Below are 55,037 nucleotides of genomic sequence, written 5' to 3' on the forward strand. Positions count from 1 at the left end.
AGAGGCAGCCGATATCGCCGCCGGGGAAGAAGAGGGGGGAGACCACGTGGGCGTCGGTGGCCATCACCAGCCGGCCCGGACCCTCCGGCAGCGGCATCACCGAGCCGTCGTTGCCCTGGGCCAGGTAGTCGTTGCCCAGCAGGGGGGCAAACAGTTCGTCGATGAGCTGGGCCATGGCCCGGCCGCCGCTGCCGTGGCTCATGTCCACACGGCCGTGCTTCAGGTCCAGGGGGCGGATGTAGTTCTGTTTCATGGGGACTCGCGGGGTAGTAAGGCGCAGCGCGGCTGCGAGCCCTGTGTATAGCAGAAGATCGACGGCGGAGCGTTGATCTCCGTCAGGCGGCCCGGGAGGTGGTTGCGCTGGCGGCTGCGGTGGCCGCGGCTTCCGGCGCCTGGCCCAGCAGCTGGGCGCGGACGCCGTGCCAGCTGCGCTCCAGGGCATCCACCACGTCACCGTCGAACTTGTGGCCGATGCCTTCCCAGAGAATGGTGAAGGCCTGATCCTCGCTCATGCCCGGACGATAGTGGCGGTCGGCGGTGAGGGCCTCGAAGACGTCGGCGACGGTGAGAATCTTGGCCATGAAGGGAATCTCGCCCGCCGTCAGGCCCCGGGGGTAGCCGGATCCGTCGAGATACTCGTGGTGGGAAGCGGCGATCAGGGGTACGTCCCGGTACTGACGGGCGAAATGGATGCGGTCCAGGATGCTGAAGGTGAGGGCCGGGTGCTGCTGGATGTGGGTGTATTCCTCCGTCGTCAGCTTGCCGTTCTTCTTCAGCACCTGGTCGTCGATGCCGATCTTGCCGTAGTCGTGCAGCAGGGCCGCCATTTCCAGCACCTTCAGCTCGTTGCCGGTGAAGCCCAGCTCCCGGCCGATGCCCACGGCGTAGGCAGCTACCCGGGTGGAGTGGCCGGCGGTGAGGGTATCCCGGGCGTCGATGGAGGCGGCCAGAACTTCCAGCAGGCTGTGAAACTGGCGCTCCTGGTCTTCCAGCAGCAGGGCGTTTTCCACCGCTACGGAGACCATGGACATGACGCTTTCCAGGGTCGCCCGGTCTTCCTCGGTGAAGGCCCCGTAATCCTTGTTGATGGCCTCTACCACGCCCAGGGTTTCGCCCTTGGCGCCCCGGATTGGCGTGCACAGGACGGTACGGGTGCGGTAGCCGGAGCGGCGGTCGATGGTGGGATTGAAGCGGGGGTCCAGGGCGGCCTCGGCGATATTGGCGGTTTCCCCCGTCACTGCCACCCAGCCGGCGATGCCCAGGTTGAGGTCCAGGCTGATGCGCTCCCGGGCGATGCCGTCGCTGTAAAGGGCGCTGAGACGGCGGCCCCGCCGGTCCAGCACGTAGACCGAGGCCCGCTCTGCCAGGGTGGCATCCCGCAGGGCCTGCATGGCGGCAGCGGCCAGATCGGGGCTCAGGGTATCGGCCCGATAGGCCAGGGCCAGTTCCGAAGCCACTTCGGCGGCCTGCTGCTCGTCGCTGGCCAGGAAGCGGCCGGTGCGCTTGTTGATCAGCTGCACCGCGCCCACCGCCTCGTCGTGGTCCAGCAGGGGTACCACCAGGGTGCTGCCGGTCTTGAAGCCGGTGAGGCCGTCGATGTGGGGATTGAAATGGGGGTGATCGTAGGCGTTGCCCACGTTGCTGGGGCGGCGGGTCAGCAGCACGGTGCCGACGATGCCCAGGCGCAGGGGCAGTACCAGTTCCTCTTCCAGCCCCGCCGCGAAGCGGGCCCGCAGGCAGCAATGGTCCGGGTCAAAGAGAAAGACCGAACAACGGTCCGCCCCCAGCAGGTCTGACAGTTCCTGCATGACCAGGGGCAGCAGGCGGTCGATGTCCCGCTCACCGCCGATGCGGCGCTGGATTTCCAGCAGTTTCTGGAAGCGGGCGTTCTGGTCCCGCAACAGCTCCAGCAGGTCGTCGTCTTCGTGATCCACGGGAATCCCCTTCCCCAAAACATGCCCGGATTTTACCGGGGGACGGGTTTTGTGGCGATAGGACAAACCTAATAGATTCAGTCTCTTACGGAAGTAATATCCCGGTAGCGGCCATAGGTGTAATGGGCCGCGCAGGCACCTTCGGAACTGACCATGCAGGAGCCGATGGGGTTTTCCGGGGTGCACACGGTGCCGAACAGCTTGCAGTCCTGGGGGCGCTTGACGCCCCGCAGGATGGCGCCGCATTCGCAGGCCTTGTGGTCGGGCACGCTGACGTAGTTTTCGCCGAAGCGCTGTTCCGCATCGAACTCGGCGAAGCCGCCGCGGATGCGCAGGGCGGAATAGGGCACGGTGTGCAGGCCGCGCCACTCGAAAGCGCGGCGCAGTTCGAAGACCTCGGCTACCAGGTTCTGGGCCTTGAGGTTGCCCTCCCGGCTGACGGCCCGGGAAAACTCGTTTTCCACCTCGGCCCGGCCTTCATTGACCTGGCGTACCAACATGCGGATGGCCTGCATCACGTCCAGGGGCTCGAAGCCGGCGATGACCACGGGCTTGCGGTATTCCTCGGCGAAGAACTCGTAGGGCCGGCTGCCGATGATGGTGGAGACGTGGGCCGGACCGATGAAACCGTCCAGGGGCACGGTGCCCAGCTTCCTCACCTCCGGCGATTCCAGGATGTTGCTGATGGCTGAAGGGGTCAGCACGTGGCAGCACAGCACGGAAAAATTCTGCAGGCCCATCGCCTTGGCCTGCTTGATGGCCACGGCGGTGGGCGGGGTGGTGGTCTCGAAGCCGATGGCGAAGAACACCACCTGCTTCTCCGGGTTCTCCTGGGCCAGCTTGAGGGCGTCGGCGCTGGAATAAACCATGCGGATGTCCGCCCCCCGGGCCTTGGCCTTGAGTAGGGAAAGGCCGTCGGAGGCCGGCACCCGCAGACAGTCGCCGTAGGTGCACAGGATCACGTTGTGCTTGAGGGCCAGGCGGATGGCCTGGTCCACCCGGCCGATGGGCAGCACGCAGACCGGGCAGCCGGGGCCGTGGATCATGCGCACATTGGCCGGCAGCAGGTCGGTGACGCCGTAGCGGGAAATGGCATGGGTGTGGCCGCCACAGAACTCCATGAAGTGGTAGCGGCGGTCCGGCCGGGCTTCCTTGGCGATGGCGGCGGCCAGGCCCTGGGCCAGTTCGCCGTCCCGGTATTCGTCGACGTACTTCATGGGGAAAACCTTTTGCCACAGCGGGCACAGAGATCACAGAGGGCGGGGGCCATGGGCGGCATTGGCTGGCGCGGGGACATCAGGCCTGGGCCATGGCGGCGGCGCGGGCTTCGTCGTCCAGCTCGGCAAAGAGGGCCAGGGTCTTGGCCGCCTCTTCCGGGTCCAGCTTGGTCAGGGCGTAGCCCACGTGGATGATGACGTAGTCGCCCACGGCCACGTCTTCCACCAGGGCCAGGGAGACTTCCTTGCGCACGCCCCCCAGGTCGATGCGGGCCTGGTCGTCGGGCAGGAGTTCAACGATTTTCGCGGGGATGGCGAGACACATTGTCAGCGCTCCTTCAGGGGCAAATTCAGAGGGGCGGGAGGCAGGGCAGTGGCATCGGGAATCTCGTCCATGGCCTGTTGCACGCTGGTGCACCGCTGCAGCAGGTCCTGGATGGCCGCTACCGGCTCCGGGTAAAGGCCGGGGAAATCCAGTTCCCCCGGGTAGTCCAGGGCGAAGGCCAATTGCTCTCGGGGCGGGGTGAAGGCGGCCTCCACCTCCGGCTTGTTACCCCGGGCATCGATGCGGTACCACCCGTGTTCGGGCAGGTAGACGGCATTGAGGCCGTGCAGGCAGTAACGCTCCCCGCCGGGGATCAGCGTCAGGCGCTGGTAGCAGAGGGCGGCGGGAATGCCGTTGGCCCGCAGCAGGGCCGCCAGCAGGTGGCTCTTGGCGTAGCAGTAGCCGGTGCGTTCCGCCAGCACCTGGGGTGCGGCACAGGTAAGGGGATTATGGGCGTCGGCCCGGTAGTCCCAGCTATGGCGGATCTGGTCCCGCACGTACTCGAAGCAGCGGCGGGCTGTATCGGTGGGGCTGCCGTCGCCGGCGGCCTGCAGTTCGGCGGCCAGGCGGCGAATCTCGGGATGGTCGGCAGCGACGATGGGGCTGGCGGCCAGGTAGGGGGCGAACTGGGGCGGATAGGTGGTCACGTCGTGCTCCTAACGGCCCAGGGACTGCCGGGCCACCCAGGCCTGGCCCAGGGCGATGCCGCCGTCGTTGGGCGGGGCCTGGCGGGCTTCCAGCACGGCCAGCCCTCTGGCCTGCAAGCCCATGCGCAGGTCCCGGGAAAGCAGGTGGTTGAGCAGGCAGCCGCCGCCCAGGGCGACGGTGGACAGGTTGGCCCGTTCGGCCGCCGCGGCCGCCCAATGCACCAGGCCGGCGGCCAGGGTGGCGTGGAAGCGGGCGGCGCCCAGGTCGGCGTCATCGCATTCGCCCAGCCAGGCGAGCAGGGGCAGCAGGTCGAGATGGCCGTCGTTGTTGATGTTCCAGCCATCGGTGAGGGGCGCGGCGGGGCCGTGGCGCTCTTCCCAGGCGTGGGCCCGGCCTTCCAATTCCATGGCGGCCTGGGCCTCGAAGCGCTGGCTGGCGCGCAGGCCCAGGAGGCCGGCGGCGGCGTCGAACAGCCGGCCCAGGCTGGAGGTGGGCGGGCAGTTGAGCTGCTTGCGCAGCATCTCGGCGATCATTCCGGCGCCCTGTTGATCAGGATAACGACGGGCGACGAAGGCCTCGATGTCGCCGTTGCGGCCCAGGGCGTGGAGGGCGGCGGCGGCCAGGCGCCAGGGTTCCCGGGCGGCCCTGTCGCCGCCGGGCAGTTGGAGGGGTGAAAGGCCGCCGAGGCGCTGGCAGTCGGCCCCGTCCACCCGCAGCAGTTCGCCGCCCCACAGGCCGCCGTCTTCACCCAGACCGATGCCGTCCAGGGCCAGGCCGATGACCGGCTTGGGGTAACGGGTTTCCGCCAGCACGGCGGCGATGTGGGCGTGGTGGTGGGCCACGGCGATGGCCGGAATGCCCCGCTCGGCGGCGAAGGCGGCGGCCAGCCGGGTGGAGGGAAAGTCCGGGTGCAGATCGTGGGCGATGACCTGGGGTTCCACGTCCAGGATGTGCAGCAGGTGGGCCGCCGTCTCTTCCAGGAAATTCACCGTGGGCACATTGTCCAGGTCGCCGATGTGCTGGGAGAGATAGGCCTCCCGGCCCTTGACCACGCACAGGGTGTTTTTCAGGTAGGGGCCGAAGGCCAGGACGGCCGGGCCCTCATCCTTGAGCTTGATGGGGCGCGGCGTCTGGCCCCGACCCCGGCGCAGGAACTGGACGCCGCCTTCGTCGCAGCGGATCACCGAGTCGTCGCTGCGGATGACGATGTCCCGGTCGTGGCAGAGGAAGGCGTTGGCCATGCCGGCCAGGCGTTCCACTGCCTCGGCGTTGTCGGTGACCAGGGGCTCGCCCCCCGGGTTGGCGCTGGTCATCACCAGTACCAGATCCTGGGCTTGGGCCAGCCAGGCCAGGCCCGCCGGTTCGCCGGCGGCGGCATGGAAGAGCAGGTAGTGCAGGGGCGCGTAGGGCAGCATCAGGCCCAGCCATTGCAGGCCGGGGGCGACGCCGGGCAATTGGGTGTCGGTGTTGTCCTGCTTGCGCAGCAGGACGATGCTGCGCTCGGGCAGTTCCAGCAGGCCCGCCTCGTCGCCGCCCAGGGCGCAGAGGGCATTGGCCGAGGCCACGTTGGCGGCCATCACGGCGAAGGGCTTTTCCTCCCGGTGCTTGCGCTTTCTCAGTTCGGCCACGGCGGCCCCATTGCGGGCGTCGCAGGCCAGGTGGAAGCCGCCGTAGCCCTTGAGGGCGACGATCTTGCCGGCCTGCAGCAGGCGCACCGCCTCCCGCACCGGGTCACCGGGCATCGGCTGGCCGGCGGCGTCGAGCAGTCTGAGTTGGGGGCCGCAGTCCGGGCAGCAGTTGGCCTCGGCGTGGAAGCGCCGGTTGTGGGGATCGGCGTATTCCGCGGTGCAGGCCGGGCACTGGGGGAAGGGGGCCAGGCTGGTGCGGGCCCGGTCGTAGGGCAGTTCCCGGGTGATGGAGTAGCGGGGGCCGCAGTGGGTGCAGTGGGTGAAGGCGTAGCGGTGGCGCCGGTCCTGGGGCGCGAACAGTTCTTCCAGGCAGTCGTGGCAGAGGGCGCTGTCGGGGCCGATGGCGGTGCTGGCGTGGCCGCCCCGGCTCTCGACGATGAGAAAGCCGGGCAGGCTGCGTTCGGGTTCTGCTTCCCGTACCTCCACCGCTTCCACCCGGGCCAGTTCCGGGGCCTCGGCCCGCAGCCGGGCGATGAAGCGTTCCACCACCGGCGCCGGACCCCGGGCTTCGATATCCACTCCTTCCGCATCGTTGCGCACCCAACCGGAGAGGCCCAGCTCGAAGGCCAGGCGATAGACGAAGGGACGATAGCCGACGCCCTGCACCAGGCCGCGGACGCGGACCCGGCGGCAGAGCAGGGGAAGGGTGAGGTCGTTCATGGGGCGTTGCGACAGAAATTCAGGGACTGGGCCGGCTGCCGGGCGCCGCAGTGGCGCCCCGGCAGCCTGATGGAAACTGACGGCCGCTTAGCGGCGGGCCAGCAGGCTTTCCAACTCGGCGATGCGGGCCTTGAGGGTGGCGACGTTTTCCTGGCGTGCCGCCTTGGCGGCGGCCAGGCCCTTTTCCACCCAGGTCAGCCATTCCGGGAAACCTTCGCCGCTGGTCGTGGAGACGCGGATCACTTCCAGGGCCGGATTGACCCGGCGGGCGTATTCCACCGCCTTGTCGGCGTCGAAGGTGAGGTGGGGCAGCAGGTCCACCTTGGAGAGCAGCATCAGGCGGGCGGCGCGGAACATGTCCGGGTACTTCAGGGGCTTGTCCTCACCTTCGGTGACGGAAAGGATCACCACCTTGCCGGCCTCGCCCAGGTCGAAGGCGGCGGGGCAGACCAGATTGCCGACGTTTTCGATGAGCAGCAGGGAGTCGTCCTGCACCTCCAGCTTATCCAGGGCGTGGCCCACCATGTGGGCGTCCAGGTGGCAGCCCTTGCCGGTGTTGATCTGCAGGGCCGGGGCGCCGGTGGCGCGGATGCGCTCGGCGTCGAAGCTGGTCTGCTGGTCGCCTTCGATGACGGCCACCGGGACCTTGGCCTTCAGTTCCTCAATGCTGCGGCAGAGCAGGGTGGTCTTGCCGGAGCCGGGGCTGGAGACCAGGTTGAGGGCGAAGACGCCCTTCTCGGCCAGGGCCTGGCGGTTGCGGGCGGCGTAGGCGTCGTTCTTGGAGAGGATGTCCCGTTCGATCTGCACCATGCGCTTCTGACTCAGGCCCGGGGCGTGGGCGCCAGCGGGGCCGCTGCCGTAATCGATGCTGCCATCGCCATGATGGTGGTGATGGTCGTGCCCGTGGTTGCCTTGGCCACCCTCGGCGTGGGCATGGTGGTGCTCGCCCTCGTGGGTGTGGGGATGGCTGTGCTGGGTACCGTCGGCGTGGGTGTGCACGTGGCCGTGGGTCGGGGCCGCCGGCTGGGGCGTGACGCCCTGGTGGTCGTGGTGGTGCGGATGGCTATGGCGGCTGCCATCGGCGTGCACATGCTCATGCTGGTGTTCATCGTGGGCATGCTGGTGGCCATGCCCATGGTCGTGCCCATGGCTGTGGGCAGTGCCGTCTTCATGCACGTGCCAGTGCTCATGGCCGTGTTCATGTTGGTGATCGTGGGAATGGAGGGCGTCGCCCTCGATGCGGGTTTCGCCGGCGCTGCAGCCGCAGGTGGTACACATGGTCGATGCTCCTTCGATTTCTTGAATTCTGTCAGGGGCGTGGGGAGGTGCTTGCGTTGGGATGCGTGCGCCTTCGTTTAATCCACTTCCAGTTCCCGCACCCGCATTTCCGTGCCGCCCGTGGGCTGCACCGGGTAGCCGCCGCATTCCGGGCAGGGGTCGTAGACCTGGGCCAGGGACACCGTCCGCTGGCAGGAAAGGCACAGCCCTTCCCCGGGAACGCTGACGATTTCCAGCGTCGCCCCGTCGGCCACCGTGCCCTTGCTCACCGCCTCGAAGCAGAAGGCCATGGCCTCCGGCTCCACCGAGGAAAGCTGGCCGATCTCCAGGATCACGGTCTTGACCCGGCTAAAGCCTTCGGGACCAAGGGCAGCGTCTTCGACGATCTGCAGCACGCCCTCGGCCAGGGACATTTCATGCATGGCGGTTCTTCAATTCAATCCAGGGTCAGTGCCACGGCCACGCAGGGGTCGAGGGACAGGGCCAGGGTACGGGCCAGGTCCAGGGCGGCTTGCGGGGTGGGGGCGGGCAGGCCGGCGGCGTCGTTCACAAAGGCGCCGGCCGGGTGAAAGTTCCATTCCGTGGGGGCAACGATAACATAGCGCAGCACCTTCCCGTCCTTGATCTGGACCAGATGCAGCAGGGGTCCGCGGGCGGTTTCGACCCGGGCGATGCCGATGCCGGGGGCAGGGTAGTGGGCGTCCACCCAGTCCGGGTTCCAGTCGCCACCGCCCAGGGCTTCCATTTCCAGACAACGGGCGCGCAGGCGGGCGGCGGGGCGGCGCTTGGCTTGCCACAGGGCGGCCACTTCGGAATGATCCTGCCAGCGGGCGGCGGCGCCGGCTTCCCGGGGGCTGCCGGCCAGGGTGGGGGCGGCGGCCAGGGCCGTGAGGTGGTTCCAGCAATGCGCCAGGCCCCACGCCCCGTCTTGGTCTCCGGCCAGGGCCTGCCACCAGGCCCGTGCATCAAGGCTTTCCAGCAGGGGCAGGGCGGAAGTGGCGCAGGGCGGGAGTTTCAGGGCCGGGGCGGAAAAATCCGCCCACCCGGGCCAGTCTTGGTGTCGGCCGTGCTTGCGCCAGGCTACCAGGGCGGCCTGACGGGGTGGGGTGGCGAGGCGGGTCGGCCAGTCCAGGGCCAGCCGCCACAGGTGTTCGCCCACCATTTCCGCCATCAGGGTGGCTTGCTCGGCGGTATCCGGCGGCGGCAGGGGGTTCCCGGCGGCGGCAGCCAGGGCGCGCCGGGCGGCGCTGCCTTGGGCGGCGGCACAGAGCGTAAAGAGGCGTGGCGCCAGGGTGGCAGCATCGTCCGCCGGGCGGCCTTGTAGCAGGCGAGCGGCCAGGACTCGCGGGGCGCCGATGCGCGGTGCGGCGATGCGGCCCTCGGCCCAGGCCAGGGAGAGGGTGAGTTGCGTTGCTGTGCCGAGGGGCTCCGCCACCGGTGAATTCCTTGATTTTGCTGAGTCGCTACCCTAACGGAGGCCGTTTGATTCGATTTTGATTCCCGTCAATCCGGGACTAGAATCCGCCCTGCACAATACGTCCCTGCCGCGGTTCAGCCGATTTTCGCCCAAGCCCGGCCCTTTTGTTCCCGGGTTCATTTTCGATAATTCCCCATGCTGGAAGCCTCCCAACTGGAATGCGTACGCGGTGACCGTCGCCTGTTCGCCGGGGTGAGCTTTCGCCTTGAAGGTGGCGAGTTGCTCAACCTGCAGGGCAAGAACGGCGCCGGCAAGACCAGCCTGCTGCGCATGCTGGTGGGCCTGGCCCAGCCGGTGGCCGGCGAGATCGCCTGGCGCGGCGTTGCCATCCGCAAGCTGGCGGAGGATTACCGGGCCGAGCTGTGCTACATGGGCCACCACAACGCCATCAAGGAAGAGCTGACGCCCCTGGAGAACCTGCTGGCCTCGGCCCGCCTGGCCGGCGAGCCTCTTTCCGACGAGCAGGCCCTGGAGGCGCTCTACGCCGTGGGCCTGGGCGGCCGGGAGGAACTGCAGGCCAAATACCTGTCCCAAGGCCAGAAGCGCCGTGTCGCCCTGGCCCGCCTGATCCATGAGCGCCGCGCCCTGTGGGTGCTGGACGAGCCCTTCGTGGCCCTGGACGTGGCGGCGGTGGACATGGTGGCGGGCCTCATCGGCGCCCACCTGCAGCGGGGCGGCCTGGCGGTGATGACGACGCACCAGGCGGTGAACATTCCAGCCGGCGCGGTACGCGAATACCGTTTGGGGGCCTGATGCTCAGCCTCTTCTTCGCCATCGTCGGCCGCGACCTCAAGCTGGCCCTGCGCCGCCAGGCAGATCTGGTCTCCGCCCTGTTCTTCTTCATCATCGTCGTCAGCCTGTTCCCCCTGGGGGTCGGCCCCGAGATGGACATGCTGCGCAAGATGGCTCCCGGCATTCTTTGGGTGGCGGCCCTGCTGGCCACCATGCTGACGCTGCCCCGCCTCTTCGGCGACGATTACCGGGACGGCACCCTGGAGCAGCTGGTGCTGGCGCCCCAGCCCCTGCCCGTCACCGTGCTTGGCAAGATGGCCGCCCACTGGCTCACCTCCGGGCTGCCCCTGACTTTGCTGGCGCCCGTTCTCGGCCTACAGTTCGACCTGTCCGCCGAGGGGTTGATGGTGCTGACCCTGGCCCTGCTGGTGGGCACCCCCTCCCTCTCGGCCATCGGCGCCATCGGCGCCGCCCTCACCCTGGGCCTGCGGGGCGGCGGGGTGCTGGTTTCCCTGCTGGTGCTGCCCCTGTATATTCCCGTGCTGATTTTCGGGGCCGGCGCCGTGGATGCGGCGGTTTCCGGCCTGGGTTTCGAAGCCCACCTGTCCCTGCTCGGCGCCCTCCTGGCCGGCAGCCTGTTTTTTGCGCCGTGGGCAACCGCGGCAGCCTTGAAGATATCTCTCGAATGAGCAACCGACTGATCAACTGGTTCAAGTTCGCCTCCCCGGCGACCTTCTACCCCCTGGCGGGCAAGATGATCCCCTGGTTCGTCGCCCTGTCCGTGCTGTTCGGCATCGCCGGCCTGTACCTGGGCATGTTCGTGGCGCCGACGGATTTCCAGCAGGGCGAGGGTTACCGCATTATCTTCATCCACGTGCCTGCCTCCTGGATGAGCATGTTCATCTACCTGGTGATGGCCTTCTGGGCCGCCCTGGGCCTGGCCTTCAATACCCGCCTGTCGGGCATGATGGCCACCGCCCTGGCCCCCACCGGGGCGCTGATGGCCTTCCTCTCCCTGTGGACCGGCGCCCTCTGGGGCAAGCCCATGTGGGGCACCTGGTGGGTGTGGGATGCGCGGCTGACCTCCGAGCTGATCCTGCTCTTCCTCTACATTGGCTTCATCGCCCTGCAGTCCGCCATCGACGACCCGCGCCGGGCCGACAAGGCCGGCGCCGTGCTGGCCCTGGTGGGCGTGGTGAACATCCCCATCATCTATTTCTCTGTGAAATGGTGGAACACCCTGCACCAGGGCGCTTCCGTCTCCCTCACCAAATCCCCCTCCATGGCGGTCACCATGCTCTGGGCCATGCTGCTGGTGGCCCTGTGCTTCTGGATGTACACCATCGCCGTGGCCCTGGCTCGGGCCCGCAACATCATGCTGGAGCGGGAGCGCCACACCGAGTGGGTACGCGCCCTGCTGGCGCAGCCCAAGCCTTAAGGGAGCCCGAGATGCACTGGAACAGCGCCTCCGAATTTTTCGCCATGGGCGGCTACGCCTTTTACGTCTGGGGTTCCTTCGGCGTCACCGCGTTGATCATGGCGGTGGAACCGATTGTCGTTGCCCAGCGTCGTAAGAACCTGTTGTCCCGCCTGAAGCGGCAGATCGCTGCCGAAAATCTGGCTCAAAGGAGTGAAGAAAGTTGAAAGCCCGTCACAAGCGCATCGCCCTCATCGTCGCCGGCCTGGCCGTTCTTGGCATCGGCACGGCCCTGGTGCTGAACGCCTTCAACAGCAACCTGGTGTTCTTCTTCTCTCCCACCCAGGTGCTGGCCGGTGAGGCCCCCAAGGGCAAGACCTTCCGCATCGGCGGCCTGGTCAAGGAAGGCAGCGTCGAGCGCCTGGCCGACGGCGTCAGCGTCCGCTTCGCCGTGACCGATACCGACCAGACCCTGCCGGTCCAGTACAAGGGCATCCTTCCCGACCTGTTCAAGGAGGGCAAGGGCGTGGTGGCCCAGGGCAAGCTGGAGGAGGGCGGCCTCTTCGTCGCCACCGAAGTGCTGGCCAAGCACGACGAGAACTACATGCCGCCGGAAGCCCAGAAGGCCGTTTCCGATGCCCACGCCAAGGCCGGCGAGAAGAAGGCCGCCATTGAAGCCGCCGAGCAGGCCGCAGCCAAATCCCTGAAGTGACGAGGTAGCCTCCCCCATGATTCCCGAACTCGGGCACTTCGCCCTCATCCTCGCCTTCTGCGTCGCCCTGGTGCAGGGTTTCCTGCCCCTGGTGGGCGCCCACCAGGGACGTACTGCCTGGGTGCTGCTGGCCCGTCCCGCCGCCATGGCCCAGGCCCTGCTGGTCTCCTTCGCCTTCGGCTGCCTGACCTGGGCCTTCGTGCAGAGCGACTTCTCCGTCGTCTATGTGGCCCAGCATTCCAACACCCTGCTGCCCACCCTGTACAAGTTCTCCGCCGTCTGGGGTGGCCATGAAGGCTCCCTGCTGCTGTGGGCGCTGATGCTCTCCCTGTGGACCTTTGCCGTGGCGGCCCTGTCGCGGCAGCTGCCTGAGCCCATGGTGGCCCGGGTGCTGGGGGTCCTGGGCCTGGTGGCAGCGGGCTTCCTGCTCTTCATCCTGGTCACCTCCAACCCCTTCGAGCGCTTGCTGCCGGCGGCCCAGGAAGGCCGCGACCTGAATCCCCTGCTGCAGGACCCGGGCCTGGTCTTCCACCCGCCCATGCTCTACATGGGCTACGTCGGCTTCTCCGTGGCCTACGCCTTTGCCGTCGCCGCCCTCCTTTCCGGCCAGCTGGATGCCGCCTGGGCCCGCTGGTCCCGTCCCTGGACGACTTCCGCCTGGATCTTCCTCACCCTGGGCATCGCCCTCGGCTCCTGGTGGGCCTATTACGAGTTGGGTTGGGGCGGCTGGTGGTTCTGGGACCCGGTGGAAAACGCCTCCTTCATGCCCTGGCTGGTGGGCACCGCCCTGATCCACTCCCTGGCGGTGACCGAGAAGCGCGGCAGTTTCAAGAACTGGACGGTGATGCTGGCCATCGGCGCCTTCTCCCTCTCCCTGCTCGGCACCTTCCTGGTCCGCTCCGGCGTGCTGACCTCGGTCCATGCCTTCGCCACCGACCCGACCCGGGGCATCTTCATCCTCGCCTTCCTGGTGGTGGTGATCGGTTCCAGCCTTGCCCTGTTTGCCTGGCGCGCCCCCAAGGTCGGCCTGGGCGGCCGTTTCGGCCTGGTGTCCCGGGAATCCTTCCTGCTCACCAATAACGTGCTGCTGGTAGTGGGTTGCGGTACGGTCTTCCTCGGCACCCTCTACCCGTTGCTGATCGACGCCCTCAACGCCGGCAAGATTTCCGTCGGCCCGCCCTACTTCAACACCGTCTTCGCTCCCCTGATGGTGCCGGTGCTGTTCCTCATGGGTATCGCCCCCTTCGCCCGCTGGAAGGAAGCCAGCTTGGCCGACCTGGCCCGCCTGCTGCGCTGGGCCTTCGTCGCCGCCGTGCTGGTGGGCGTGCTGGTGCCATTCATTTACGGTACCTGGCACACCGCCGTGGCCGTCGGCATCCTGGTGGCGGCCTGGATCGTCATCACCGCCGCGATCAACTTCGTACAACGGGTCCAGGCGACCCGGGGCAACCAGTCCTTCGCGGCTGCCGTCTTCAAGCAGCCCCGCAGCTTCTGGGGCATGCACCTGGCCCACATCGGCGTCGCCGTGTTCGTCGTCGGCGTCACTCTGGTGAAGAACTACGAGGTGGAAAAGGATGTGAAGATGGAGCCGGGCGACAGCGTCCATCTGGTGGGCTACGAATTCCGCTTCGTTGGCGTGCATCAGGTGGAAGGTCCCAACTACCTGGCCCTGCGCGGCGAGGTGGAGCTGCTCAAGGACGGCAAGCTGGACAAGGTGCTGCACCCGGAAAAGCGCAACTACGCCTCCTCCGCCATGCCCATGACCGAAGCCGCCATTGACGCCGGCCTCACCCGGGACGTGTATGTGTCCCTCGGCGAGCCCATCGACAAGAGCCAGCCGGAAGGCGCCTGGGCCGTGCGGGTCTATTACAAGCCCTTCGTGGACTGGATCTGGGGCGGTTGCCTGCTGATGTCCCTGGGTGGCCTCATCGCCATCGCCGACCGCCGCTACCGGGTCAAGGCCCGGGCCGCTGCGCCGGCCGCCACCTCTTCCGCCGCTGCCTGAACGAGCCCAACGACCATGAACAAGTTCCTCTGGCCCCTGATCGCTTTCATCGTCCTGGTGGTGCTGCTGGCCATCGGCCTTAACCTCAACCCCCGGGAAGTGCCGTCGCCCCTGGTGGGCAAGCCGGCCCCGGCCTTTGCCCTGCCGCGCCTGGACGATCCGGCCAAGACCTTCTCCCCCGAAGAAATGAAGGGCAAGGTCTGGCTGCTCAATGTCTGGGCCACCTGGTGCCCCTCCTGCGTGCAGGAACACCCGGTGCTGGTGGAAATGGCCAAGCGCAACTACCTGCCCATCGTCGGCTTCAACTGGAAGGAAGTGCGGGGCGACGGTTCCCTGGACAGCAAGCCGGCTACCCAGGAGAAGGAAATGGCCTTGGCCATCCAGCGTTCCAGCAAGCTGCTGGCTGCCAAGGGCAATCCCTATCAAGTGGTGACCATGGACCTGGACGGCCGGGTGGCCATCGACTACGGCGTCTATGGCGCGCCGGAAACCTACCTGATCGACAAGGCCGGGGTGATCCGCCTCAAGCACATCGGCCCCATCACCCCCGAGGTGCTGGAAAAGAAAATCCTGCCCCTGCTGGTGGAGCTGAACAAATGAACGGCCTGAAGCGTTTCCTCCTCGCCGCCAGCCTGGCCCTTGCCGCCCTGCTGCCGGCGGTTGGCCTGCAGGCCAAGGAAGCGGCGGATCTGGCCGCCGACCCGGTGGCGGAAAAGCGCCTCATGGAAATTTCCGCCGAGTTGCGCTGTCTGGTCTGCCAGAACCAGACCATCGCCGATTCCAATGCCGACCTGGCCCTGGACCTGCGCCGTGAAATCCGCGGCATGATCCAGCAGGGCAAGAGCGACCGGGAAATCCTTGATTTCATGGTCGCCCGCTACGGCGACTTCGTGCTCTACCGCCCGCCGGTGCAGAGCAACACCGCCCTGCTCTGGTTCGGCCCCCTGGTGATTTTCGTCATTGGCCTGATCGTCCTGGTGCGTTACCTGCGCCGTCGCAGCCAGGTCATTGCCAGCGCCCCCGCCGGTCTTACCGAAGCCGAACGCAAGCAGGCTGAAGCCCTGCTCCAGTCTGCCTCCGAACCGAAAGATTCCGCCTCATGACTGCTTTTGCATTTGCCGCCGCCATCCTGGTGGTGCTGGTTGTCGTCCTGCTGCTGCCGCCCCTGCTGAAAGGCCGCGTCACGGCCCGGGCCGACCGCCGGGAAGCCAACCTGGCCGTGTTCCGCGATCAGGAAAACGAACTGGAAAAGGAAAAGGCCGCCGGCACCCTCAGCGAAGCCGATTACCGTCAGGCCCGGGAGGAGCTGCAGCGCCGCCTGCTGGATGAAGTGGGGGCCGTCGAGGATGCTGCCGTCGGGTGCCAGGGGCCGAGCAAGAGCACCGCTATCGTCCTGGCCCTGCTGCTGCCGGCCGCCGCCCTGCTGGGCTACCTGGCCCTGGGCAACCCCAAGGCTCTGGACCCGCGCAATGTCCAGGGCGAGCCCCCGGTGAGCGCCGAGCAGATCAACAGCATGGTGGAAAAACTGGCCAGCCGCCTCAAGGAACACCCGGAGGATGAAAAGGGCTGGATCATGCTGGCCCGCTCCTACAAGGCCCTGGGCCGCCTGCCCGAGGCCGCCGAGGCCTATGGCAAGGGCGGCAAGCTGCTGCAGGAAAATCCCTTGCTGCTGACCGACTATGCCGAAACCCTGGCTACCCTCAGCGACGGCCGTTTCGCCGGCAAGCCGACCCAGCTCATCAACCAGGCCCTGAAGGTCAATCCCCAGGAGCCCCAGGCCCTGATCCTGGCCGGTGTGGCCGCCAGCGAGCGCAACGACTTCAAGGCCGCCATCGGCTATTGGGAACGGTTGCTGCCCATGGTGGAACCCGGTTCCGAAGAGGAAACCTCCCTCAAGAGCGCCCTCGAGCGCCTCAAGGAAAAGGCCGCCGCCCAGCCGCCGGCCAAGGGCGGGAAGGAAGCCAAGGGCGCCAAGTCCAAGTAAGCGATGGCGGAGCCGATGCGGCGCCTCTTTGCGCTTCCGTCGGCACTGTGCGCAGTCAAAAAAGGGCGGCCGGGAGCCGCCCTTTTTTTGTCTTGTCTTCAGTCGGCTTAATCTGGATCAAAAGCGCGTGGGGGTGGTGAAAGCTACTAGCCATGGGGCCCGTAGGGTTTTCATGGGAAATTAACCCGCATCAAATATCTGGGCTTTTTGCGTCGGCTAGACTGCCTTCCACTATCGAGAGAAGTCCGGCATGGGCATCCGCCCTGGGCCGGCGCCAGGGAGAGAAAGCGCATCATGTCCGAGAATCAGAAAGAAGGCCTCTGGGCCACCCTCAAAAAGCCCAGCGCCAAGTATTCCTTGTTTGTGCTGCTGGCCGTCGGCTTTGTCAGCGGCATCATTTTCTGGGGCGGCTTCAACACTGCCATGGAAGCCACCAATACCCTGGAATTCTGCATCTCCTGTCACGAAATGCGCGATAACGTGTACCAGGAATACAAGCAGACCATCCACTACTCCAACCGTACCGGCGTGCGCGCCGTCTGTTCCGATTGCCACGTGCCCAAGACCTGGGTGCACAAGATGAAGCGGAAGATCCAGGCCAGCCAGGAAGTCTGGGGCAAGCTCACCGGCACCATCGACACCAAGGAGAAATTCGAAGCCAAGCGTCTGGAACTGGCCACCCACGAATGGGAGCGGATGAAGTCCAGCGATTCCCGCGAGTGCCGTAACTGCCACAGCTTCGACGGCATGAACACCGACAAGCAGAAGCCCCGCGCCAAGAAGATGCACGAGCTGGCCCAGAAGGACAACAAGACCTGCATCGACTGCCACAAGGGCATCGCCCACAACAAGCCCCAGAACATGCCTGAGGACGACGACGAGTAAGGTCGCAGGCAAAGCGTAACCGGCGGGGTGCAGCGCGGCCCCGCCCTTGACGAGAAAGCAGCCGGCTCCCTGAGCCCAACCAAGAATGGAGAGTTCCACCATGTTCAAGCAAACCGCCATCGCTTCCGCCGTCGGCCTGATGCTGGCCCTGGGCAGCCAGGCCGCCTTCGCCGCTCCCGACTGGGCCAAGGTGCCCACCAAGAAGATCACCGTTTTCTACCCGGGCACCTCCGGTATCGAATGGATCACCAAGGGCACCGACCACAGCGGCGCTAAGGGCCTGCGCAAGGGCGAAGCCTGTACCGGCTGCCACGAAGAGGAAATCGCCGACATCGGCAAGAAGGTCGTCTCCGGCGAGAAGCTGGAACCCACCCCGCCCAAGGGCAAGGCCGGTTCCATCCCTGTCACCGTCCAGGCTGCCTACGACAAGGACAACGTGTACTTCCGCTTCTCCTGGAAGCAGCCCGCTAGCGGCGGCGAGAAGCTGGACAAGGACAACGAGGTCAAGCTGACCGTGCTGATGGCCGGCGACAAGGTGCCCATGGCCGACCAGATGGGCTGCTGGCAGAGCTGCCACACCGACGCCCGCACCATGCCCGGCGCCGACGACAAGAAGACCAAGTACGTCAAGGACGGCAACGTGGCCGGCGGCGTGTACTACGACCTGATCCAGTGGAAGAGCGGCAAGGGCGCCAAGCCGGTGGATGGCTACATCGCCGACAAGCGCGTCATGGAAGGCGGCAAGGCCCTGGTGGATGCCAAGGGCGAGAAGAAGGGCGACACCTGGACCGTCACCTTCACCCGCAAGCTGACCGGCGGCGAAGGTGACGTGGCCCTGGCGGAAGGCAAGACCGTGCCCTTCGGCTTCGCCATTCACGATGACCACGCCGGCGGCCGCTTCCACCACGTTTCCTTTGGCTACAGCCTGGGTATCGGCGCCAAGGCCGACGTCAGCGCTGCCAAGCAGTAAGCGATCTCTCGGGCCGCAAATTACGGCGAGTTTGGCTTTGCGGCCAGTTGGGGCGGGGCTTCGGTCCCGCCTTTTTTCTTTGGGGCTCCTGCGGGGGCGCCGCCCTGGCATCCGCCGGAATCGATTCCTGTCGTGAGCATTCCCATCGTCAATCTGGCGCGGCGCGCCTTCTTCCGTGGCCGGGCGACGGATCAGGCCTCTCCCTTGCGCCCTCCCTGGGCGCTGGTGGAGCACGATTTTGTTGCCCTATGCACCGGCTGTGGTGATTGCGTCACTGCCTGCCCCACCGAAATCATCGACATGGCGGCGCCCCGGCGGCCGCCGACGATGAACTTCAGCCACGGCGAATGCACATTCTGCGGCCAGTGCGCCACCGCCTGTCGGCCGGGCGCCCTGGTGCGCAACAGCGACGATGCGCCCTGGCCCTACAAAGCCTCGGCCGGGGAATCCTGCCTGGCACGGCAGCAGGTGGAGTGCCGCAGTTGTGGGGATTTTTGTCCTGAAGGCGCCTTGCGCTTTCCGCCCCGGGCCGGCGGGCCGGCCCTGCCGGTCTTGCTGGAGGAGCGCTGCACCGGCTGCGGCGCCTGTCAGGCGCCTTGTCCCACCGGCGCCATCCGCATCCTCTAGGCTTGCCTTAGCCGAAGAAACGTTCCCGCTGCCGCCGGTCTCGCTTGGTCGGTCGGCCTTTGGCGTCCTGGCCCGGCGTCGGTGCCAGAGTGCGTTCTTCCTGTTCCTGGGCGCGCCGCGCGATGGATTCCTGACTTTCCTGATACAGCAGCCGCGCTTCCGGCGCCGGCCGGCGCTGGCCGTTGACCGCCTGCACCGTGACGTTCCACTGGCTCTGGCCGGCGGTGATGTCCAGCAGGTCGCCGGCTTTCACCTCCCGGGCGGCTTTGACGGTCTGCCCGTTCACCTTCACCTTGCCGCCCTCCACCGCGTCCTGGGCCAGGGCCCGGGTTTTGAAGAAGCGGGCGGCCCATAGCCATTTATCCACTCGCAGGCGGCCATCGCTGCTGAATCCGGGAATGTAGGGCAGGGGAGTATCGGTCATGGCGGTATGGGGGGAAGGTCGGAGTGCGGTGGCGCAGGCAGGCAGCCGGACGAATGTGGGTGAAGACCAATAGGGTCCATGGCGGCCACGCCAGGCGGCAGTCTAACGCGCCGGCCCAGGAAATGCCCATTGCCGATGGGGCGCGGTGCTTTAGCAAAAAGGCTTGAGTCGGGCTGAATCGCAGCAGGTCGGGCTGGCGGGGGGCTGCTGCCCGGGTATCGTCGCAATCTAATGCGGAGGCGCTTGGGGGGCGGATAATGGCCCGGAGAGCAAGGCGTGGCGGGGACATGCCTGGAGTGCGGCGTCCCTGCTTCATCTCCTGGGTGTGATCACGAAGAATGGCGTGCCTATTGCCTCTCCGGGCATCCGGGGCGTTGAACCGAAATGCCCACCGGCCCCAGTCAGGCGTGTCTTCTATTCCCGTACCGGCTTCTTGCCGAGCTTGCGTTGCAGGGTACGGCGATGCATTTTCAGGGCCCGAGCGGTGGCGGAGACGTTGCCGCCGTGCTCGGCCAGCACCTTCTGAATGTGCTCCCATTCCAGCCGATCCACCGACAGGGGGGCATCGGCCACCGGCGTGGATGCGTCGCCGCCAGTACGTTGCAGGGCCGCGACGATTTCATCGGCATCCGCCGGCTTGGCCAGGTAGTGGGTGGCGCCCAGCTTGATGGCTTCGACGGCGGTGGCGATGCTGGCGTAACCGGTCAGCATGACGATGCGGGTGCCGGCTTCCAGGGCGGCCAGCTTTTCGATTAGTACCAGGCCGGAGTCGCCGGGCATCTTCAGGTCCACCACAGCGTATTCGGGAGGATTGTGGCAGGCCAGGGCGTAGGCCTGCTCGGCGCTGCCGGCTGCCGTGACCAGATAGCCGCGGCGCTCCAGGGCCCGGGCGAGCACACGGCGGAAGACGTCGTCGTCATCGGCCAGGAGCAGGGTGGGCTGGTCGTTATCGCCTAACTCGGCGGTATCGGGCAGGTCGGCGGTGGCAGTTTGGGGATCGGTCATGGCGTGTCGGGGGTGAGGGAGGCCAGGGGCAGGGTGACGCGGCAGCAGGCGCCGGGCCCGTCGGTAGCGGGGCGGTTGCTTAGCTCCAGGCGGCCGCCGAAGCGCTCCAGTGTGGCCTGGGTGAGGAACAGCCCGATGCCGCTGCCGCCCGCCAGCGTGGGGTCATCCTTGGTGCTGACGCCGGGCTGGCCCAGGCGCTGGCCCAGGGAGGGGTCGAGGCCGGGGCCCCGATCGAGGAATTCGATGACGCAGCAGTCGGCCCGGTCGCCCTGGCCAGGCTGAGCGGTATGGCAGTAGCTGCGAACCTCCACGCCCCCCGGGGAGGCATCGGCGGCGTTGTCCAGGAGGTTGATAAGGGCCTGTTCCAGGCTGGGGTCGGCCCGCACCAGGGGGGCTGAGGCATCGCCTAGCGCCTGGTAATCCACCCGTATCCGGGGGCGCAGCACGCGCCAGCCGTCGAGCAGCTCGTTGAGCCACTGGGGCAAAGGCAGGGCGGGGGGCTGGTCGGGTCCGCCACGCTCCCGGGCGGCGCCGGCGGAGGCCAGCACCTGGGTCAGGGTGCGCTTGCACTGGTCCACCTGCTGCCGCAGCAGGCTCAGGTCTTCGCCCAGGCCGGGGGTCTGGCCGTGTTCCAGTTCCAGATCCCGCAGCACCACGGCCATGGTGGAGAGGGGCGTGCCCAGCTTGTGGGCGGCGCCGGCGGCCAGGGTGCCGAGGGCGAGGATTTGTTCGTGGCGCAGGGCCCGCTCCTGTTCCCGTTGCCGGGCATCCCCCAGTTGCCGCTCCCGTTCCCGCAGCGTGGCGGCGAGGCGCGAGAGGAACACGGCGACGATCAGGGCGCTGACCACGAAGTTGAACCACATGCCCAGCACATGCAGGGCGAAGCCGCCATCGTGGCCACCGTGGCCGGCGTGTTCCCCCGACTCGGTGGCCATGCCGCTGGCCCGGGCCAGGAGTTCGTCCAGCCGGGCCAGATCACCCTGGGGGGCCGGCAGGGGCAGGTTGTAGAACATCAGGAAGGTGTAGGCCCCCAGGGTGATGCCGGCCATGGCCCAGATGTAGCGGGCCGGCAGGGTAGCGGCGGCAATGGTCAGGGGCAGCAGGAAGAGGGATACGAAGGGGTTGGCCGAGCCGCCGGCGTAGTAGAGCAGCAGGGTCAGGGCGGCGACGTCGGGCAACAGCTGGCAGAAGTATTCCCGCTCCGAAACGGGCCGTTGCTGGCCAAGACGCCACTGGCTGTAGAGATTGAAGAGGCCGAGTGCCACCGTGGCCGCGGCCATGGGCAAAACTTCCAGGGGAATGCGCAGCCAGCCGGCGGCCAGCAGCAGGACCAGGGCCTGGGCCAGCACTTCCACCCGGCGCAGCACGATGAGCCGGGCCAGGGGCTGGCCGGTAGCGGGGGCGGGGGGCTGGGGGGAGGAGAGGAAGGCGGCAGACATCGCCGCCATTCTAGCGCCCGGGCGGGCGCTCCAGAAGGGATGGGGCGCCGCTGCGACATTTTGCCGCGGCGCCCGCCACGGATCAGGGCAGGGGGTTTTCCTGGGCGAACAGCTCGGCCACGGTTTCGCGGCGGCGCACCAGGTGCACCTGGCTGCCATCCACCATCACTTCGGCTGCCCGGGGCCGGGTGTTGTAGTTGGAGCTCATGGAAAAGCCATAGGCACCGGCAGACATCACCGCCAGCAGGTCGCCCGGAGCCACCGACAGTTCGCGGTTGTGGCCGAGAAAATCGCCGGATTCGCAGATGGGGCCAACGATGGAGTAGCTGGCCTTGGCGGCGCTGCCGGGGGCCACTTCGACGATGTCATGGTAGGCATCGTAGAGGGCGGGGCGCATGAGGTCGTTCATGGCGGCATCCACAATGGCGAAGTTCTTTTCCTCGCCCGGCTTGAGGTATTCGATCTGGGTCAGCAGCAGGCCGGCGTTGCCCACCAGGCGGCGGCCCGGCTCCAGGATGACCTGCAGGCCGCGCCCTTCCAGCTTCTGCAGCAGGGGGGTGAGGTAGTCGGCGACCTTGGGTGGTTCCTCATCCAGATAACGGATGCCCAGGCCACCGCCCAGGTCGATGTGGTGCAGGCGAATGCCGGCAGCAGCCAGTTGATCCACCAGGGCCAGCACCTTGTCCAAAGCTTCGGCGAAGGGGGAGGCGTCGAGCAGCTGGGAGCCGATGTGGCAGTCAATGCCGGTGACCACAATGCCAGGCAGGCTGGCGGCGCGGCGGTAGAGGGCCAGGGCATCCTCATAGGCGACGCCGAACTTGTTCTGCTTGAGGCCGGTAGAAATGTAGGGGTGGGTTTTGGCATCCACATTGGGATTGACCCGCAGGCTCACCGGAGCCTTCTTGCCCAGGCGCACGGCCACGGCATTGAGGCGGTCCAGTTCGGGAACGGATTCCACGTTGAAGCAGCGGATGCCCACTTCCAGGGCCCGGGCCATTTCGGCTTCGGTCTTGCCGACGCCGGAGAAAACCACCTTGCCGGCTTCGGCTCCCGCCGCCAGAACCCGTTCCAGCTCACCGCCGGAGACGATGTCGAAACCGGCACCGAGGCGGGCGAAGAGGCTGAGAATGCCCAGGTTGGAATTGGCCTTCACGGCGTAGCAGACCAGGCCGCCGGCACCGGCAGGATGGGCGGCCAGGGCATCACGGAATTCGCCGTAGGCGGCTTCCAGGGCGGCCCGGGAGTAAACGTAGGTGGGGCTGCCGAACTGGGCGGCGATGTCGGCCAGGGAGACGGATTCGGCGTACAGGACGCCATCTTTGCGAGAGAAGAAGGTCATTGCGGGTAGGTCTGTATCTGGGTGTAGGGCTGGGGGTAGGAGGGGGCCGGCGTGTTAGGATTGGCCCCAGGCTTGGCCTGGCCGTCCGGCGCCGGCGGCAGGACCAATGGGCCCTTGCTGCCACAGGCAGTAAGGGCCAGGGAACAGATCAGGGCCAGCGCCAGCAGCGGGCCGGCAGACGGTTGGCGTGAAGGCATGGTTTCTCGAAATACGGCTGGATAAGCGGGAGCGGCGACAGGAATGATGGCAAGAGCGGCGATGCAGGCGACGAGGTGTCGTCCTGATTGCTACCTTGAACCGACGCCCTTTTTGGCGCCCCTTTGCAAGTCTGGTCATGGTAGCACAGGGCCAAACCCCTTGCTTTTGCTTGGATGGAACGGAATATGGAAGAAAACGAATTCAATGGGCTGGCGGAAAAGGTGCTTGCCGAGATCGAGGCGGGGTTGGAGCGCAGCGGCGCCGATCTGGACTTCGAACTGGGGGCGGGCGGCGTACTGGAGGTGGAATTCGCCGATGGCGCCAAAATGGTGATCAATCGCCATGCCGCATCTCGGGAAATCTGGGTGGCCGCCCGTTCCGGCGGTTTCCATTTTCGCCATGATGGCAGCGCCTGGCGGGATACCCGGGATGGCGCAGAGTTGTTCGCCAAACTGGAAGCGCTGGTGAGCGCCCAGGTTGGGGAGCCGGTGACCTTGCGCTGAGCATCGGCCCGGTAGGATGCCTCGCGTTTGATTGAGCGGAGGGCGTCGCGCCTGGATGGCAGCCACCGCGGCATCCCTGCTAGCCATGAAAAAGCCTCGACCTAGGTCGGGGCTTTTTGCCTTTCCGCGGGGCTGAGGGGAATCAGTCCACCGGCTTGGAACCGTCGTCCTTGGGCTCCGGCGGAACTTCCGCGGGGACATTCTCGCTGTAGAAGAATTCCTTGGCGGTGCCGGTCTTGGAGCGTTCGCTGGGCACTTCCACCGAGACCAGGCCTTCCGGTGCGGGCAGGAAGCTTTCGGGTACATCCTTGAGGGCGGTCTGCATGTAGCCGATCCAGATGGGCAGGGAAACCAGGCCGCCGGTCTCACCGCTGCCCAGCTTCTTCGGCTGGTCGAAACCGACCCAAGCGCAGCCGACCACAGTGGCCTGGTAGCCGCAGAACCAGGCGTCGATGTAGTCGTTGGTGGTACCGGTCTTGCCGGCCAGATCCTTGCGCTTGAGCTGCACGGAGGCTTTGGCGGCAGTACCGAAGATGGCGACGTCCCGCAGCATGGTGTCCATGAGATAGGCGTTGCGCGGGTCGATGGCCCGGTTGCCTTCGTCTCCCACCGGCACGGGTTGGGCCTGGGCCAGGATGTTGCCCCGGTCATCCCGGATGTCGCGGACGATGTAGGGCTGGATGCGGTAGCCGCCGTTGGCGAAGACGGCGTAGGCACTGACCATCTGCCAGGGCGTGACGGAGCCGGCGCCCAGGGCCATGGTCAGGTAGGGCGGGTGCTTCTCGGCGTCGAAGCCGAAGCGGGTGGCGTAGTCCTGGGCGTACTGGGTGCCGATGGCCTGCAGCACGCGGATGGAAACCATGTTCTTGGATTTGGCCAGGGCCGTGCGCAGCTTCATGGGGCCTTCGTACTTGCCATCGTAGTTGTGGGGCTCCCAGGGGGTGCTGCCGGTGGCGCTGGCCGGGATGACGATGGGGGAATCCTGGACGATGGTGGCCGGGGTATAGCCCTTTTCCAGCGCGGCCGAGTAGATGAAGGGCTTGAAGCTGGAGCCGGGCTGGCGCCAGGCCTGGGTGACGTGGTTGTACTTGTTGCGGCTGAAGTCGAAGCCGCCCACCAGGGCGCGGATGGCGCCGTCCCGCGGGTCGGTGGCGACGAAGGCGGATTCCACCTCCGGCAACTGGCTGATCTGCCAACCGCCCTTGTCGTCCTTCTGCAGGCGGATGATGGCGCCGCGCTTCAGGCGTTTGTTGGGGGGGGCTTTGTCATCCAGCATGCGGGTGGCGAATTTCATGGAATCGCCAGACAGCACCACCAGTTCGCCGCCCCGCTTGTAGGCCTTGATGGCCTTCGGGTTGGCGTCGAGAACCAGGGCTGCCTGCAGGTCGCCGACGTCGCTGTGGTCGGAGAGCAGTTCCTCCAGGTCGTCATCCTGGTCGGAGACGATGTTCTTCATGTCCACATAGGCTTCGGCACCCCGGTAACCATGGCGGCGGTCGTAGTCCATGACGCCTTTGCGCAGGGAAAGATAGGCGGCTTCCTGGTCGGCCTTGAGGATGGTGGTGTAGACCCGCAGACCCCGGGTGTATACATCCTCGGGAAAGCGTTCGGCAGCGATCTGCCGGGCCATTTCGGCGACGTAGTCGGCATGGACGGAGAATTCGTTGGCATCCCGCTTCACCACCAGGGTCTGCTTCAGGGCTTCTTCGTGCTGCTTCTCGTCAATGAAGTTCAGTTCCTTCATGCGGCGCAATACATATTGCTGGCGCAAGCGGGCCCGCTTGGGATTGACCACCGGGTTGAAGGAGGAGGGGGCCTTGGGCAGGCCCGCCAGCATGGCGGCCTCGGCGACGGTGATTTCGTTGAGGGGTTTGCCGAAGTAAATCTGGGCCGCGGCGGCAAAGCCGTAGGCGCGCTGGCCAAGATAAATCTGGTTGATGTAGAGCTGGAGGATTTCGTCCTTGCTCAGGTTGTGCTCGATCTTGAAGGACAGCAGGGCTTCGTAGAACTTCCGAGACAGGGTCTTTTCGCTGGAAAGGAAGAAGTTACGGGCCACCTGCATGGTGATGGTGGACGCCCCCTGGCGCTTGCCGCCCCCGGACAGGTTGGCCACCGCAGCGCGGATGACGCCGAGGGTGTCCACCCCGCTGTGCTGATAGAAGCGCTCGTCTTCCGCCGCCAGGATGGCGTTCTTCATAATGGGGGGGACGTCCTGGATGCGGACCAGGGCTCGCCTTTCTTCGCCAAATTCGCCGATCAGGGTGCCATCGGCCGAATAAACCCGTAGGGGAATCTTCGGTCGGTAGTCGGTGAGGACTTCCAGGGACGGCAGGTTGGGATAGGCCAGGATGAGGATGATGCCGGCCAGGGCAGCGCCGATGACGAACAGGCCGGCGACGAGGAAGATGGGATAGAGAATCCAGCGCAGAGCGGACAAAGCGGCAGACCTGAAAGTGAGGGGAGGGGCAATTATACGCTGGCCCTTTCGGGGGGGTTAATTAGCTTTACATGCCCAATAGTTGCTGCTAGCATCTAAAGTAAATTATCAGTATTGTCCCTAACTATAGAGATTTAAAGGGACTTTTTTGGGGAGACTGGTTTGCAGCTCGACCTCTCGATTTTCAATCCGAAGGCCAAGTCGCTGATTGGTCTGGATATCAGCTCGTCCGCCGTGAAAATGGTCGAGCTTTCCGGCAGTCCTAAAGATGGGCTTCGCGTCGAGCGATACACTATCGAAGTACTGCCCCGGGATGTGATTGCCGACGGAAACATCGTAAACCTGGAAGCGGCGGCCGAATCGGTCAAGCGTGCCTGGAAGCGTATGGGCACGTCCACGCGCCAGGTCGCCATGGCGCTGCCTGCCGCGGCTGTCATTACCAAGAAAATCATCGTTCCTGCCGGGCAGCGGGAAGAGGAACTGGAGGTGCTCGTCGAGTCCGAGGCCAACCAGTACATTCCTTTTGCCCTGGAAGAAGTCAATCTGGACTTCCAGGTCATCGGCCCGGCGCCGTCTTCCCCTGACGAGGTGGAAGTCCTAATCGCCGCCTCCCGCCGGGAGCGGGTGGAAGACCGGGTGGCAGTGGCGGAAGCCGCCGGTCTGAAGGCCATGGTGATGGACGTTGAATCCTACGCTGCTCTGGCGTCGTTCGAACTGATTGAGCGGCAACTTCCCGACAAGGGGCAGAATCAGGTGGTGGCGATTCTTGATATCGGGGCCAATGTCACCAACCTGACGGTCATGCGCAATGGCCAGCAAGTCTATGCACGGGAGCAGGCCTTCGGTGGTAGCCAGCTGACCCAGGATATCGTCCGGCAATACGGCATGAGCTTTGAAGAGGCTGATGCGGCAAAACGTACGGGAGGCTTGCCGGAAAATTACGAGGCCGAGTTGCTGCGCCCGTTCATGGAAAGCCTGGCCCTGGAAGTTTCCCGCGCGCTGCAGTTCTTCTTCACCTCCACCCAGTTCAGTCAGGTCAATCACCTGGTCTTGGCCGGCGGCTGTGCCGTCATCCCCGGACTGGACGAAGTGGTGGCGGCGCGTACCCAGGTCAATACGCTGGTGGCTAATCCCTTCGCCGGCATGGCTGTTTCCGACCGGGTTCGGCCACGCAGCCTGGTGGCTGATGCTTCTTCGCTAATGGTGGCTTGTGGGCTGGCTTTGCGGAGGTTTGAGGAATGATCCGCATCAATCTACTTCCCCATCGGGAAGAAAAACGCAAGGCACTGCGGCAGCAGTTCTATGCCCTCGCCGGTTTGATTTCCGTATTGGCAGCCCTGATTATCTTCCTGGGGTACACCGTTATCGGCGGCTATATCAGCGCCCAGGAAGAAAAGAACAATTTCCTGAAAAAGGAAATCGCCCTGCTGGACAAGGATATCGACCAGATCAAGGGGCTGAAGGAAAAGACCCAGGCACTGCTGGCGCGCAAGCAGGTGATTGAATCCCTGCAACGGGACCGGGCCGAGGCAGTACGCCTGCTTTCCGAGATGACGACTCAGATCCCGGAAGGGGTCTATCTCAAGAGTCTGAAGCAGGATGGGCCGACAGTCACCATCGGTGGTTATGCCCAGTCCAATGCACGTGTGTCGACTCTGATGCGTAACATCGAAGCGTCGCCCTGGTTGGAAAAGCCCAATCTGATTGAAATCAAGTCGGTGGATGTCGGGCGGCGGCGCTTGAGCGAATTCAGCATGACGCTGGTGCTGACGCGGCCGAATGCCAATGAGATCAAGGAAAAGGAGAAGAAATGAAAAAGCCCCAATTCTCCATTCCCAAGGTTGATTTCCAGCAACTGCTGAATGACTTCCGCACCCTAAATCCCAATGACGTCGGTGCCTGGCCTCTCATTCCCCGCATTACGGTTTTGGCTGGCTTGTTTGCCGGCATCCTGGTGGCGGGCTTCTTTGTAGTGTGGAATGAGCAGTTCAGCACACTAACTGCTCGCCAGGAAGAAGAAGCCAAGCTGAAGGATGAGTATGTCAACAAGCGACGGCAGGCGATCAATCTGAGCTTGTATGAACAACAACTGGATGAAATTGACCGCTCTTTCGGCGCCCTGCTCAAGCAGTTGCCAAACAAGGCGGAGGTGGAATCCCTGTTGGTCGAAATCAACCAGGCCGGATTGGGGCGTGGCTTGGCTTTCGAGTTGTTCAAGCCTGGTCAGGAAGCGGCCAAGGAGTTCTACGCTGAGTTGCCTGTCACCATTAAGTTGATCGGCAATTACCATGACTTGGGTGCGTTCGCCGAAGATATTGGTAAATTGCCGCGGATCGTTACACTCAACAATATTTCCATTACGCCGCAGCCTAAGGATGGTTCTTTGGTGATGGATGCTCTTGCAAAAACTTTCCGTTACCTGGACGAGGAAGAGGTTGCGAAGCAGAAGAAAGCTGCGAAAGATGCTGCCAAAAAAGCCGATGGAGGGAAGAAATGAAATATCTCCCCGGAGTGGCGCTTCTCTTGTCTCTATTGTCCCTGGCCGGCTGCGGCGGGGGGGAGCATGAGGATTTGAAACAGTGGATGAAAGAGTCGACCCAGGATCTAAAGGGGCGGATTGCTCCGCTACCGGAGGTTAAACCCTATGAAGCGGTTGCCTATGGCGTCGCAGGTGTCATGGACCCTTTCAAGGCGGGAAAGCTGGAACCTGAGCACAAAAAGGATGGGGGCGGGTTGGTGCCCGATTTCAATCGCCCTCGGGAGGCGTTGGAATCCTATCCGCTGGAATCGCTGAAGTATGTTGGCTTCCTGGCCCGAGGTAAGGTGGCTAGTGGCGTCATCCTCGCGGACAGCACTGTCCATCAAGTAAAAATCGGCAATTACATGGGCCAGAATTTCGGCATCATCATCAACATAACGGAAGCAGAGGTGACTCTTCGGGAGTTGGTCCAGGATAGTTCCAGTGACTGGATTGAACGGACTAGTACTTTGCAGCTCCAGGGGGCGGAGGTGGCTAAATGAAAACGATAAATTCTTGGTTCCGCAACTTTGTATTTGGCGCGGTGATTGTTTGTGTCCTACCGGTTTCAGCAGAGTCAAATGTAATCGAAGGGGTGAATGTCTCTGCACAAGGCGGTGGGGTCGCTGTAAAAATCAGCTTGCGCCAGCCGCTAACCACTCCTCCGACTAGTTTCAGTATCGCCAGTCCTGCTCGTATTGCATTCGATTTTGCCGATACAGCTAGCGGCATGGATCGAAGCTCAGAGCAGTTCACCGGAGGTGGGGTGCGTGGCGTCAATGTTGTTCAGGCTGGTGGGCGTACCCGTGTGGTGCTGAATCTGCAGTACCCCATGGCTTATGAAAGCCGAGTTGAGGGCAATGCGCTATATGTGACTCTAGCCAAAACAGGGGCGGAGGAAGGTGCTGGTAAAGCCCAGAAATTTGCTGAGCCTAAATATGCAACTACCGTGCACTCCATTCGAGATATCAATTTTCGCAGGGGATCCGGAGGAGAGGGGCGTATCGTCGTTGATCTCAGTGATCCGAATGTAGGCATTGATGTCCGCCAACAGGGGCATATGCTGGTTGTGGATTTTCAGAAAGCCACCTTGCCGGCCAATCTGGCGCGTAAGTTTGACGTTACCGACTTTGCAACCCCTGTGACCGATATTGTGGCGAGTAGCCAAGGTGGGAACGCAAAGATCACTGTTACGCCAAAGGGGCTATGGGAGCATCAAGCCTATCAGGCGGACAATCAGCTCATCATTGAGGTGAAGTCAGTATCAGAAGATCCCAACAAGCTGACTCGCTCGGGCTCTCCCAACGAGTATGGCGGCGACAAGATTTCCCTGAACATCCAGAACACCCCGGTCAAGCAGCTCCTGCAAACGCTTGGAGAGGAGTTTGGCTACAACGTGGTGATGTCCGATACCGTCAGTGGTTCCATTAGCCTACGTTTGCAGAATGTTCCCTGGGATCAGGCATTTGATCTCATTCTGGAGCGGGGCGGGCTGGATAAGCGTAAGCGGGGCACTGTCTTATTGGTGGCTCCGAAAGATGAGCTCCTGAAAAAGGAGGAGTTGGAACTTCAAGCCAAGCAACAGATAAGTGATGTGGAGCCGCTACAGACCGAGACCTTTCAGCTGAACTATCAGCGGGCTGAAGCGTTTCACAAGGTGCTGACAGATGAGAAGCAGCGCATTCTCTCGAAGCGGGGCAGCGCAGTAGTGGATCCTCGGACGAATACCCTTTTCATCCAGGACACCCCGTCTCGTCTTGATGACCTGCGTAAAATCATTGCCAAGACTGACGTTCCGGTTCGGCAGGTGCTGATTGAAGCTCGAATCGTCGAGGCTACCGACAATTTTAGTAAAAATCTGGGTGTTCGCCTTGGTCTGAACGACATTAGCCATCCCCAGAACTACGGGACCGGTCGAGTTCAGTCCAGAATTGGTGGTAGCTTGTCCGATATGGCTCGCAATACCGAGCAGAACCTGTCCAAGGAAACCTACGATCCCACTACCGGAATTGTCACCAAGACCTTCAACTATGATCGTAAGACATTACCGGGTCCGACGGATCTGACCAACATGTCGGCGACAGGGGTGAATTTGCCTGCCACTACGTTGAAGGGTAATACACCCGGGGCGTTCTCCATGATTCTTTTCAACCCGAGTGCAACGCGCTTCTTGAACTTGGAGCTTTCCGCGCTGGAGGTGGATGGCAAAGGCAAGATCGTTTCCAGCCCGCGGGTCATGACCTCGGACCAGACAGAGGCCATCATTGAGCAAGGGGTGGAAATTCCCTATCAGACGGCAACGGCATCAGGGGCTACGGCTATTGCCTGGAAAAAGGCCAATCTGTCGCTCAAGGTTAAGCCCCAGATTACTCCTGATGGTCGGGTGGTGATGTCCTTGGAGATTAACAAGGATGTACCGGATACCACTCTGACCAGCAATTTGGTTGCCATCAAGACCAAGCACGTAAAGACTGATGTCCTGGTGGAAAATGGTGGGACGGTGGTTATCGGCGGCATTTACGAAGAAACCGAGAGCCAGGCAACTAGCCGCATCCCCGTTCTGGGGGACCTGCCTTACGTTGGCTTCCTTTTCCGTAACAAGCGGACGGACCGGGACAAGATTGAGTTGCTGGTCTTCATTACCCCGAAGATCGTTTCCGGAGAACTGGCGCTGCGCTAATTCAGACCGCCCAGCCAGCCGCCCCCGAGTGGCCCGTCAGGGTTCCGGGGGCGGTTTTTTATTGGGCTTGTTTCGGACTTGGTGTCATTCGTTGCGATAACTTTCCGAGGGCTTGAATTCCGAGAAAGTGCCCATATTCAGGATGGCAGGTACCATCGGGGGCGGTTAAGGCCTGCCTACGATCGGGTATAATTCCACTTTTACGGAGTTCTCCATGCCGATTTACGAATACCGTTGCCCGGCCTGCGGCCATCAGCAGGACCACATGCAGAAGATGAGCGATGCCCCCCTCTCCGCCTGTCCCCAGTGCGGCAAGGATGGCTACGCCAAGCAGATTTCTGCGGCTGGCTTCCAGCTCAAGGGCTCCGGTTGGTACGCCACAGATTTCAAGGGTGGCAGCGGCGCGTCCCCCGCGTCCCCCAAGGCCGATAATCCGCCTCCCTGCCAGGGTGGCGACGGAGCATGTGCGTGCGCGGGCAGTTGATCAAACGCTACTTCATCACCGGTCTGTTGATCTGGGTTCCCCTGGCGATTACGGCCTGGGTGCTGAACCTGATCATCGGCACTATGGATCAGTCGTTGCGACTGCTGCCAGAGGCCATCCATCCGCGCAGCATTTTTGGTTTCGATATTCCCGGTGCCGGGGCCATCCTGACGTTGCTGGTCATCCTCTTGACCGGGCTGGCGGCCGCCAATTTCATCGGCCAGAAGCTGGTCCGCTGGTGGGAAAAGCTGCTGGCCCGTATCCCGGTCGTCAATTCCGTCTACAACAGCGTCAAGCAGGTTTCCGACACCCTCTTTTCACAAAGCGGTCAGGCCTTCCGCAAGGCCCTGCTGGTGCAGTATCCGCGTCAGGGTTCGTGGACCATTGCCTTTCTCACCGGCCAGCCCGGGGGCGATGTGGTTAATCATCTGGTGGGGGACTACGTCAGCGTCTATGTCCCCACGACACCCAATCCCACGTCCGGTTTTTTCCTGATGGTGCCCCGGAGCGACACCATCGAGCTGGAAATGAGCGTGGATGAAGCCCTCAAGTACATCATTTCCATGGGGGTGGTGGCGCCACCTGCCCGGCATCTGCCCCGGTCCCAACACTAATTCAACAGCATCAACCTTCTGGACTCACCATGCGTACTCATTACTGCGGACAACTTAATTCCGGCCTGAACGGCCAGGAAGTCACCCTTTGTGGCTGGGCCCACCGGCGGCGTGACCACGGCGGCGTCATCTTCATCGACCTGCGCGACCGGGATGGTCTGGCCCAGGTGGTGTGCGACCCGGATCGTGCTGACATGTTCAAGGTGGCCGAGTCCGTGCGTAACGAGTTCGTGCTGAAAATTACCGGCAAGGTCCGTCCCCGTCCCGAAGGTACGGTCAACACCAATATCGCCAGTGGTGAAATCGAAATCCTTTGCCATGAGATCGAGGTGCTCAATGCCGCAGTGACGCCTCCCTTCCAGTTGGACGACGACAACCTGTCCGAGAACGTGCGCCTGACCAACCGGGTTATCGACCTGCGCCGTCCCCAGATGCAGAAGAACATGATGCTGCGCTACAAGACGGCCATGGCCTTCCGCCGCTTCCTTGACGGCCAGGGCTTCATCGACATTGAAACCCCCATGCTCACCAAGAGCACCCCGGAAGGCGCCCGCGACTACCTGGTGCCCTCCCGCGTGCATCCGGGCCAGTTCTTCGCCCTGCCCCAGTCCCCCCAGCTGTTTAAGCAGATGCTGATGGTGGCCGGCTTCGACCGCTATTACCAGATCACCAAGTGCTTCCGCGACGAAGACCTGCGCGCTGACCGCCAGCCCGAATTCACCCAGGTCGATATCGAGACCTCCTTCCTGACCGAAGACCAGATCACCGCCATCATGGAAGAGATGGTGCGCTACGTCTTCAAGGAAGCCCTGACCGTCGAACTGCCCGCACCCTTCCCGCGCATGAGCTACGCCGAAGCCATGAACCGCTTCGGTTCCGACAAGCCGGATCTGCGCGTTACCCTGGAACTGACCGAAGTCACCGACCTGGTAGCCGACGTGGCCTTCAAGGTCTTCTCCGGTCCGGCCACCAGCGGCGGCCGCGTCGCCGCCCTGCGCGTACCCGGCGGCGCCAGCCTGACTCGGGGCGAGATCGACGAATACACCAAGTTCGTCGGCATCTACGGCGCCAAGGGCCTGGCCTATATCAAGGTCAATGACGCTTCTCAGCCCAACGAGACCGGCCTGCAGTCCCCCATCGTCAAGAACCTGCACGAAGCCGCCCTCAAGGGGATACTGGAGCGCACTGGCGCCCAGTCCGGCGACCTGATTTTCTTCGGCGCCGACAAGACCAAGGTGGTGAACGACGCCCTCGGCGCCCTGCGCGTCAAGCTCGGCCACGAGAAGGGCTACCTCAACGGTAAGGCCTGGGAACCCCTGTGGGTGGTGGACTTCCCCATGTTCGAGTACGACGAGGAAGCCAAGCGCTGGACCGCCTGTCACCACCCCTTCACCAGCCCCAAGGATGGCCACGAGGAATACCTCTTTACCGACCCGGGCAAGTGCTTGGCCAAGGCCTATGACCTGGCCCTCAACGGCTGGGAAATCGGTGGCGGTTCCGTACGGATCCACAAGGCAGAGGTTCAATCCAAGGTCTTCGAAGCCCTGGCCATCGGTGCGGAAGAGCAGCAGCTCAAGTTCGGCTTCCTGCTCGATGCCCTCAAGTACGGTGCGCCTCCCCACGGCGGCCTGGCCTTCGGTCTGGATCGTATCGTCACCATGATGGCCGGCGCCGAATCCATCCGCGACGTCATCGCCTTCCCCAAGACCCAGCGTGCCCAGTGCTTGCTTACCGACGCGCCTTCCGACGTGGACGAAAAGCAGCTCAAGGAGCTGCACATCCGCCTGCGCCAGAAGGTGGAAGCCCAGGTGGAAGTCAGCAAGGGCTGATCCCCCTTTCCTAGGGCTTCATTGTTCAAAGTGCTGCGCCGGATTCTCCCTCTCCTGCTGACCTGCCTGGCCCTGCTGGGCGGGCCGGCGGCCGCGCGGGAATTCCTGCCGCCGGGGTTTGGCGAAGCCACCCTGGCCATTGCTGATCTGCCGCCGGAGGGGCGTCAAACTCTCACCCTGATTCATCGGGGCGGCCCTTTCCCTTACCCCAAGGACGGCAGCACCTTTGGCAATTTCGAGAAACGCCTGCCGCTCAAGGCCCGGGGCTATTACCGGGAGTACACGGTGGATACCCCCGGTGCCCGAAATCGGGGCGCCCGGCGTCTCATCACCGGCGGCCAGCCGCCGGAAGTCTTCTACTACACCGACGACCACTACCGCAGCTTCCGTCGCCTGCGGGACTGAACCATGAGCCCAGCCGCCCGCCAGACCGCCTTTGCCGATTTGCTATCCCGTCCGGAGCAGGCCGGCCCTTACCGCCTGCGCCCTGAGCAGCTGCCTGCCGCGCTGGAGGCTGCACGGCACTTGGGTTTCCAGGTTGCTGAAGTGTCCCTGGGCGTGGATTTTCTGGTGGACCTGGGTCGCCAGCTGGCCTTCCCCGAACATTACGGTGCCAATTTCGACGCCCTCTACGACTGCCTTACCGATGCCCAGGCGATTGCCGCCCAGGGTTGCCTGCTGGCCTTCACTGGTTCGGTGACGGAGCCACAGGATGATGAGGAAGAAAGTCCAGTGGATACCCTGATCGCCGTGCTGCAAGGCGCCAGCGATGAGTGGCGTGAGCAGGACCGGCCCCTGTGGGCCCTCTTTGCCGTATCTGGCTTGCCCCTCGACCCTTTGCCTGTGTGAGGCTGCCACTCCGGCTGCCTGGGCTCCTGACTCCCCCTATTCCGCCCTGGAGGCGACGAGTTATTCGGTGACCGATTTGGCCTCTGCCCCTGCCGCTTTCAAACGGCCTGTTTCCGTGCTGGTGGTCATCCATACGCCTGATCGGCAGGTGCTCCTGCTGGAGCGTGCCTCCCACCCCGGCTACTGGCAGTCGGTGACGGGTAGCCAGGAAGCTGGCGAAGATCTGTCGACAACCGCACAGCGTGAGGTGCAGGAGGAAACGGGTATCGACGTCGTTGGCGAATCCCTCTGCCTACGCGACTGGCAGCGGACCAATACCTACGAAATCTTCCTCGAGTGGCGCCACCGCTACGCCCCCGGCGTCACCCACAACACCGAACACGTCTATTCCATCGAGTTGCCCGCCGTGCGGCCCGTACGCCTGGCGCCTGGTGAGCATCTGGACTATTGCTGGCTGCCGGCTGCCGAGGCGGCAGCGAAGGTTTTTTCCTGGAGCAACCGGGAAGCCATCCTGCAGTTGCCCGGCGCCGCTTCGGACTTCTGACCGCAGCGGCCGGCTGCGATTCCCTATCGATTTGACGGGCGTACTGGCATCCCCGATGCCAGCCGTGCTATCTCTGACCCATTGCCTGTCGGATGCCCGTCATGTTCCGCCTCCCTCTCCGCCTTCTTGTCGCACTCCTGTTGGGCCTGTGCGTATCCACGGCTGCCCTGGCCCATGGTCATCCGGTAGCTGTAGCCGACGATGATCCCGAGGCGCCCCGCCTCAAACTCTGCCTGCAGGCCGAAGCGGTTGCCCTGAACGCCCTGGGCGACCGGGAACGTGGCTTGCCCCTGCGCGCGCCGCCAAGCGGCGTGCCCCACGAGGCATTCCTTGCTGCCCTGGCCGCCCGGGTTCATGCTGAGCCCGGGATACGCAGTCCCAAGTTCGCCCAGAGCTTTGCCCGGGGGCAATGCAACGCCTATTGGGATGCGCAGCACGGTGACAGCGGAGCGCCTTGAAATGGTTTTGGCCACCCCTATATAGGGGCTGAAGGGGCCAGCGTCTCAGGGCAAACCCCGGATGCGCTCGGAGAAACCCGAGTCTTGCCGGGCATCTCCGAAGCGCATTTCCGTAGCCGTTGGCCTCCCTGTTCAATTCTTCAAGGAGTGTCCATCATGAGCCAACACCTGACCCGTTTCGGCCACGCCGGTCTTGATCCCTTGGATGATTTGCTGCGCGGCTTCTTCGTCCGTCCGATGGATGTGCCGCGACAGGAGTCCGTACCCGGCATCCCCATGGACGTGAAGGAGGATGAGCGAACCTACGAGGTGCACGCCGAACTCCCTGGTGTAAAAAAGGAAGACATCCACGTGCATGTGGAAGGCAATACCGTATCCATCGTCGCCGAGGTCAAACAGGCCAGGGAAGGCCGGGAAGGGGAGCGGGTGCTGCGTGCCGAGCGCTACTACGGCAAGGTCAGCCGCTCCTTCTCGCTGGGTCAGGATATTGATGACACCCAAGCGGTAGCCCGCTTCAGCGATGGTGTCCTGGTCCTCACGCTGCCCAAACGCACGGTGGCCAGCGCCAGGCGTCTGGCCATCGACTGAGCGCCGGCGGACAATCGGCATGTCACTGGTGGCGCCACAGGTCCCATGACGGCTAGCCCGGTCTTGCCCGGCCAAGCTAAGGCGAGGCCGGGCCTGCGCTGTGGAAAGGCCGGCACCCGGGTGCCGGCTTTTTCTTTCTCCCCGCTGGCGGGTAGAATTCCCGGGTCTTTCATTCGGGAACCACCATGACCACCCCCAACCCCGCCCAGCAGGCCGCCATCCTGGCCGAAGCCCTGCCCTACATCAAGCGCTTCCACGGCCGCACCATCGTCGTCAAATACGGCGGCAACGCCATGACCGACGAGCACCTGAAGCAGTGTTTCGCCCGCGATGTGGTGCTGCTCAAGCTAGTGGGCATGAATGTGGTGGTGGTACATGGCGGCGGCCCCCAGATCGAAAACATGCTGACCCGGGTGGGCAAGAAGGGCGAGTTCATCCAGGGCATGCGGGTCACCGATGCGGAAACCATGGAAGTGGTGGAAATGGTGCTGGGCGGCCAGGTGAACAAGGATGTGGTGAACCTCATCAACCACGCCGGCGGCAAGGCCGTGGGCCTTACCGGCAAAGACAGCAGCATGATCCGCGCCAAGAAGCTGATGCTGCCCAACAAGGACAATCCCGAAGCCCTCATCGACGTCGGCCAGGTGGGCGACATCGTGCAGGTCGATCCCTCCCTCATCGGCCATCTGGAATCCTCCGGCTTCATTCCGGTGATCGCCCCCATCGGCGTCGGCAAGGATGGCGAGACCTACAACATCAATGCCGACGTGGTGGCCGGCAAGGTGGCCGAGGTGCTGAAGGCCGAAAAACTGGTGCTGCTGACCAACACCCCGGGCGTGCTGGACAAGGCCGGCCAGCTGATCACCGGCATCACCCCCAAACAGATCGACGACATGGTGGAAGACGGAACCCTCTCCGGTGGCATGCTGCCGAAGATCGGCTCCGCCCTCGACGCCGCCCGTAACGGGGTAAAGAGCGTGCATATCATCGACGGCCGGGTGGAACATGCCCTGCTGCTGGAAATTCTCACCGACCACGGTGTCGGCACCATGATCAAGAGCCACTGAGTTGGAAACGACGACCCTGGGCAGCGCGGAATTCCTGGATTTCTTCGACCAGCAATTCGCCGCCCTGGTCGGCGAACACCGGGCGCCCGGCTTTCGCGCCATGCTCGGCGCCCTGGAAGCGCGACCCCGGGAGGGCATCCTGATCGTCGAAACCGGTGGCCTACGCCAGCCCGGCAACTTTGACGGCGACGGCCAAAGCACGGTCATCTTCGATGCCTACGTGCAGTTCCGCCGGGGCCAGCTCCTGAGTGTGGACCTGGACCCGGTCTGTGCCGCCCATACCCGGGATTTCTGCTCGCCCCGTGCCCTGGCGGTGACGGCAGATTCCGTCGCCTTCTTGCACCTGCTCAGCAGCCTGGGGGAATGGCGCCCCATCGACCTGCTCTATCTGGACTCCATGGATCTGGATCAGGACAACCCGGCTCCCTCGGCCCAGCACCATCTCAAGGAACTGGCCGCCATCATGCCGCGCCTGGGGCCTGGCAGTCTGATCGCGGTGGACGACAACCCTTTGGTGCAGGGCAAGCGGCAAGGCAAGGGCTATCTGGTGGAGGAATTCCTCGCCGGCATCGGTGCCCGCAAGCTGTACGACGGCTACCAGATGCTCTGGGAACTGTAGGCTGTGGGCGCTTCATCCCGGGTTTGGATCTTCGATCTCGACAACACCCTGCACAACGCGTCGGCCCACATTTTTCCCCACATCAACCGGGCCATGACGGCCTATATCCAGCGCCACCTGGCCATGGACGAGCCCCAGGCCCAGGCCCTGCGCCAGGACTACTGGCGGCGTTACGGCGCCACCCTGCTGGGTCTGGTCCGCCATCACGCCATCGATCCCCGCCACTTCCTACGGGAAACCCATGACCTGCAGGTCCTGCTGCCTGGTCTGGTGCGCCAGCGGGGCCTCAAGGCCATGCTTGGCCGCCTGCCCGGACGCAAGCTGGTCTTTTCTAACGGCCCCCAGCACTACACCGAGGCACTGCTTGACGCCATGGGCATTGCCGGCTGCTTTGATGCCGCCTATTCGGTGGAGCGGGTGCGCTACCGGCCCAAGCCGGAGCCCCAGTCTTTTCGCCATTTGCTGCGTCAGGAGCGCCTGGTGCCGGCACGCTGCATCATGGTGGAGGACAGTCTGGCCAACCTGGCCACGGCCAAGCAGCTGGGCATGGGCACCGTCTGGGTCGCACCGGAATCCCGGGGGCAGCTACGCCGACCGCCCTATGTGGATGTGCGCCTGCCCAGCATCCTCGACCTGCCGAAGGCCCAGGGGCGCCTGCTTCCCGGTACTGGCTAGTTCAGCTGGTGGGCCGAGAACAGCACGACCTGGCCGGCCACAAAATTGACCCGCACATTTTTCTGCTCGTCCCCCCAGGTGCAGCTGCGCACCCCCAGGGTCTCGTCGCAACGGGCCGGTTCGCCGAGCAGGGCCGTCACTTCCTCATATTTTTGCCCCATCTTCAGCTTGCCGTAGTTTTCCAGGGTCAGCTTGGAACAGGCAGTCAGGGCCAGCACGCCCAGGCTGAGCAGCAGGGTCGGCAACAGTCGCTTCTTCATGGCAGCTCCTTCGCAGAGAAAGTGTGAGGGCAGGAGGGGGCGCCGGGGCAATGCGGGGGCTGGCACATCGGGTGCGAGGGCTGCTGAATGGGCCAGGCAGGGCCTAGCCGTATTGCAGATCCACGTTGGCCGGCGTCAGCCAGTCCCGTAGTGTATCCAGGAGGGCATCATCCGGGCGGACCCGGGCGCTTTCCCCCAGCAATAGCTCGCATTGGGCCACCGGGTTGCTATAGAACAGACGCACCGGGCAGCCATCCGGTTCCCGGAAGGGGGCCAGCAATTCCTGCAGCTTGCGGGCATCGGCCTGGCCGTTCATCGACAGCTTGAGCTGCCGGGCAAAGCGGGTGCGTGCCTCGGGCAGCGTCAGCACGCTGTCGGCGACGATGCGCAGGCCATCGCGGAAGTCGTCCTTGCTTACCTTGCCTTCGATGATGATGGGCTCGTCCACCCGCAACTTGTTGCGGCAGGCGTCGAAGACCTCGCTGTACACCGTCACCTCTAGGGCGTCGCAGCTGCCGTCGTCGAGCAGGATGATGCCCATGCGGCCCCGGTTGGTCATCTTCACCCGCAGATCCATCACCACGCCGGCGAGGGATTGCAATTCCCGCTGAGGGGAAATGTGGTTGAGGGGCTTGCGCACGAAGCGCCGCACCTCGGCCTTGATGGCATCGAAGGGGTGGCCGGAATAGAAGAAGCCCAGGGCCTGTTTTTCTTCCTGCAGGCGCTGTTTCTCGTCCCAGGGGCGGACTGTCACGTACTGGGGCGCCTCGGCCACGGCATCGTCGCCGCTGCCGAACATGTCGAACAGGCCGCCCTGGTGGGCGTGGCGCTCGGCCTGGTCGGCGGCTTCCATGGCGATGCCGACGGAGGCCAGCAACTGGGCGCGGCCGCCGCCCGGGTCCAGGGTGTCAAAGGCACCGGCCCGGATCAGGGCTTCGATGGTACGACGATTCACCAGGCGCTTGTCCACCCGCAGGCAGAAGTCGAAGAGGTCCTTGAAGGGGCCGCTTTCCTGGCGGGCGGCGAGGATGCATTCCACCGCCTGCTGGCCGGTGCCCTTCACCGCGCCCAGGCCGTAGCGGATAGTCTTGGCATCCACCGGCACGAAGCGATAGTCGGAATGGTTCACGTCCGGCGGCAGGACGGTGATGCGGTTCTTCACCGTGTCTTCGTAGAAGATCTTCACGGTGTCCGTGTTGTCCATGTCCGAAGACAGGGTGGCTGCCATGAAGGCCGAGCAGTAGTGCGCCTTGAGCCAGGCCGTATGGTAGGTGACCATGGCGTAGGCGGCGGTGTGGGACTTGTTGAAGCCGTATTCCGCGAACTTTGTCATCAGGTCGAACAGCTGTTCGGCCAGGGCCGGGTCGTAGCCCTTCTTCTTCGCCCCGTCGGCAATGGTCTCCCGGTGCTTGGCCATTTCCTCGGGCTTCTTCTTGCCCATGGCCCGGCGCAGCATGTCGGCGCCGCCCAGGGTGTAGCCCCCGATGATCTGGGAGATCTGCATTACCTGTTCCTGGTACACGATCACCCCGTAGGTGGGGTCCAGGCAGCCCTTCAGGTCCGGGTGGAAATAGTCGATGGCCTGCTGGCCCTTTTTCCGTAGGATGAAGTCGTCCACCATGCCCGAGCCCAGGGGGCCGGGGCGGTAGAGGGCCAGTACGGCGATGATGTCTTCGAAGCGGTCGGGAGCCAGCTTTTTCAGGAGCTTCTTCATGCCCTCCGATTCCACCTGGAAGATTGCCGTGGTGTTGGCTTCCTTGAGGATCTGGTAGGCGGCGGGGTCGGTGAAGGGCAGGGAGAGCAGGTCCAGCTTTTCGCCAGTGAGCCGCTCCACGTATTGCACGGCCAGTTCGATAATGGTCAGGTTGCGCAGACCCAGGAAGTCGAACTTCACCAGGCCGACCTTTTCCACATCGTCCTTGTCGTACTGGCTGACCACCGAGTCGGAGCCGGGCTGGGCATACAGCGGGCAGAAGTCGGTGAGCTTGCCCGGGGCGATGAGTACGCCCCCGGCGTGCATGCCGACGTTGCGGGTCAGGTCCTCCAGCTTCATGGCCAGTGCGAAGAGTTCGGCGACTTCCTCTTCCTCCTCCATCTTCTCCTTCAGCTGGGGCTCCATCTCCAGGGCCTGGGAGAGGGATACCGGCTTGTTGGCTTCCACCGGAATCAGCTTGGACAGGGAATCGCAGAAGTTGTAGGGCAGGTCCAGCACCCGGCCCACGTCCCGGATCACCGCCTTGGAGGACATGGTGCCGAAGGTGGCGATTTGGGAAACCGCATCGACGCCGTACTTGTGCCGGACGTATTCGATCACCTTGTAGCGGTTGTCCTGGCAGAAGTCGATGTCGAAGTCGGGCATGGAGACCCGCTCGGGGTTGAGGAAGCGCTCAAACAGCAGGGCGTACTGCAGCGGGTCCAGGTCCGTAATGCCCAGGCTGTAGGCCACCAGGGAGCCGGCACCGGAGCCCCGGCCCGGGCCTACGGGGACACCGTTGTTCTTGCCCCAGTTGATGAAGTCCGCCACGATCAGGAAGTAGCCGGGGAAGCCCATCTGCACGATGGTCTTGGTCTCGATCTCCAGGCGTTCGTCGTATTCCGGGCGCCGCCGCTGCCGTTCCTCTGGGTCGGGGAAGAGCAGCTCCAGGCGCTTTTCCAAACCTTTCTTCGCCTCGTCGATGAGGTGATCGTCCAGGGTCATGCCTTCCGGCGTGGGGAACTGGGGCAGGAAGTTCTTGCCCAGGGTCAGGGTCAGGCTGCAGCGCCGAGCGATTTCCAGGGTGTTTTCCAGGGCCTCGGGCAGGTCGGCGAAAAGCTCCGCCATTTCGGCCTGGGTCTTGAAATACTGTTGCTCGGTAAACGTTTTGGGCCGGCGCCGGTCTCCCAGCACATAGCCTTCGGCGATGCAGACCCGGGCCTCGTGGGCCTTGAAGTCATCGGGGTCGAGAAACTGGATGGGGTGGGTGGCCACCAGGGGCAGGTCCAGGTCCGCCGCCAGGTCGGCGGTGGCGGCCACCAGCTGTTCCTGTTGCGGATGGCCGGCCCGCTGCACCTCCAGGTAGAAGGCGCCGGGGAAGCGTGCGGCCCATTCCCGGGCCCGTTCCATGGCGGCCTCCCGGTTGCCGGACAGCAGGGCTTCGCCCACGTCGCCATCCTTGGCGCCGGAGAGGGCGATGAGGCCATCGCAGCCCACTTCCTCGAACCACACCCGCTTGATTTCCGCCCGGTCCCGCCGGCCTTCCGCCAGGTAAGCCCGGGACAGCAGTTCGCACAGCTGCAGGTAGCCCTGATGGTTGCGCACCAGCAGTTGCAGGCGGGAGGGGCGATCAGTCTCCTGCTCGTTGGCGATCCACACGTCGGCGCCGGTCACCGGCTTGATGCCCTTGCCGCGGCAGGCGTTGTAGAACTTCACCAGGCCGAAGCAGTTGGCCAGGTCGGTCAGCGCCATGGCCGGTTGGCCATCCTTGACGGCACGGCCCACCGCGTCGTCCAGACGGACGATGCCGTCGGTGACGGAGTACTCGCTGTGGAGCCGGAGGTGGACGAAGCGGGGGGCGGTGCTGGGATCGGTCATGGCCGAATTTTACCCCAGGGGCCGGGGGCGGGTCTGGCTAGCGCAGCCCTTCCGTCAGTTGCTGGCAGAGGGCCGGGTCTTCCAGGGCCTGGAGGAACCAGGCCAGGGCCCGGCCTTCATGGCCGGTGCGCCAGGCCAGGTAGAGCGGGGTGGGGGGCTTGGGGGCGGCGAGGCGGCGGATCACCAGGCGGCCGGCGGCGACCTCCCGCTGGGCCAGCCAGGGGGGGAGGTGGCCCACGCCCAGGCCGGCGGCCTGGGCGGCAGCCTTGCTTTCGATATCCGGCACCCGCAGGGCGTCCTGGCCTTCCAGCAGGCCCGAGGTGCGAGCGGCCAGTTCCCGGGAGGTGTCGGCCAGCACCACAGCGCGGTGCCGTATCTGCTCGCTCACCGGAATGGGTTCCGGTACGGTTGCCAGGGGGTGGTGAGGGGCCAGGGTGAAGACCGAATGCAGGGTGGCCAGGGGGCGGGTGGCGATGCCGCTGCGGGCGGGCATGTCGCCCGGGGCGCCGATCATGAGGTCGGCCCGGCCGGTGGCCAGGGCATCCCAACAGCCGCCCAGGACTTCGTAGGAGAGGCGCAGGCGGGTGCCGTGGCCTTCGGCGTAGTAACGCTGCAACAGGGGCAGGACGCGGTCCATGGGGATGATGGCGTCGACGGCGATGGCCAGCTCCGTTTCCCAGCCCGTGGCCACCTGGCGTACCCGGGCTTCCAGCTCCAGGGCCGCCCGCAGCAGGTGGCGGCCGTCCTCCAGCAGGGTGCGGCCGGCCGGAGTGAGTACGGCGCGGCGGCCGTTCTTCTCGAACAGCGCTACCCCCATGTCGCCTTCCAGTTTCTGTACGGCATGGGAGAGGGCGGAGGGAACCCGGTGCAGGCGCTCGGCTGCGGCGGCGAAGGAGCCCTGGGTGTCGATGGCATCGAGAATCTGCAGGGCGTCGAGGGTCAGGCGCATAGGTGAAATAAATTGATGGAATCGGTTAATTCATTTCGCTGGAATTGGCGTGGAGCCGCACTTAGTATAGGTCTGAAGCATGAATTTAACTGAACATTCGCTGCTGCCATTGCCCGCTATTCGCGTTGGCGTCGGCCGGGGCGGTGAATTCAGGCATTGCCTACGCGGTCCGAACCTGTGCCGTTCCCGTTTTAGTTCTCCTTCTCCCTTTCTCCTCTCCCCGCTTTCGGAGGTTGCCATGATCCAGCTCCGCCCCTCTGCCGCCCGCGGCCAGGCCGACCACGGCTGGCTGCAGGCCCGCCACAGTTTTTCCTTTGCCGATTACCACGACCCCCGGGAAATGGGCTGGGGCGCGCTGCGGGTCATCAACGAAGACCGGGTGGCGCCGGGCACCGGCTTTCCCATGCACGGCCATCGGGACATGGAAATCGTCACCTACATCCTCGCCGGCACCCTGGAGCACAAGGACAGCCTGGGCAACGGCGGCCTCATCCGCCGTGGTGAGGTGCAGCGCATGAGCGCCGGCAAGGGCATCCTGCACAGCGAATTCAATCCCTCCCGGGAGGAGGAAACCCATCTGCTGCAGATCTGGATCGAACCCGCCGCCCGGGGCGGGTCCGCCAGCTACGAGCAGCGCCAGCTATTCACGCAGGAGGCCAGCGGCCGGCTGTTCGTCGTTGCCTCTCCCGATGGCCGCGACGGCAGCACCGTGATCCAGCAGGATGCCCTGCTGCTGGCCGCCCACCTGGAAGCGGGGGAATCCGTCAGCCATGCCCTGGCGCCCGGGCGGCTGGCCTACGTACACGTGATTCGTGGCCAGCTGAGCCTCAACGGCCAGGCCCTGGCGGCGGGCGACGGCGCCAAGATTCACGACGAAGCTTCATTGGTTTTCCGCAACGGCGAGGTCGCCGGCGAGTTCCTGCTGTTCGAGCTGCCGCCCGTGGCCTGAGCGCTTTCGCGCGCTGGCGTTTCCCTTTTTTCTCCCTGGTTCTTCCCCTTTATCCGAAGGAGCAATTGATGGCAAAAATCGCAATCGTCTATCACAGTGGCTACGGCCATACCGCCAAGCAGGCCGAGGCCGTGGCCGCCGGTGTGGCGGGCGTTGAAGGGGCCACCGCCCAGCTGGTGGCCCTGGACGACATCGCCGCCGTGCCCTGGGCCGACCTGGATGCCGCCGATGGCATCATCTTCGGCGCCCCCACCTACATGGGCGGCCCCTCCGCCAAGTTCAAGGAATTCGCCGATGCCTCCTCCAAGGCCTGGTTCACCCGGGCCTGGCAGGACAAGGTGGCCGGCGGCTTCACCAATTCCGCCTCCCTCAACGGCGACAAGCAGGGCACCCTGGGCGCCCTCACTACCCTGGCCCTGCAGCACGGTATGATCTGGGTCAGCCTGGGTCTGTTGCCTGCCAACAGCTCCAAGGCCCAGCGCAATGATGTGAACCGCATGGGGGCCTCCTTCGGCGCCATGGCCCAGTCCGATTCCGACGTCGGCCCCGATGTGGCCCCGCCGGCCGGCGACCTGGAAACCTCTCGCCTCTACGGTGCCCGGGTGGCAGAAACCACCCTGCGCTTCGTGCGCGGCAAGCGCTGATCTATTTGGATCAGCCCGCCGTTTGCCCGGCCGCCTGGTGCGGCCCGGATATTCTTCGGTGCCCTGCCAGACCCCGGCCTTCGTGCCGGGGTTTTTGCTATAGTGGCCGGCGAAAACAAAGGAGGGGAGCTCCATGCACATGATTTCTTCCGTCGCCGACCTCTCGGTCGTGCTGGTGGAACCATCCAACACCCAGGCCCACATCGTCGAGCACTTCCTGCGCAACCTGGGCATCGCCAACATTCAGACCGCTGCCGGAGGTGAGCCTGCCCTGGCCCTCATTCGTCAGGTCAAGCCCTCGGTGGTGATCAGCGCCATGTATCTGCCGGATACCACCGGCACTGAACTGGTGTATGCCATGCGGGCCGATCCGGATCTGGAAATGCTGCCTTTTGTCCTGATCTCCAGCGAAACCCGGCCCCAGGTGCTGGAACCCATCCGCCAGTCCGGCGCCTGCAGCATCCTGCCCAAGCCTTTCACCGAAAAGCAGCTGCTCACCGCCCTGCGGGCCGTGGTGGATTACCTGGAGCCGGAAGGCCAGCTGGAAGTGCCGGTGGATCTGGAAAGCCTGAAGGTGCTGATCGTGGACGACAGCCCGGTGTCCCGCAAATTCCTGCGCCACATCCTGGAAAACCAGGGGATCGAGAATTTCCTCGAGGCCAGCAACGGTAAGGAAGCTGTCGCCATCCTCGGTGAAACCATGGTGGATTTGGTGCTAACGGACTACAACATGCCGGAAATGGACGGCAAGGCCCTGGTCGAATACATCCGCCAGCAGAGCTGGCAGGCCACCGTGCCGGTGCTCATGGTGACCAGCGAATCCAACATGAGCCGTCTGGCCGCCGTGGAGCAGGCCGGCGTCTCCGCCATCTGCGACAAGCCCTTCGATCCCAAGACCGTCAAGGGTCTGATCGAACGGGCCATGTGGGGTTAAGTCCGCTCAAGGCTTGAGCGGGACGGTGGCCAGGGCCGCCGTCTGGGTCACGGGAGCGTTGCTGCGTTGCAGCCGTTCCTGCAATTCGGCCAGTACCTGCTGGCCATCCTGCCGGGAGCGGGCCAGGGAGGTCCGCATCTCGTCCTGCCAGATCAGCTTGGCCGCCTGCTGGCGCCATTGGGCCAGTTGCGGGTTGTGGGCTACATGGTGGTAGTGGTGCAGCCGGTTCATGGTGAACCAGCGATGGGCTTCCGTCTGGTCGGCGGCCACGCCGATACCTTCCTGGTACATCAGGCCCACTTCGTACTGCGCCTGAATGTCGCCCTGCTCGGCCGCCCGCTTGTACCAGCGCAGGGCGGCAGCCAAATCCTCGGGCACACCGTCGGCGTAGCGATACATCAGACCCAGGTTGTATTGGGCATCCCGCACGCCTTTTTCCGCCAATTCCTGCCAGAGGGCGGCAGCTTGCCGGTAGTGCCCCTGGCGATGGGCCTGGGCGGCCTGGGTGAAGCGTTCCGTGTCGGCGTTATCCGCCTGGGCGGCGGCGCTCAGAAACAGGAAGAAAATGCAGGTCAGGTGCCGCAGGCCCATGGAGTGTCCTTTCGTCGCGTGGTTTTCCCCGACCAGGTGCCGGGGAAAACCATTCTATGGACAGGGCCATTGCCGCGGAATGAGACAAATCGCCGCAGCGGCAGGGTGTCGCACCCCGCCCGGGCTCAGCTCTTGGGCAGGCGGCCCATGAGGAAGAACTCGTCGTTGGGGCGCATGCTGGTGAGGTTGGCGAGGCGGTTGGAGAGGGCGAAGAAGGCGGCGATGGCGCCGATGTCCCAGATGTCTTCATCGCTGAAACCGTGTTCCCGCAGGGGCTGAAGGTCGGCGTCGCCCACTTCGGCGGAATGCAGGGCAACCTTCATGGCGAAGTCCAGCATGGCCTTCTGCCGCTGGCTGATATCAGCCTTGCGGTAGTTGATGGCCACCTGGTCGGCCACCAGGGGATTCTTGGCGCGGATGCGCAGGATGGCGCCGTGGGCGACGACGCAGTACTGGCACTGGTTGGCGCCGGAGGTGGCGACCACGATCATTTCCCGCTCGGCCTTGGTCAGGCCGCCGTCCTTTTCCATGAGGGCGTCGTGGTAGGCGAAGAAGGCGCGGAATTCCTCGGGGCGGTGGGCCAGGGTGAGAAAGACATTGGGCACGAAGCCGGCCTTTTCCTGAACTGCGAGAATCTTTTCCCGGATGTCGGCGGGCAGGTCGGCCAGTTCGGGGACGGGGAAGCGGCTGATGGGGTGGGTCATGGAGGTCTCCTGAAGTATTTGCGCTTGTTATGAGGGGTGCCTATTCTAGCCATTCCCCCACCCGCCATGGAGCCCGCCATGAGCCTTCCTTCTCCTCCGCCCCACACCACCCCCGAGTTCGACAGCCTGGTGCCCGCCAGCGGTATGGATCGTCGCACTTTTGTCACCACTGCCATCGCTGCCACCATCGGCACAGGGTTTGCCCTGGCCGTGCAGCCCGTCTGTGCCCAGACCCAGATCAGGACCGACAGCAGCGGCCTCAAAACCGCTACCATCCAGGTACCGGTGGGGCACGAACAGCTTGCCGCCTACTGCGCCCGGCCGGAAAAAGGCGCGCAGTTGCCCACCGTGCTGGTGGTGTCGGAAATTTTCGGTGTGCATGAATACATCCAGGACATCTGCCGCCGCCTGGCCAGGCAGGGTTATCTGGCCATCGCTCCCCAGCTGTTCACTCGTCAGGGTGATCCGGCCACGGTGGACAGCATTCCCAAGTTGATGGAAAGCATCATCGCCAAGGTGCCCGATGCCCAGGTGCTGGGCGACCTGGATGCCTGCGCCGCCTGGGCGGCGAAGCACGGCGGCGATCCGAAACGCCTGGCCATTACCGGCTTTTGCTGGGGTGGGCGCATCACCTGGCTGTACAGCGCCCACAACCCGGCCGTGCGAGCCGGGGTGGCCTGGTATGGCCGACTGGTGGGCAACGTCGGCGAACTAACGCCAAAACACCCGCTGGATGTGGCTTCCAGCCTGAAAACACCGGTACTCGGCCTCTATGGTGGCCAGGATTCAGGCATTCCCCTGGAAACGGTGGAAAAGATGCGGGCCGCCCTCAAGGCGGCCGGCAATGCCTCCGAGATCATCGTCTATCCCGATGCCCCCCACGCCTTCCATGCCGACTACCGGCCCAGCTACCGCCCCGATGCCGCCGCCGATGGCTGGCAGCGACTGCTGGCCTGGCTGAAGCAGCACGGGGTTTAGGGCGTGTAGGCGCCGGTGTGTGAGGTGGCGGGGCGGTGGCGCTAAAGTTGGAACAACTTCTGCTAATTAGCGGTCATTTGGCGATTTCAGCTTCAATCGCCCCCGCAGCCGCCGCCACCGTCTCCACCACTATCGCTACCGCCATCCCCATGGCTGTGACCATGGCTGCTGCTGTGGCTGTTTCCGTGGCTGCTTTCTGACCCGCCGCTGTCGCCACCACAGCCCGTGGCGCCGGAGCAGCCGATATGGCTGGCGCAGTAATCCCCGGGCTGGCCGCGGCCGGCTGCCAGGCAGTCCAGGCGGTAGATGAAGCCATCGGCCAGGCCCAGTTGGGCATCCAGGGCAAAGAGCAGGGGTAGTCGAGCCGGCTTGAGCGGATCAATACCCTCGCGCCGGCAGGCCAGGTGCCACGCCCGTTTCAGGCCATCGCTGGCCTGGGTGGGGCTGCGCATGGCCTGGGCCGGGGTGTGGTGCAGGAAGCGGCCGAAAGCCCGCCGGCAGAAGGCCTGGTAATGCCGGGTGAACAGGGTGAACTCGTGCCAGGCATCGTCCACCGCCTGGGAGGGCATGGCGACCATGCGCCGCCGGGCCAGACGGCACAGGTGGAAATACTCCCGCAGCCCCTGCAAGACCAGCTGGCGCTGGGCCGACGTCCATTCGGGGCGTCGCGCCGCCAGGCGGCGATCCAGCCTCTGCTCGTAGGGATAGGTATCGAGATAGCGCGCCTGGCCGCTTCGGCGCAGGCGGCCGTAGAGCAGGTAGCCGCCGATGAGCAGGGCGGCCAGGAGCGCGATCTGTCCCATTTCAGAGGCCCAGGCAGAGGTACTTTACTTCCAGATATTCCTCCAGACCGTACTTGGAGCCTTCCCGGCCCAGGCCGGATTGCTTGATGCCACCGAAAGGCGCCACTTCGTTGGAGATCAGGCCTGTATTGACGCCCACCATGCCGTATTCCAGGGCTTCGCCGACGCGGAAGATGCGGCCGATATCCCGGGAGTAGAAGTAGGAGGCCAGGCCGAACTCCGTGGCGTTGGCCAGGGCGATGGCTTCTTCCTCGCTCCTGAAGCGGAAGAGGGGGGCCACCGGGCCGAAGGTTTCCTCCCGGGTGACCCGCATTTCCGGGGTCACATCGGCCAGTACGGTGGGCTGGAAGAAGGTGCCGCCCCGGGCGTGGCGCTGGCCACCGGTGAGCACCCGGGCGCCCTTGGCCACGGCATCGGCGATATGGCCTTCCACCTTGGCCAGGGCGTCGGCGTCGATCAGGGGGCCCTGGGTGATGCCGGCCTCCGTGCCTTCTCCCACCTTCAGGGTTGCCACTTTTGCGGCCAGCTTGGCGGCAAAGGCGTCATAAACGCTGTCCTGCACCAGCAGCCGGTTGGCGCAGACACAGGTCTGGCCGGTGTTGCGGTACTTGGAGATCATGGCGCCTTCCACTGCGGCATCCAGGTCGGCGTCGTCGAAGACGATGAAAGGGGCGTTGCCCCCCAGTTCCAGGGAGAGCTTCTTGATGCTGGGGGCGCACTGGCTCATGAGCAGGCGGCCCACTTCGGTGGAGCCGGTGAAGGAGAGCTTGCGCACCGTCGGATTGCTCGTCAGTTCGCCGCCGATCGCCACCGGATCGCCGGTGATGACGTTGAAAACCCCTGCCGTAAAGCCGGCTCGGTGGGCCAGCTCAGCGAGAGCCAGGGCTGTCAGGGGCGTCTGTTCCGCCGGCTTGACCACCACCGTGCAGCCGGCCGCCAGGGCCGGGGCCACCTTGCGGGTGATCATGGCGGCGGGGAAGTTCCAGGGGGTGATGGCGGCACAGACGCCGATGGGCTGCTTGATCACCAGCATGCGCTTGTCCGCGGCCACCGCCGGGATGGTTTCCCCATAGGCCCGTTTGGCTTCCTCAGCGAACCATTCGACGAAGGAGGCGGCGTAGCCTACCTCCCCCTTGGCTTCGCTCAGGGGCTTGCCCTGTTCGCTGGTCATGAGCAGGGCCAGGTCGTCGGCGTGCTGGTTCATCAGCTCGAACCAGCGGCGCAGCACGGCGCCCCGTTCTTTGGCGGTCTTGCCGCGCCAGGCGGGCCAGGCGGCATCGGCGGCGGCAATGGCATCCCGGGTTTCGCCGGCGCCCAGTTTGGGGACCCGGGCCAGTTCGGCGCCGGTGGCGGGGTTGAGCACCGGGAAGGTGGCCTCGCCCGCCACCCACTGGCCGTTGAGGTAGCACTGCTGGCGCAGCAGACTGGGGTCTTGGAGTTTCATCGTTGTCTCTTATATTTTAGTGCTTGAGATATTTGAAAATTCGTCGTTTATACTGAGGGTTATGACTAGAAAGCTCATCTGTTACCTGAGCTTGTCTGCGGCCCTCGCCGGCTGCGGCAGCTTACCGCCATCCTCCCCGGAAAAGCCAGGGGAGCGTGGGGCAGTGGCTGCGCCCCTTTCCGCCAAGGCCCAGGACGTGGTGCTGTATGCCTTTTCCCTGCTCGATACCGGCTATCGCTTCGGCGGCAAGAACCCGGAGGCGGGCCTGGATTGCAGCGGCATGGTCAGCTACATCTATGGCCAGGCGGCGGGCTTGAAGGTGCGGGGCAGCGCCGCCGACATTGCCCGGGGCGGCCGACCGGTGGCCCGACAGTCCCTGCGGCCGGGGGATCTGGTGTTCTTCAACACCATGAACCGGCCCTTCTCCCACGTGGGGATCTACATTGGTGACGACCGCTTCGTGCATGCGCCCTCGACTAATGGCAGAATCCGGATCGACAGCCTGGGCGCCCGCTACTATGCGGAGCGTTTCGAGGCTGCCCGGTCGTACTTCGATTGAAAGTACGGCTGTAAAAAAACCACAAATCTAGGAGACAGTATCAAATGCCCGTACCCGCCCTGTTCCAGGGCCGGCTGGCGGTTCCCGCCATTGCTGCGCCCATGTTCCTCGTATCCGGCCCCGATCTGGTCATCAATGCCTGCAAGGCCGGCATTGCCGCCAGCTTCCCTTCCCTCAACGCCCGCCCCGCCAGCCAGCTGGATGAATGGCTGAGCCGCATGAATGCGGAACTGGGCGAGAAGGATGCGCCTTTCGGCATCAATCTGATCCTGCACCACTCCAACACCCGCCTGGAAGAGGACGTGGCCCTGGTGGTCAAGCACAAGGTGCCCTTCGTCATCACCAGCCTGGGCAATCCCAGCAAGCTGGTGGAGGTGGTGCACAGCTACGGTGGCCTGGTGTTCTCCGACGTCATCCACGCCTATCACGCCAAGAAGGCTATCGAGGCGGGCGTGGACGGCATCATCGCCGTTTCTTCCGGTGCCGGCGGCCATGCCGGTACCCAAAATCCCTTCGCCCTGCTGCGGGAAATCCGTGAATTCTGGGATGGCGTGCTGATTCTCGGTGGCGCCATTTCCGATGGCGCCACCATTCGTGCTGCGGAAATCGCCGGGGCGGATTTCGCCTATATGGGCACCCGCCTCATTGCCACCCAGGAATCCATGGCCCAGCAAGCCTACAAGGAGATGCTGGTGACCGCCGGCCCGCGGGATATCGTCTATACCGACGCCGTCTCCGGCACCAACGCCAATTTCATCTGGCAAAGCCTGGAAAAGGCTGGCTACACCAAGGAATCCCTGTCCGGTGGCGCCAAGGCCAACCACGATTACGGTGGCGACGAAGCCAAGGCCTGGCGCGATGTCTGGAGCGCCGGTCACGGTGTGGCCAACATCCACGATATCCCGGGGGTGGCGGAACTGGCCCGGCGTCTGTCGGAGGAATACCGTCAGGCCTGCGACCGACAACCTTCCGCAGCCCTGCGGGGGGTATAACCAAAGCTATATTTTTCGGCGCTTCAGTTGATGCTAGGGTTAGGTCCTGAACGAACATAGAGCCAGAATCCATGCGTACCATCGACGAAGCCGAAGTCAGCAAATTGCTCCGCGGGGTGGAGATTCCTCCCTGCCCCGCGGTGCTGGCCTCCCTCGCCCAGGAGATGCACCGTCCCGACGCCAGTTCGGTGAAGGTAGCCAAGCTCATCAGCCAGGACGTGGGCCTGGCCGCCGGCGTCATCAAGTGCGCCAATTCCCCCCTGTTCGGCACGGGTAGCAAGGTTGCCTCCATCGGTGAAGCCCTGGGCCGCCTGGGTTTCAACAACGTGCTCAACCTGGTGGTGAATGAACTGCTGCGCAAGAGCTTGTCCCAGAAGGACAGCCATGCCATGGAGCGTTTCTGGGACAGCGCCACCTACTGCGCTGGCGTCTGCGCCAAGCTGGCGGAGATCCTGCCTGGCACCAGCCGGGATACGGCCTACACCTTCGGTCTTTTCCACGACTGCGGCATTCCCATCCTGATGCGCCGCTATCCGGACTACAAGAAGACCCTGGCCCTGGCCAACCAGACCCTGGACCGCTCCTTCACTGCCGTGGAGGAAGAGATGCATGGCACCAGCCATGCCGTCATCGGCTACCTCATGGCCCGTAACTGGGGCCTGCCGGAAACGGTCAGCTCGGCCATCCTCTCCCACCACGACTTCTCCGTCTTCGAGAGTGGCAGCGGGCTGTCGGATGAATCCTGCACCCTCATCGCCCTGGCCCTGCTTTCGGAGCGCATCATCGGCACCTTCCTGCGCCTCAAGGACGATGGCGAGTGGGAAAAGGGCAAGCTGCCCGTGGCTGGCTTCTTCGGTCTTTCCGAAACCGATCTCAACGACATTGTGGACGACCTGCTGTTCAAGCTGGATTCGGCCCGCAAGGCGGCCTGAAGCGCTTTCCGCCGCTGGCCCGCATGAAAAAGCCGCTCCTTGGAGCGGCTTTTTGCTTTCATGGCCCGGCGCCGGGGCTGCGCCTCAGAGCAGGAAGAGGGTGGCCAGGCCGAGGAAGATGAAGAAGCCGCCGGAATCGGTGACGGCGGTGATCAGCACCGAGGAGCCCAGGGCCGGGTCCCGGCCGAACTTCTGCATGGTCATGGGAATGACCACGCCGACGGTGGCCGCCAGTAGCAGGTTGAGGGTCATGGCGCTGGTCATCACCAGGCCCAGCTGGAAGGAGTGGTAGAGCCACCAGGAAACGATGCCCAGCAACCCACCCCACACCAGGCCGTTGATCAGGGCCACGCCCAGCTCCTTGTGCAGCAGGCGCCGCGCCGATTCGGGCTGGATCTGGCCGAGGGCGATGGCGCGGACGATCATGGTGATGGTCTGGTTGCCCGAGTTGCCGCCGATGCCGGCGACGATGGGCATGAGGGCGGCCAAGGCCACCAGCTTTTCGATGGAACCTTCGAAGGCGCCGATCACCCGGGAGGCGATGAAGGCCGTCACCAGATTGATGGCCAGCCAGGTCCAGCGGTTTTTCACCGAGTTCCAGACCGAGGCGAAGATGTCTTCCTCTTCCCGCAGACCGGCCTGGGCCAGCAGTTCGCTTTCCGATTCTTCCCGGATGAAGTCCACCACCGCATTGACGGTGACGCGGCCTACCAGGCGGTCCTGGCGGTCCACCACCGGGGCGCTCACCAGGTCGTAGCGTTCGAAGGCCTGGGCCGCCTCTTCGGCATCGTCGTCCGGCTCCAGGTGCACGAACTCGGTGACCATGACGTCGGCCACGTCGACTTCCGGGTCGTTGATGAGCAGCTTGTTAAGGGGCAGCACGCCTTTCAGGCGCTCGTCCCGGTCCAGCACGAACAGCTGGTCGGTGTGGTCGGGCAGTTCGTCGAAGCGGCGCAGGTAACGCAGCACCACCTCCAGGGTCACGTCTTCCCGCACCGTGACCATTTCGAAATCCATGATGGAGCCGACCGATTCCTCGGGGTAGGACATGGCCGCCCGCAGCTGCTCCCGCTCTTCCACCGAGAGGGACTGGAAGACGTCCTGGATCACCTCATGGGGCAGATCCGGCGCCAGGTCGGCCAGTTCGTCGGCATCCAGGGATTCGGCGGCGGCTACCAGCTCGTCCGAATCCATGTTGGCGATCAGGGTTTCCCGGACCGCATCCGACACTTCCAGCAGGATTTCCCCATCCCGTTCCGCCTTGACCAGGTCCCAGACCATGAGACGGTCTTCCAGGGGCAGGGCTTCCAGGATGTAGGCCACGTCCGCCGGGTGCATCTTGTCCAGGCGGTGGCGCAGTTCATTCAGGTGCTGCTTGTGAACCAGGGACTCCACCAGATCGTGGCGGGGCATTTCCTGCTTGTGCACCAGCTCTTCCACCAGATGATGCCGGGCGAGCAGGGTCTGCACCTCGGTGAGGCGCGCCTGCAGCTCGTCGGCGTCAGCGTGCTGGATTTCGTCGCTCATGGGGCACGGAAGCAGAAAGGGGTGGGCGGCATGGTGCAATGCCGCAAAAGAAGGCGCATTCTAGCACCGCCCTGTGACCGGGCTTTGACAAAAATCACGGGAATCCAACGTGCTACGGGATATCCCCAGGCCGGCCCGCCATCCCTCCGGCGCCAGGGGCCGGCGGTCGCCTCAGGGCACTTCCGCCGCCGACATGCGGCCGAGGATGATGCCGGTCTTCTTGAGCAGGCCCGGGGCGTTGCGATTGCGGTCGTAGAAGCGGGGATTGGGCAGCATGGCCGCCAGTTTGGCCCCTTGTTCCGGCGACAGCTGGGCGGCGGGAATGTTGAAGTAGTGGCGGGCGGCCGCCTCGGCGCCGAAAACGCCGTTGC

The 55,037-nt window shown here is 64.5% G+C and carries 58 protein-coding genes and 2 pseudogenes (2 of these 60 cut by a window edge); 36 read left to right on the forward strand and 24 right to left on the reverse strand.

Annotated elements, in window-relative coordinates:
• The 9 genes from hypE to AZSI13_RS17760 all read right to left on the reverse strand — a co-directional run.
• On the reverse strand, window positions 1–253 hold the 5' portion of the coding sequence (gene hypE / locus AZSI13_RS16635) for a hydrogenase expression/formation protein HypE (RefSeq protein WP_109042314.1). Its footprint begins 794 nt before the window's first position; 253 of the gene's 1,047 nt are visible here — the first part of the coding sequence; its start codon is at window positions 251–253; its stop codon lies beyond the left edge, outside the window.
• Window positions 254–335: 82 nt separating this feature from the next.
• Window positions 336–1,934: an HD domain-containing phosphohydrolase gene (locus tag AZSI13_RS16640; RefSeq protein ID WP_109042315.1), complete on the reverse strand. Its 1,599-nt coding sequence runs from the start codon at window positions 1,932–1,934 to the stop codon at window positions 336–338.
• A 77-nt stretch (window positions 1,935–2,011) separates the two neighbouring features.
• A complete protein-coding gene (gene hypD / locus AZSI13_RS16645) occupies window positions 2,012–3,151 on the reverse strand; it encodes a hydrogenase formation protein HypD (protein WP_109042316.1) in 1,140 nt (379 codons plus the stop codon).
• Window positions 3,152–3,230: 79 nt separating this feature from the next.
• The gene (locus tag AZSI13_RS16650) at window positions 3,231–3,476 is read right to left on the reverse strand and encodes a HypC/HybG/HupF family hydrogenase formation chaperone (RefSeq protein ID WP_014236263.1); all 246 of its coding nucleotides are present in this window, start codon (window positions 3,474–3,476) and stop codon (window positions 3,231–3,233) included.
• Between the two features lie 2 nt (window positions 3,477–3,478).
• On the reverse strand, window positions 3,479–4,123 hold the full coding sequence (locus AZSI13_RS16655) for a transglutaminase family protein (protein WP_109042317.1): 645 nt from the start codon (window positions 4,121–4,123) through the stop codon (window positions 3,479–3,481).
• A 9-nt stretch (window positions 4,124–4,132) separates the two neighbouring features.
• Window positions 4,133–6,472 (reverse strand): carbamoyltransferase HypF, encoded by a 2,340-nt coding sequence (gene hypF, locus AZSI13_RS16660; RefSeq protein ID WP_109042318.1) that lies wholly within the window; start codon window positions 6,470–6,472, stop codon window positions 4,133–4,135.
• Between the two features lie 87 nt (window positions 6,473–6,559).
• Window positions 6,560–7,750 (reverse strand): hydrogenase nickel incorporation protein HypB, encoded by a 1,191-nt coding sequence (gene hypB, locus AZSI13_RS16665; protein ID WP_109042319.1) that lies wholly within the window; start codon window positions 7,748–7,750, stop codon window positions 6,560–6,562.
• Between the two features lie 77 nt (window positions 7,751–7,827).
• Complete coding sequence (hypA, locus tag AZSI13_RS16670) at window positions 7,828–8,172, reverse strand: hydrogenase maturation nickel metallochaperone HypA (protein ID WP_109042320.1); 345 nt, start codon at window positions 8,170–8,172, stop codon at window positions 7,828–7,830.
• 14 nt (window positions 8,173–8,186) lie between these two features.
• Entirely contained in the window at window positions 8,187–9,185 is a 999-nt protein-coding gene (locus AZSI13_RS17760) for a nickel-dependent hydrogenase large subunit (protein ID WP_201262423.1), read from the reverse strand.
• A gap of 177 nt (window positions 9,186–9,362) precedes the next feature.
• On the opposite strand from AZSI13_RS17760, the gene ccmA reads away from it, so the two are divergent.
• From ccmA to napF, 12 genes are all read left to right on the forward strand, one after another.
• Entirely contained in the window at window positions 9,363–9,980 is a 618-nt protein-coding gene (gene ccmA, locus AZSI13_RS16680; protein ID WP_109042321.1) for a cytochrome c biogenesis heme-transporting ATPase CcmA, read from the forward strand.
• The gene (gene ccmB / locus AZSI13_RS16685) at window positions 9,980–10,648 is read left to right on the forward strand and encodes a heme exporter protein CcmB (RefSeq protein ID WP_109042322.1); all 669 of its coding nucleotides are present in this window, start codon (window positions 9,980–9,982) and stop codon (window positions 10,646–10,648) included. The genes ccmA and ccmB overlap by 1 nt, the downstream gene beginning before the upstream one ends.
• Entirely contained in the window at window positions 10,645–11,397 is a 753-nt protein-coding gene (gene ccmC, locus AZSI13_RS16690; protein ID WP_109042323.1) for a heme ABC transporter permease CcmC, read from the forward strand. Before ccmB ends, ccmC begins: the two co-directional genes overlap by 4 nt.
• Before the next feature lie 11 nt (window positions 11,398–11,408).
• A complete protein-coding gene (ccmD, locus tag AZSI13_RS16695; RefSeq protein WP_109042324.1) occupies window positions 11,409–11,603 on the forward strand; it encodes a heme exporter protein CcmD in 195 nt (64 codons plus the stop codon).
• Entirely contained in the window at window positions 11,600–12,088 is a 489-nt protein-coding gene (gene ccmE, locus AZSI13_RS16700; protein WP_109042325.1) for a cytochrome c maturation protein CcmE, read from the forward strand. Before ccmD ends, ccmE begins: the two co-directional genes overlap by 4 nt.
• 16 nt (window positions 12,089–12,104) lie before the next feature.
• Window positions 12,105–14,093 (forward strand): heme lyase CcmF/NrfE family subunit, encoded by a 1,989-nt coding sequence (locus tag AZSI13_RS16705; protein ID WP_109042326.1) that lies wholly within the window; start codon window positions 12,105–12,107, stop codon window positions 14,091–14,093.
• Between the two features lie 15 nt (window positions 14,094–14,108).
• Entirely contained in the window at window positions 14,109–14,693 is a 585-nt protein-coding gene (locus AZSI13_RS16710; protein ID WP_109042327.1) for a DsbE family thiol:disulfide interchange protein, read from the forward strand.
• Window positions 14,690–15,196: a cytochrome c-type biogenesis protein gene (locus tag AZSI13_RS16715; RefSeq protein ID WP_109042328.1), complete on the forward strand. Its 507-nt coding sequence runs from the start codon at window positions 14,690–14,692 to the stop codon at window positions 15,194–15,196. Before AZSI13_RS16710 ends, AZSI13_RS16715 begins: the two co-directional genes overlap by 4 nt.
• Entirely contained in the window at window positions 15,193–16,077 is an 885-nt protein-coding gene (gene ccmI / locus AZSI13_RS16720; RefSeq protein ID WP_109042329.1) for a c-type cytochrome biogenesis protein CcmI, read from the forward strand. The genes AZSI13_RS16715 and ccmI overlap by 4 nt, the downstream gene beginning before the upstream one ends.
• 294 nt (window positions 16,078–16,371) lie before the next feature.
• The gene (locus AZSI13_RS16725; RefSeq protein WP_109042330.1) at window positions 16,372–16,962 is read left to right on the forward strand and encodes a NapC/NirT family cytochrome c; all 591 of its coding nucleotides are present in this window, start codon (window positions 16,372–16,374) and stop codon (window positions 16,960–16,962) included.
• 100 nt (window positions 16,963–17,062) lie between these two features.
• Window positions 17,063–17,932, forward strand: a complete 870-nt coding sequence (locus AZSI13_RS16730) for an ethylbenzene dehydrogenase-related protein (protein WP_109042331.1) — start codon at window positions 17,063–17,065, stop codon at window positions 17,930–17,932.
• A gap of 132 nt (window positions 17,933–18,064) precedes the next feature.
• A complete protein-coding gene (napF, locus tag AZSI13_RS16735; RefSeq protein ID WP_109042332.1) occupies window positions 18,065–18,559 on the forward strand; it encodes a ferredoxin-type protein NapF in 495 nt (164 codons plus the stop codon).
• A 7-nt stretch (window positions 18,560–18,566) separates the two neighbouring features.
• On the opposite strand, the gene AZSI13_RS16740 is transcribed toward napF, so the two are convergent.
• From AZSI13_RS16740 to AZSI13_RS18435, 5 genes and pseudogenes are all read right to left on the reverse strand, one after another.
• A complete protein-coding gene (locus AZSI13_RS16740; protein ID WP_109042333.1) occupies window positions 18,567–18,983 on the reverse strand; it encodes an RNA-binding S4 domain-containing protein in 417 nt (138 codons plus the stop codon).
• A 414-nt stretch (window positions 18,984–19,397) separates the two neighbouring features.
• Window positions 19,398–19,988: a response regulator transcription factor gene (locus AZSI13_RS16745; RefSeq protein ID WP_109042334.1), complete on the reverse strand. Its 591-nt coding sequence runs from the start codon at window positions 19,986–19,988 to the stop codon at window positions 19,398–19,400.
• A complete protein-coding gene (locus tag AZSI13_RS16750; RefSeq protein ID WP_235609811.1) occupies window positions 19,985–21,427 on the reverse strand; it encodes an ATP-binding protein in 1,443 nt (480 codons plus the stop codon). The genes AZSI13_RS16745 and AZSI13_RS16750 overlap by 4 nt, the downstream gene beginning before the upstream one ends.
• Before the next feature lie 82 nt (window positions 21,428–21,509).
• Window positions 21,510–22,783, reverse strand: a pseudogene (gene lysA / locus AZSI13_RS16755) (diaminopimelate decarboxylase).
• A gap of 84 nt (window positions 22,784–22,867) precedes the next feature.
• Window positions 22,868–22,963: pseudogene (locus AZSI13_RS18435) on the reverse strand (lipoprotein); the annotation flags it as partial.
• 186 nt (window positions 22,964–23,149) lie between these two features.
• On the opposite strand from AZSI13_RS18435, the gene cyaY reads away from it, so the two are divergent.
• A complete protein-coding gene (gene cyaY / locus AZSI13_RS16760) occupies window positions 23,150–23,467 on the forward strand; it encodes an iron donor protein CyaY (RefSeq protein WP_109042336.1) in 318 nt (105 codons plus the stop codon).
• 142 nt (window positions 23,468–23,609) lie between these two features.
• Here cyaY and AZSI13_RS16765 read toward each other — a convergent pair whose 3' ends face one another.
• The gene (locus tag AZSI13_RS16765) at window positions 23,610–25,895 is read right to left on the reverse strand and encodes a penicillin-binding protein 1A (RefSeq protein WP_235609816.1); all 2,286 of its coding nucleotides are present in this window, start codon (window positions 25,893–25,895) and stop codon (window positions 23,610–23,612) included.
• Between the two features lie 171 nt (window positions 25,896–26,066).
• On the opposite strand from AZSI13_RS16765, the gene AZSI13_RS16770 reads away from it, so the two are divergent.
• The 16 genes from AZSI13_RS16770 (at window position 26,067) to AZSI13_RS16845 (ending at window position 38,829) form a co-directional block, all read left to right on the forward strand.
• Window positions 26,067–27,146 carry a pilus assembly protein PilM gene (locus tag AZSI13_RS16770; protein WP_109042338.1) on the forward strand — a complete coding sequence of 360 codons (1,080 nt, stop codon included), beginning with the start codon at window positions 26,067–26,069 and terminating at the stop codon, window positions 27,144–27,146.
• Window positions 27,143–27,718 carry a PilN domain-containing protein gene (locus AZSI13_RS16775; RefSeq protein WP_109042339.1) on the forward strand — a complete coding sequence of 192 codons (576 nt, stop codon included), beginning with the start codon at window positions 27,143–27,145 and terminating at the stop codon, window positions 27,716–27,718. The genes AZSI13_RS16770 and AZSI13_RS16775 overlap by 4 nt, the downstream gene beginning before the upstream one ends.
• On the forward strand, window positions 27,715–28,401 hold the full coding sequence (locus AZSI13_RS16780; protein ID WP_109042340.1) for a type 4a pilus biogenesis protein PilO: 687 nt from the start codon (window positions 27,715–27,717) through the stop codon (window positions 28,399–28,401). The genes AZSI13_RS16775 and AZSI13_RS16780 overlap by 4 nt, the downstream gene beginning before the upstream one ends.
• Window positions 28,398–28,925 (forward strand): pilus assembly protein PilP, encoded by a 528-nt coding sequence (locus AZSI13_RS16785; RefSeq protein WP_109042341.1) that lies wholly within the window; start codon window positions 28,398–28,400, stop codon window positions 28,923–28,925. Before AZSI13_RS16780 ends, AZSI13_RS16785 begins: the two co-directional genes overlap by 4 nt.
• On the forward strand, window positions 28,922–31,102 hold the full coding sequence (locus AZSI13_RS16790) for a type IV pilus secretin PilQ (protein ID WP_109042342.1): 2,181 nt from the start codon (window positions 28,922–28,924) through the stop codon (window positions 31,100–31,102). The genes AZSI13_RS16785 and AZSI13_RS16790 overlap by 4 nt, the downstream gene beginning before the upstream one ends.
• 214 nt (window positions 31,103–31,316) lie before the next feature.
• Window positions 31,317–31,586, forward strand: coding sequence for an FmdB family zinc ribbon protein (locus AZSI13_RS16795; protein ID WP_109042343.1), 270 nt, complete (start codon window positions 31,317–31,319; stop codon window positions 31,584–31,586).
• The gene (locus AZSI13_RS16800) at window positions 31,565–32,200 is read left to right on the forward strand and encodes a DUF502 domain-containing protein (protein WP_369406676.1); all 636 of its coding nucleotides are present in this window, start codon (window positions 31,565–31,567) and stop codon (window positions 32,198–32,200) included. Before AZSI13_RS16795 ends, AZSI13_RS16800 begins: the two co-directional genes overlap by 22 nt.
• 29 nt (window positions 32,201–32,229) lie before the next feature.
• A complete protein-coding gene (aspS, locus tag AZSI13_RS16805; RefSeq protein ID WP_109042344.1) occupies window positions 32,230–34,029 on the forward strand; it encodes an aspartate--tRNA ligase in 1,800 nt (599 codons plus the stop codon).
• Window positions 34,030–34,059: 30 nt separating this feature from the next.
• A complete protein-coding gene (locus AZSI13_RS16810; RefSeq protein ID WP_165833617.1) occupies window positions 34,060–34,434 on the forward strand; it encodes a ribonuclease domain-containing protein in 375 nt (124 codons plus the stop codon).
• A gap of 3 nt (window positions 34,435–34,437) precedes the next feature.
• On the forward strand, window positions 34,438–34,878 hold the full coding sequence (locus AZSI13_RS16815) for a barstar family protein (RefSeq protein ID WP_109042345.1): 441 nt from the start codon (window positions 34,438–34,440) through the stop codon (window positions 34,876–34,878).
• 67 nt (window positions 34,879–34,945) lie between these two features.
• A complete protein-coding gene (gene nudB, locus AZSI13_RS16820; protein ID WP_235609812.1) occupies window positions 34,946–35,422 on the forward strand; it encodes a dihydroneopterin triphosphate diphosphatase in 477 nt (158 codons plus the stop codon).
• Between the two features lie 101 nt (window positions 35,423–35,523).
• The gene (locus AZSI13_RS17410) at window positions 35,524–35,880 is read left to right on the forward strand and encodes a hypothetical protein (protein WP_133247351.1); all 357 of its coding nucleotides are present in this window, start codon (window positions 35,524–35,526) and stop codon (window positions 35,878–35,880) included.
• A gap of 156 nt (window positions 35,881–36,036) precedes the next feature.
• Window positions 36,037–36,468, forward strand: a complete 432-nt coding sequence (locus AZSI13_RS16830) for an Hsp20/alpha crystallin family protein (protein ID WP_109042348.1) — start codon at window positions 36,037–36,039, stop codon at window positions 36,466–36,468.
• Window positions 36,469–36,653: 185 nt separating this feature from the next.
• Window positions 36,654–37,535, forward strand: coding sequence for an acetylglutamate kinase (gene argB, locus AZSI13_RS16835; RefSeq protein WP_109042349.1), 882 nt, complete (start codon window positions 36,654–36,656; stop codon window positions 37,533–37,535).
• A gap of 1 nt (window position 37,536) precedes the next feature.
• Window positions 37,537–38,154 carry a hypothetical protein gene (locus tag AZSI13_RS16840; protein WP_109042350.1) on the forward strand — a complete coding sequence of 206 codons (618 nt, stop codon included), beginning with the start codon at window positions 37,537–37,539 and terminating at the stop codon, window positions 38,152–38,154.
• Window positions 38,155–38,157: 3 nt separating this feature from the next.
• Window positions 38,158–38,829: a pyrimidine 5'-nucleotidase gene (locus AZSI13_RS16845; RefSeq protein ID WP_109042351.1), complete on the forward strand. Its 672-nt coding sequence runs from the start codon at window positions 38,158–38,160 to the stop codon at window positions 38,827–38,829.
• On the opposite strand, the gene AZSI13_RS16850 is transcribed toward AZSI13_RS16845, so the two are convergent.
• The 3 genes from AZSI13_RS16850 to AZSI13_RS16860 form a co-directional block, all read right to left on the reverse strand.
• Window positions 38,826–39,089: a hypothetical protein gene (locus AZSI13_RS16850; RefSeq protein ID WP_109042352.1), complete on the reverse strand. Its 264-nt coding sequence runs from the start codon at window positions 39,087–39,089 to the stop codon at window positions 38,826–38,828. The two genes, AZSI13_RS16845 and AZSI13_RS16850, sit on opposite strands and share 4 nt — an antisense overlap.
• Window positions 39,090–39,192: 103 nt before the next feature.
• A complete protein-coding gene (gene dnaE, locus AZSI13_RS16855; RefSeq protein ID WP_109042353.1) occupies window positions 39,193–42,660 on the reverse strand; it encodes a DNA polymerase III subunit alpha in 3,468 nt (1,155 codons plus the stop codon).
• Between the two features lie 37 nt (window positions 42,661–42,697).
• Window positions 42,698–43,609 (reverse strand): LysR family transcriptional regulator, encoded by a 912-nt coding sequence (locus AZSI13_RS16860; protein ID WP_109042354.1) that lies wholly within the window; start codon window positions 43,607–43,609, stop codon window positions 42,698–42,700.
• A 238-nt stretch (window positions 43,610–43,847) separates the two neighbouring features.
• Here AZSI13_RS16860 and AZSI13_RS16865 point away from each other — a divergent pair, with 238 nt between their 5' ends.
• From AZSI13_RS16865 to AZSI13_RS16875, 3 genes are all read left to right on the forward strand, one after another.
• Window positions 43,848–44,558: a pirin family protein gene (locus AZSI13_RS16865; RefSeq protein WP_109042355.1), complete on the forward strand. Its 711-nt coding sequence runs from the start codon at window positions 43,848–43,850 to the stop codon at window positions 44,556–44,558.
• A 68-nt stretch (window positions 44,559–44,626) separates the two neighbouring features.
• Window positions 44,627–45,202 (forward strand): flavodoxin family protein, encoded by a 576-nt coding sequence (locus AZSI13_RS16870; RefSeq protein ID WP_109042356.1) that lies wholly within the window; start codon window positions 44,627–44,629, stop codon window positions 45,200–45,202.
• Window positions 45,203–45,335: 133 nt separating this feature from the next.
• The gene (locus AZSI13_RS16875) at window positions 45,336–46,136 is read left to right on the forward strand and encodes a response regulator (RefSeq protein WP_201262426.1); all 801 of its coding nucleotides are present in this window, start codon (window positions 45,336–45,338) and stop codon (window positions 46,134–46,136) included.
• 6 nt (window positions 46,137–46,142) lie between these two features.
• Here AZSI13_RS16875 and AZSI13_RS16880 read toward each other — a convergent pair whose 3' ends face one another.
• Both AZSI13_RS16880 and AZSI13_RS16885 read right to left on the reverse strand, forming a co-directional pair.
• Complete coding sequence (locus tag AZSI13_RS16880; protein WP_109042357.1) at window positions 46,143–46,727, reverse strand: tetratricopeptide repeat protein; 585 nt, start codon at window positions 46,725–46,727, stop codon at window positions 46,143–46,145.
• A 125-nt stretch (window positions 46,728–46,852) separates the two neighbouring features.
• Window positions 46,853–47,431 carry a peroxidase-related enzyme gene (locus AZSI13_RS16885; RefSeq protein WP_109042358.1) on the reverse strand — a complete coding sequence of 193 codons (579 nt, stop codon included), beginning with the start codon at window positions 47,429–47,431 and terminating at the stop codon, window positions 46,853–46,855.
• A 78-nt stretch (window positions 47,432–47,509) separates the two neighbouring features.
• Between AZSI13_RS16885 and AZSI13_RS16890 the strand changes: the two genes are divergently transcribed.
• Window positions 47,510–48,409: a dienelactone hydrolase family protein gene (locus AZSI13_RS16890; RefSeq protein ID WP_109042359.1), complete on the forward strand. Its 900-nt coding sequence runs from the start codon at window positions 47,510–47,512 to the stop codon at window positions 48,407–48,409.
• Between the two features lie 92 nt (window positions 48,410–48,501).
• On the opposite strand, the gene AZSI13_RS16895 is transcribed toward AZSI13_RS16890, so the two are convergent.
• Window positions 48,502–49,212 carry a hypothetical protein gene (locus AZSI13_RS16895; protein WP_109042360.1) on the reverse strand — a complete coding sequence of 237 codons (711 nt, stop codon included), beginning with the start codon at window positions 49,210–49,212 and terminating at the stop codon, window positions 48,502–48,504.
• A gap of 1 nt (window position 49,213) precedes the next feature.
• Window positions 49,214–50,656, reverse strand: coding sequence for an NADP-dependent succinate-semialdehyde dehydrogenase (gene gabD, locus AZSI13_RS16900; protein ID WP_109042361.1), 1,443 nt, complete (start codon window positions 50,654–50,656; stop codon window positions 49,214–49,216).
• A 163-nt stretch (window positions 50,657–50,819) separates the two neighbouring features.
• On the opposite strand from gabD, the gene AZSI13_RS16905 reads away from it, so the two are divergent.
• The 3 genes from AZSI13_RS16905 (at window position 50,820) to AZSI13_RS16915 (ending at window position 53,139) form a co-directional block, all read left to right on the forward strand.
• Entirely contained in the window at window positions 50,820–51,215 is a 396-nt protein-coding gene (locus AZSI13_RS16905; RefSeq protein WP_235609813.1) for a C40 family peptidase, read from the forward strand.
• Window positions 51,216–51,259: 44 nt separating this feature from the next.
• Window positions 51,260–52,207: a nitronate monooxygenase family protein gene (locus AZSI13_RS16910; RefSeq protein ID WP_109042363.1), complete on the forward strand. Its 948-nt coding sequence runs from the start codon at window positions 51,260–51,262 to the stop codon at window positions 52,205–52,207.
• A gap of 71 nt (window positions 52,208–52,278) precedes the next feature.
• Entirely contained in the window at window positions 52,279–53,139 is an 861-nt protein-coding gene (locus tag AZSI13_RS16915; RefSeq protein WP_109042364.1) for an HDOD domain-containing protein, read from the forward strand.
• A gap of 84 nt (window positions 53,140–53,223) precedes the next feature.
• On the opposite strand, the gene mgtE is transcribed toward AZSI13_RS16915, so the two are convergent.
• Complete coding sequence (mgtE, locus tag AZSI13_RS16920) at window positions 53,224–54,666, reverse strand: magnesium transporter (protein ID WP_109042365.1); 1,443 nt, start codon at window positions 54,664–54,666, stop codon at window positions 53,224–53,226.
• A 171-nt stretch (window positions 54,667–54,837) separates the two neighbouring features.
• On the reverse strand, window positions 54,838–55,037 hold the end of the coding sequence (gene mtgA, locus AZSI13_RS16925) for a monofunctional biosynthetic peptidoglycan transglycosylase (protein ID WP_201262427.1). 496 nt of this gene lie beyond the right edge of the window; 200 of the gene's 696 nt are visible here — the last part of the coding sequence; its start codon lies off the right edge, out of view; it ends in the stop codon at window positions 54,838–54,840.

It is taken from the genome of Azospira sp. I13, assembly GCF_003112695.1.
GTDB lineage: Bacteria > Pseudomonadota > Gammaproteobacteria > Burkholderiales > Rhodocyclaceae > Azospira.

Coding starts and splice junctions, on each gene's coding strand:
- hypD (WP_109042316.1), bottom strand. CDS start 3,151: ATGAAGTACGTCGACGAATACCGGGACGGCGAACTGGCCCAGGGCCTG.
- AZSI13_RS16650 (WP_014236263.1), bottom strand. CDS start 3,476: ATGTGTCTCGCCATCCCCGCGAAAATCGTTGAACTCCTGCCCGACGAC.
- hypF (WP_109042318.1), bottom strand. CDS start 6,472: ATGAACGACCTCACCCTTCCCCTGCTCTGCCGCCGGGTCCGCGTCCGC.
- hypB (WP_109042319.1), bottom strand. CDS start 7,750: ATGTGTACCACCTGCGGCTGCAGCGCCGGCGAAACCCGCATCGAGGGC.
- hypA (WP_109042320.1), bottom strand. CDS start 8,172: ATGCATGAAATGTCCCTGGCCGAGGGCGTGCTGCAGATCGTCGAAGAC.
- ccmA (WP_109042321.1), top strand. CDS start 9,363: ATGCTGGAAGCCTCCCAACTGGAATGCGTACGCGGTGACCGTCGCCTG.
- ccmB (WP_109042322.1), top strand. CDS start 9,980: ATGCTCAGCCTCTTCTTCGCCATCGTCGGCCGCGACCTCAAGCTGGCC.
- ccmC (WP_109042323.1), top strand. CDS start 10,645: ATGAGCAACCGACTGATCAACTGGTTCAAGTTCGCCTCCCCGGCGACC.
- ccmD (WP_109042324.1), top strand. CDS start 11,409: ATGCACTGGAACAGCGCCTCCGAATTTTTCGCCATGGGCGGCTACGCC.
- AZSI13_RS16705 (WP_109042326.1), top strand. CDS start 12,105: ATGATTCCCGAACTCGGGCACTTCGCCCTCATCCTCGCCTTCTGCGTC.
- AZSI13_RS16710 (WP_109042327.1), top strand. CDS start 14,109: ATGAACAAGTTCCTCTGGCCCCTGATCGCTTTCATCGTCCTGGTGGTG.
- AZSI13_RS16715 (WP_109042328.1), top strand. CDS start 14,690: ATGAACGGCCTGAAGCGTTTCCTCCTCGCCGCCAGCCTGGCCCTTGCC.
- ccmI (WP_109042329.1), top strand. CDS start 15,193: ATGACTGCTTTTGCATTTGCCGCCGCCATCCTGGTGGTGCTGGTTGTC.
- AZSI13_RS16725 (WP_109042330.1), top strand. CDS start 16,372: ATGTCCGAGAATCAGAAAGAAGGCCTCTGGGCCACCCTCAAAAAGCCC.
- AZSI13_RS16730 (WP_109042331.1), top strand. CDS start 17,063: ATGTTCAAGCAAACCGCCATCGCTTCCGCCGTCGGCCTGATGCTGGCC.
- AZSI13_RS16740 (WP_109042333.1), bottom strand. CDS start 18,983: ATGACCGATACTCCCCTGCCCTACATTCCCGGATTCAGCAGCGATGGC.
- AZSI13_RS16745 (WP_109042334.1), bottom strand. CDS start 19,988: ATGACCGATCCCCAAACTGCCACCGCCGACCTGCCCGATACCGCCGAG.
- AZSI13_RS16750 (WP_235609811.1), bottom strand. CDS start 21,427: ATGTCTGCCGCCTTCCTCTCCTCCCCCCAGCCCCCCGCCCCCGCTACC.
- cyaY (WP_109042336.1), top strand. CDS start 23,150: ATGGAAGAAAACGAATTCAATGGGCTGGCGGAAAAGGTGCTTGCCGAG.
- AZSI13_RS16775 (WP_109042339.1), top strand. CDS start 27,143: ATGATCCGCATCAATCTACTTCCCCATCGGGAAGAAAAACGCAAGGCA.
- AZSI13_RS16780 (WP_109042340.1), top strand. CDS start 27,715: ATGAAAAAGCCCCAATTCTCCATTCCCAAGGTTGATTTCCAGCAACTG.
- AZSI13_RS16785 (WP_109042341.1), top strand. CDS start 28,398: ATGAAATATCTCCCCGGAGTGGCGCTTCTCTTGTCTCTATTGTCCCTG.
- AZSI13_RS16790 (WP_109042342.1), top strand. CDS start 28,922: ATGAAAACGATAAATTCTTGGTTCCGCAACTTTGTATTTGGCGCGGTG.
- AZSI13_RS16795 (WP_109042343.1), top strand. CDS start 31,317: ATGCCGATTTACGAATACCGTTGCCCGGCCTGCGGCCATCAGCAGGAC.
- AZSI13_RS16800 (WP_369406676.1), top strand. CDS start 31,565: ATGTGCGTGCGCGGGCAGTTGATCAAACGCTACTTCATCACCGGTCTG.
- aspS (WP_109042344.1), top strand. CDS start 32,230: ATGCGTACTCATTACTGCGGACAACTTAATTCCGGCCTGAACGGCCAG.
- AZSI13_RS16815 (WP_109042345.1), top strand. CDS start 34,438: ATGAGCCCAGCCGCCCGCCAGACCGCCTTTGCCGATTTGCTATCCCGT.
- AZSI13_RS17410 (WP_133247351.1), top strand. CDS start 35,524: ATGTTCCGCCTCCCTCTCCGCCTTCTTGTCGCACTCCTGTTGGGCCTG.
- AZSI13_RS16830 (WP_109042348.1), top strand. CDS start 36,037: ATGAGCCAACACCTGACCCGTTTCGGCCACGCCGGTCTTGATCCCTTG.
- argB (WP_109042349.1), top strand. CDS start 36,654: ATGACCACCCCCAACCCCGCCCAGCAGGCCGCCATCCTGGCCGAAGCC.
- AZSI13_RS16850 (WP_109042352.1), bottom strand. CDS start 39,089: ATGAAGAAGCGACTGTTGCCGACCCTGCTGCTCAGCCTGGGCGTGCTG.
- dnaE (WP_109042353.1), bottom strand. CDS start 42,660: ATGACCGATCCCAGCACCGCCCCCCGCTTCGTCCACCTCCGGCTCCAC.
- AZSI13_RS16860 (WP_109042354.1), bottom strand. CDS start 43,609: ATGCGCCTGACCCTCGACGCCCTGCAGATTCTCGATGCCATCGACACC.
- AZSI13_RS16865 (WP_109042355.1), top strand. CDS start 43,848: ATGATCCAGCTCCGCCCCTCTGCCGCCCGCGGCCAGGCCGACCACGGC.
- AZSI13_RS16870 (WP_109042356.1), top strand. CDS start 44,627: ATGGCAAAAATCGCAATCGTCTATCACAGTGGCTACGGCCATACCGCC.
- AZSI13_RS16875 (WP_201262426.1), top strand. CDS start 45,336: ATGCACATGATTTCTTCCGTCGCCGACCTCTCGGTCGTGCTGGTGGAA.
- AZSI13_RS16880 (WP_109042357.1), bottom strand. CDS start 46,727: ATGGGCCTGCGGCACCTGACCTGCATTTTCTTCCTGTTTCTGAGCGCC.
- AZSI13_RS16885 (WP_109042358.1), bottom strand. CDS start 47,431: ATGACCCACCCCATCAGCCGCTTCCCCGTCCCCGAACTGGCCGACCTG.
- AZSI13_RS16890 (WP_109042359.1), top strand. CDS start 47,510: ATGAGCCTTCCTTCTCCTCCGCCCCACACCACCCCCGAGTTCGACAGC.
- AZSI13_RS16895 (WP_109042360.1), bottom strand. CDS start 49,212: ATGGGACAGATCGCGCTCCTGGCCGCCCTGCTCATCGGCGGCTACCTG.
- gabD (WP_109042361.1), bottom strand. CDS start 50,656: ATGAAACTCCAAGACCCCAGTCTGCTGCGCCAGCAGTGCTACCTCAAC.
- AZSI13_RS16910 (WP_109042363.1), top strand. CDS start 51,260: ATGCCCGTACCCGCCCTGTTCCAGGGCCGGCTGGCGGTTCCCGCCATT.
- AZSI13_RS16915 (WP_109042364.1), top strand. CDS start 52,279: ATGCGTACCATCGACGAAGCCGAAGTCAGCAAATTGCTCCGCGGGGTG.
- mgtE (WP_109042365.1), bottom strand. CDS start 54,666: ATGAGCGACGAAATCCAGCACGCTGACGCCGACGAGCTGCAGGCGCGC.